This window comes from Streptomyces sp. NPDC030799 (assembly GCF_055572255.1).
In genome coordinates this window covers 224,481-279,500 of record NZ_JBVIDS010000007.1, presented here as the reverse complement: position 1 = coordinate 279,500, position 55,020 = coordinate 224,481, and the positions used below count along the sequence as shown (strand labels likewise).

The following is a 55,020-nucleotide window of genomic DNA, read 5'->3' as shown; positions in this document are numbered from 1 at the left end:
CGCCGAGCACGTCGCCACCGGTCACACCGGCCACGCGCCCGGTGCCGCCGGCTGGATCGTCCTCGTGGCCGGACTCGTCACCGCGCTGCTCACCGCCGAGTACGCCACCCGTCTCTGGCTGCTCGCCTTCCACGGCCGCGGCGCCGAGGCCCCCGACCACGGCAGGCAGCCCAAGACGATGACCGTCATCCTGTGGGTCCTGGCGATCCCGTCCCTGGCCTTCGGCGGCTTCGCCTACCGGGCGCTGCCCGACTGGTTCGACGGCCGCGACCTCACCCCGACCCTTCTCACCTCCATCCTCGGCACCGGTCTCGCCGTGGTCGGCGTGCTGGTCGCCTACGGCGCCTGGCAACGCACCACCGTGCTCGCCGCCCGGCTCCCGCTCGGCGCGGTCGCCGCCCACCCGGAGGGCGACGCCGGGCTGGTCGAGGCCGAGGCCATCGCCACACACGAGCCGGCCTACGGCGACATCGCCTATGCCGCCGATCCGGCGGACCCGGCGCGGCTGCTGCTCCTCTCGCTGCACCGGCCCGCGGCCGCCGGCTTCCACCTGGACGCCGTGTACGCGGCGCTGTTCGTCCGCCCGGTCCAGGCCGGGGCGAGTCTCGTCCGGTTCCTCGACCGCGAGGTCGTCGACACCTACGTGCGCGCCGCGGCCGCCCTGCCCCGGTGGCTCGGGGCCGCCGTACGGCGGGCGCAGACCGGCAATGTGCAGACCTATGTGAGCGCGCTGCTCGCCGGCACCGTCGTCCTGGCGGTCGCCGTCGTCCTCGTCGCCACGGGAGCGTGAGCAGACGTGATCGATATCAACGAGTCCGTGATGCAGTTCCTTCTGGCATTCGTCGTCGTCGGCCCGCTTCTCGGCGCCGTAGCCGCCCTTCTCCCGGCCCCGCCCGGACTGAAGGGGAAGTCACCCGGGCAGGCCGTGCTGCGGCACGGGGTCACCGTGACCGGCGCGGTCCTCATCGCGGCGATCGTCCTCGCGGTCGGCTTCGACCACGACCATGCGTCGAAGATGCAGGCCACGACGGACATCAGCTGGATCCCCGCACTCGACGTGCGGATCCACCTCGGCATCGACGGCATCTCCCTCCCCCTTGTCGTCCTGACCGCGCTGCTGACCTTCCTCTGCGCGCTGTACTCCTACTTCAACCCGCCCAAGGGCCCGTCCCCGAAGGCGTTCGTCGCGCTGCTGCTCCTGCTGGAGTCCGGCACCCTCGCGACCTTCGCCGTCCTCGATCTGCTGCTGTTCTTCCTCGCGTTCGAGATGGTGCTCATCCCGATGTACTTCCTCATCGCCCGCTGGGGCGGCGAGGGCCGGACACGGGCCGCGTGGAAGTTCATCCTGTTCACGCTGCTCGGCTCCGTGGTCATGCTGCTCGGCCTGCTCCTGATCGGAATCAAGGCGGGCACGTTCGACATGGTGGCACTCGCCACTGACAACGGCCGGTCGCTGACCGCATCCGTGCAGGTCATCGCTGTGCTGGCGATCGGGATCGGGCTCGCGGTCAAGACGCCGATGTGGCCGCTGCACAGCTGGCTGCCCGACGCCCACACCGCCGCGCCGACCGTCGGCTCGGTGCTGCTGGCCGGTGTCCTGCTGAAGATGGGTACGTACGGGTTCGTCCGGATCCTGCTGCCGATCGCACCGCACGGCTTCCACACCTTCGCGCCGTACCTCGCCGCGTTCGCCGTCGTCGGGATCATCTACGGATCCCTGGCGTGCCTGGCCCTGGCCAAACGCGGTGCCAGGGGCGACCTCAAGCGGCTGATCGCCTACTCGTCCGTCGGCCACATGGGCTTCGTGCTGCTGGGCATCGCCACCATGACCCCGACCGGCGTGAACGGCGCCCTGTTCGCCAACATCGCCCACGGCCTCATCACCGGCCTGCTCTTCTTCCTGGTCGGCGCGCTGAAGGACCGCACCGGCACCACCGACCTCGACACCCTGGCCGAGGAGACGGGAGCCGCCCTCTACGGCAAGGCACCGCGCCTCGGCGGCCTGCTCGCCTTCGGCGCCGTCGCCTCCCTCGGTCTGCCGGGGCTCGCCGGATTCTGGGGCGAGATGCTGGCCCTGTTCGGGTCCTTCAAGCCCGCGGCCGACCTCAGCCGGCCCGCGTACCTCACCTTCATGGCGATCGGCGCGTTCGGCACCCTGCTGACGGCCGCGTACATGCTGATCGTGGTCCGCCGTGTCTGCATGGGCGGCGCCGAGCGGGAAGTCCCGGCCCTCGCCGACGTGCGCGGGTACGAGTTCGCCGCCTGGACCCCCCTCGTCGCCCTCACCGTCGTCGCCGGACTGTGGCCGAGGGCGCTGCTCGGCCTCACCGACCCGGCCGTGCACCAGCTCCTCGCAGGAGGCACCCGATGAGCGCCCAGCCCCTCGCCGAGTCGCTGGTCCAGTCCGTCGACTGGCTCGCCGTCGCCCCGCCGGTCATCGCCGCCGCGGTGGGACTCGTCGTCCTGGTCGCCGACCTGTTCCTGCCCGAGGCCCGCAAGGCCGTCCTCGGCTGGATCTCGGTCGCCGGACTGGCCGTGGCCGCGCTGGCGCTGCTGCCCCTTCTGGAGGGCGACCGCAGCACCTTCTGCCTGAACGGCGCCACGCGCGCGTGCAGCTACACCGCCGACCACTTCACGCTCGTCATCCAGTTCCTCGTTCTCGGCGGCGCCCTGCTCGCGGCCCTGCTGTCCGTCACGAACCTCGCGGACGACCAGCGGCGCGTCCCGCCGGGCGAGTTCTGGTTCCTGCTGCTGTCCTCGGCGGCCGGCGCCGCCCTGCTGCCCGCCTCCCGCGACCTGGCCACCCTGATCGTCGCCCTGGAGGTCGCCTCCCTGCCCGCCTTCGCCCTCGTCGGCATCCGGCACGGCGACAAGCGGTCCTCCGAGGCCGCCCTGAAGTTCTTCCTGTCCTCGGTGACGGCCACCGCGGTCAGCCTGATGGGCATCAGCTTCGTCTACGCCTCCACGGGCACCCTCTACCTCACCCAGGTCGCCCAGCGCCTGCCGCACGTCGGCGGACAGCTGCACACGCTCGCCCAGACGGGTGTCGTCCTCACCCTGATCGGCTTCGCCTTCAAGACGGCCGCCGTCCCGTTCCACTTCTGGGTGCCCGACACCTACGTCGGCGCGCCGCTGCCCGTCGCCGCGTACCTGTCGGTCGTCGGCAAGGCGGTCGGCTTCTCCGGCCTGATCCTCGTCACCGTCGTCGCGTTCCCGTCGTACGCCGACGTCTGGGGCCCCGCGCTCGCCGTCCTGGCCGCGCTCACCATGACCGTCGGCAATGTCGGTGCCCTGCGCCAGCAGGCCACGCGCGCGTACAGCGCCGTACGGCTGCTCGCCTGGTCCTCCGTGGGCCAGGCCGGCTACCTGCTGGTGCCGATCGCCGCCGCCGGCTACGCCAAGGATCCGCAGAAGGCGATCGGCTCCACGGTGGCCTACGCGCTGATGTACGCCGCCGTGAACCTCGGCGCGTTCGCGGTGGCCGCCCTGGTGGGCCGCAGCCGGGCCCTGAACCGGATCGCCGACTACCGGGGCCTGTACGCCGCAAACCCGCTCACCGCGCTCCTGCTGGCGTTCTTCCTGCTGTGCCTGGCCGGGCTGCCGCCGGGCGTCATCGGGCTGTTCGCGAAGGTCACCGTGTTCTCGGCGGCCGTCGACGCGGGCCTCGGCTGGCTCGCCGTCGTCATGGCCGTCAATGTGGTGATCGCCCTCTTCTACTACCTGCAGTGGACGGCCCTGCTGTTCCGCGCCCCCGAAGGCGCACCCGCCCGGCACCGCGTCCCGGCCCCCCTCACGGCCGCCCTCGCCCTCACCGGCCTGCTCGGCGTCGCCCTCTCCGGAGCACCCCAGCTGGTCCTCCGCTTCGCGGCAGCCGGCCTTTTCTGAGAAGCGGTCACCTGCACGTCCCATCTGTCCCCACGCGCGCGTGAAGCAGCGGCCCTGGGCGCACGCGCGCGTGGAGCATCCCTGCGGCGCGGAGCCGGTGCACACGCAAGGCCTTAGAGCCTGCGCAGGAGTCCCGTGCTCCCACGCGCGCGTACCGCAGGCCGCCTCACTCGTACGGCCGAGGCACCGCACCGCCCGCACCAGGGAACTCGCGCCGCCCGCCTGGCGTTGAGCAGTACAGGAGGATCCACTGGACCTGAGGGTTCCCTGCTGCACGACTTGGAGGGCGTACGGTGCACCGCCGGCACAACGGGCTCAGGACCGCAGTACTCCTCGGGGGGCTGTCCGCACTCATCATCGTCATCGGCAGCTTCTTCGGGCGCGCCGGTCTGGTCATCGCGGTCCTGGTCGCCCTCGGTACGAACGCGTACGCGTACTGGAACAGCGACAAGCTGGCCCTTCGCGCGATGCGCGCCCGCCCGGTCAGCGAGTTCGAGGCCCCGGCGCTGTACCGGATGGTGCGCGAGCTGTCCACGCAGGCCCGCCAGCCCATGCCCCGGCTCTACATCTCCCCGACGGAGGCCCCCAACGCCTTCGCGACCGGCCGCAATCCGCGCAACGCGGCTGTGTGTTGCACCGAGGGCATCCTGCGCCTGCTGGACGAGCGCGAACTGAGAGGCGTGATCGGCCACGAGCTGAGCCACGTCTACAACCGGGACATCCTCATTTCCTCGGTGGCGGGCGCGCTCGCCTCGGTGATCATGTTCCTGGTGAACTTCGCCTGGCTCATCCCGGTCGGCCGCTCGGACGACGACGACGGCCCCGGCCTGCTCGGCATGCTCCTGATCATGATCCTGGGCCCGCTCGCCGCCTCCCTCATCCAGCTGGCCATCAGCCGCTCCCGCGAGTACGAGGCGGATGCCTCCGGCGCCCAGCTCACCGGCGACCCGCTGGCCCTCGCCCGTGCCCTGCGCAAGCTGGAGACCGGCACCCAGCAGCTCCCGCTGCCGCCCGAGCCCCGGATCGAGACCGCCAGCCACATGATGATCGCCAATCCCTTCCGCCCGGGTCAGGGACTGACCAAGATGTTCTCCACGCACCCGCCCATGGCGGACCGCATCGCCCGGCTCGAAAAGATGGCAGGTCGCTACCTGTGAGGACCGTCCTGAACACCATCTGGCTCACGATCACCCAAATCCCCTTCGGGATCGTTCGTCCGGGTGCAGCACCGCGCTCGGGTCGTCCCGCCCTTCGGTGATCACCGCGGGCGGGGCAGCAGCCGAAAGACCCGGACCGTTCGAGGTCCGGGCCTTTCGGTTTCCTCATCGGGAGGGCCGAGGGGAGGCCGTCGTGAACAGCCGAGATGTCCAGGCCTGACAGACAGCTCGGCCACGTCGCAGTCGCCTGGGTCAGCGTGCGCCGAAGCCTTCGCCCGCTGACACGACCTCGTGTCCGAGCGGCGTGAGGGAGGCGGGGATCAGCTTGAGGTTCGCCCAGCCGAAAGGAATCCCGATGATCGACAGGAAGAGCGGGATGCTGGTGATCAGATGACCGATGGCGAGCCACCAGCCCGCGAAGACGATCCAGATCACGTTGCCGATGCACGAGGCGGCGCCGGCGTCCTGTTTCGGCACGATGGTGCGGCCGAAGGGCCAGAGCACGAAGGCGGCGATCCGCAGCGAGGCGATGCCGAAGGGAATCGTCACGATGAGGATGAAGCAGATCAGCGCGGCGACGGCGTATGCGATCGCCATCCAGATGCCACAGAAGATCAACCACAGGACGTTGAGGACGAGGTTGATCGGTTTCATGATCGCTGTCCCTTCAGGTGTGACGGTCGCAGGCGACCTCCACCAGCCAGTATCCGGCGCTCAAGCAGGGAGCCGGAACCGCGCCCTTGTGCGAGTGAGGTGAGCGTCGGGAGAGATCCCGTTCGGCACGGCGGCTGCGGTTGCCGTCGACCTGTGTTCCCATGGCTCGCCCGATCGTGCCGGGGTGTCGCTCAGCCGTCGTCGACCCTGGTCCGTCCGTCCTGAGGGCACGACCGGGCGCAGACCGGGCACAGACCCGCACGGTGCCGCCCGGCGACAGGGCCGCCCCTGCGCGGCGCTCCTCTCTCATCCGCGACGGGGGAACGAAATGTCGGTCTGGCCACCCAGGCAGCCGGGCCGACACCGGTGGTGCCGGGGAGCCTCAGCAGTAGCCGGTGTACAGGAAGCCACGCCGGGACGGTGGACCGAGATCCAGCGGGAGGTCGACGTGCTGCGGGAGAGCGGCGAAGGGTGCGTTGGGGACGATGAACTCCCGGCCGGTGTACCTCTCCCGTACCGACTGCCGAGCGGCAGGCTTGCACACGAACGGGTTGGCGTAGGTGTTGTAGCCGAGCCCGACGCCTGTGTTGAGGAAGCCGGCGTCCTGGCACTGGTACAGCACGCCCCGTAGGGCGGCGGCATCCCTGGGGCCGTGGTAGCGGGCCTGGAAGCCGGCGAAGCAGGTCACGGAGTCACCGCCGTCGTAGGGGGACGGGCCCGCGGCCGCCAGCGCACCGAGGAAGGAGCGGTTGCAGCCGATGGCCGCCGAAGGGGCCGCTCCCTGAAGCAACTTGGCACGTCGGCAGCCGGTCACCTCCTGGAACGCGCCTACGACGTCCTGGTTCCTGCGCAGCCGGGAATAGGCGACGACGAGGTCCTTCTGCGCCGACAGAGGGTAGGCCGGCGTCTCGCCGAACCGCTCGTCGAGGAGCCGGAACCACGTCTCGAAGCTCGGCACCAGCGCTTGGCGGCCGGGCGGGAGGGTGTAGACGGCGAGGTCCGTCGGGGTGGACCAGTTTTCCAGGCCGGGGTACCCGACGTACGACAGGATCCCGATGCCGACCTTCGGCGGGTGATCGCCGTACCGTCTGCGCAGTTTCAGGTACCGCTCAAGGTTGGTGTTGGAGCCGGCCCATGCGTACCAGAAGCCGCCGGGGTAAAGGCTGCTGTCGCCGCGGGCGTGGGTGGTGGCGAACAGGGACGGTGACACGCAACGGACCTGCCGCGCGTCCCACGCTGCCTTGTACTCGGCGGGCGTGGCGATACAGCCGGTCACGGGGGTCGCCGCGCGACTGCGGACGTGGGCGAACGCGCCGGGGGCGCCCGCCCCTACGAGGAGACAGGCCGCGAGGACGGCCAGCGCTCCCGCGTACCGTCCAAGGTGTCGGCGCCGGTGGCTCATCGGGCCTCCATGGGCTTGTCGGGCCGGTTGGTTCCCCGACCGGTTGCGGTGCCTGGAGAGCACTGGAACGACTTGTGGTCGAGGCTGGAACTCAGCCTGCAGAGGGGGCCGCGTACGAAGCCGTTGGTGTTGCGGAAGGCGAGGTCCCAGGTGTTGCCCGTGGAGCGGAGGTCCGCGTAGCCGAAGATGCCCGTGCCTCCCGCAGAGCTCACGGTCTCGGTGACCGACTGGTTGACGGGCTCCGGCGGGGTGCCGACCGGCTGATTGAGGACCAGGCCGTCGTCCGGGCCGGTGTCCAGCGGTCCGCCAGACGAACCCACGGTCACCTGCGGCGGACGAACCGTGTCGAAATCGAGCATCTGGTAGAGGTGGATGTGCCCCGACAGCACCAGCCGCACGTTACTCGCCAGCCTGTGCAGGCTGGTACCGGCGACCGCATCGCTGAGGACCTTGGTCACCCATGTCACCTTGCCGGTGGTCTCGCCGGTTGATTTCACCATCCACAGCGGCTTGTGCGTGAAGAGGAAGTAGTCGTCCCCTGGACGCCGTTGCGCGTCTTCGTTCACCTGATTGAGCTGCTCGGTGAAGAAGGCCTCTTCCTCCGTGCTGCCCATGTCTTCGGGGTCGGCGTACGAAGAGTCCAGGGAGACGAGGTTCAGGGTGCCGGCGCGGATCACCGCCACGGGGCTGTGCCGGTCGCACGATCCGTCGGCACGGAGATCGTCGGCGAGGTAGCGGAACCACGCGCCGCCCGCACCGCCATGGAAGGTCGTGTTGCAGTCCTCGTGATTGCCCCGGGTCAACGCGACCGGGGCCGTGGCCAGCAGCATTTCCGCGGGTCTGAAGAAGTCGGCGACGACACAAGCCCAGCTGGCCGCCTCGACGTACGTTGTGCAGCCGGGATTCCGTAGCTTGTCGTCCTCCTTGTCGGGGTCTTCCCGGTAGAGGTAGTCACCGACATGGATCACGAGATCCGGCCGCGTCACGGTGGCGACACTATTGGCGATCAGCTCGAAGGGCCATTCGGTCCGGCACTTCTGGACAGTGCCTTTCACCGGGACCTGGCAGCCGGTGTCACCGATGACGGCGATCCTGTCGGGGCGTGTCTTCGAGGTCCAGTCGGGCAAGGGGAGTCGGTGGCTGCCCGGATGCAGTACGGCCGCGGAGACATTTTCGAGCCGCGCATCGGTCGCCGTGAGGGGCACGCCCAGCTCGCAGACCGTGGTCGGGAACTGTGCCCCCAGGGGTGTACTCACCAAGACCATCGTGACCGTGTGTGTGGCCGCCCCCTCGGTGTAACGCACCGAGGGACACCGCTGGCTCGTGTCGGTGGACACGTAACGAATCTGCGTACCGCGGCTGGTGAGCTGAGTCCATGCCCAGGCCTCGCCGTTGGCCCCGGGAGGAGGCGTCGGGCAGGGCCGGTTGGTCGCCGGCCGGCCGGAGCACAACGGCTGTGTGCTCGCCTCCACGGACGCCGGGAACGCCGTGGACATCGCGGCGAAGAGGACCGCGCCCGCGACCAGCGCGACGCGCCGCCCGACACGGCTCGCGAATCCGTACGGCTTGGCGTTGCGGTACGCCGGAATCACCCTGGCCACCTGCCCATCTGTTGGTCGGAAGTTGCCGCAACGACTGCTTTCCAGACGGATATCAGAAAATGCCGCGAAAACACCGAAAGCGCCCGGACAGCTTGGCGCAATTCGCCGGATTCTGCCCCTTTGCGTGTCAACAAGTGCAGCCCAAGGGCCAGGGGGTAAAGGTGGCGATCCGCAGCGAGGCGATGCCGCGGGCGACGGTCGCAGGCGGCTTCCAGCAGCCAGTATCCGGCTCTCACGCAGGGGGCCCACGGCCCTGGTGGGACGTCACCCGCCGTATCACCCGCCGCGCCGGCGCACCCATCGCCGTACGCCGAAGGCCAGCACGCCCACCGCGAGTACGCCCGCCCCCACGGCCACCGATACGGCGGGCAGTGCGAACGCCAGCGTCGCGCAGCCCAGCAGGCCCACCGCGGGCACGGCACGGGCCTTCGCAGCGGGGGTCAGCGTCCAGGCGGACGCGTTGGCGACGGCGTAGTAGGCGAGCACTCCGAAGGAGGAGAAACCGATCGCGCCGCGCACATCCACCGTCGCGGCCAGCACGGCGACCACCGCGCCCACGGCCAGTTCCGCACGGTGCGGCACCCGGAAACGCGGGTGCACGGCCGCCAGCGCCCCCGGCAGATGCCCGTCCCGGGCCATGGCGAGCGTCGTACGGGACACGCCCAGGATCAGCGCGAGCAGTGAGCCGAGCGCCGCCACCGCCGCCCCCGCCCGCACCACGGGCACGAGCCCCGGCACGCCGGCCGCCCGCACCGCGTCGGCCAGCGGTGCCGCCGCGTGCCCGAGCCGGGCCTCGCCGAGGACAACGAGCACCGCGACGGCCACGCACGCGTACACCACAAGCGCGATTCCCAGGGCCAGCGGGATCGCGCGCGGGATGGTGCGCGCCGGGTCCCGTACCTCCTCCCCGAGGGTCGCGATGCGGGCGTACCCGGCGAAGGCGAAGAACAGCAGCCCCGCCGCCTGGAGCACCCCGCCGGCGCCGGGCGGCAGCCCTGCGTCCAGCCCCCCGGTACCGGCCCGCCCGGAGGCCAGGCACACGAACACCACAGCCGTGAGAACGGCCAGTACCACCGCCACGATCACGCGCGTCAACCACGCCGACTTCTGGATCCCGCCGTAGTTCACGGCCGTCAGGACCACCACGGCAGCGACCGCCACCGCATGTGCCTGCCCCGGCCACACGTACGCGCCCACGGTGAGCGCCATGGCCGCACAGGACGCCGTCTTGCCGACCACGAACGCCCAGCCCGCGAGGTATCCCCAGAAGGGGCCCAGCCGTTCCCGTCCGTAGACGTACGTGCCGCCGGAGGCCGGGTAGCGGGCGGCGAGACGGGCCGAGGACATGGCGTTGCAGTAGGCCACCACGGCGGCGAGCGCCAGGCCGGGCAGCAGTCCCGACCGGGCCGCGCCCGCGGCGGGCCCCAGGGCGGAGAAGACGCCGGCTCCGATCATCGAGCCGAGCCCGACGACCACGGCGTCCCGCACGCCGAGGGTGCGTCGCAGCCCGACGCCGGAAGGAGTCATGCGCCGCACCCTACTGAGCACGGCAACCGCGGGATGGACCTGTGACGTCCTTTTCATCGACACGGCACGAACACGCGCGCGGACAGCGGTCCGCACCGGACTCTGAGCAGCCGGACAGTGCGGACACAGCGCGGAAGGGCAGGTTCACGGCATGGGCATCATTGCTTGGATCATCCTGGGACTGCTGGCCGGAGCCATCGCCAAGATCCTCCTGCCGGGCCGCGACCCGGGCGGCTTCATCGGCACGACCCTCATCGGCATCGCGGGCGCGTTCATCGGCGGCTGGATCTCCGCCCGCTGGCTGCACCACCCGATCACCAAGAGCTTCTACGACGGCGCCACCTGGGCCGCTGCCATCGGCGGCTCGCTGGTGCTGCTGATCGTCTACCGCATCCTGTTCGGCAACTCCCGGGACTGAGCGCGGCATCGGCGGCACGGAAGGGTGGGCACCGCTCGGGGTGCCCACCTCTTACGGCTTCTTACCGGTAGTTCACGAACTGCAGCGCGAAGTCGAAGTCCTTGCCCTTCAGCAGCGCGATCACGGCCTGCAGATCGTCCCGGCTCTTGGAGGAGACGCGCAGCTCGTCGCCCTGGACCTGGGCCTTCACGCCCTTGGGGCCCTCGTCGCGGATGATCTTCGCCACCTTCTTCGCGTTCTCCTGGGAGATGCCCTCCTCGATGGACGCGAAGATCTTGTACTCCTTGCCGGACAGCTGGGGCTCGCCCGCGTCCAGCGCCTTCAGCGAGATGCCGCGCTTGATCAGCTTGGACTGGAAGACGTCGAGGACAGCCTTCACCCGGTCCTCGGAGTTCGCCTCCATGAGGATCTTGTCACCGGACCACGAGATCGAGGCGCCCACGCCCTTGAAGTCGTAGCGCTGCGAGATCTCCTTGGCGGCCTGGTTGAGGGCGTTGTCGACCTCCTGCCGCTCGACCTTCGAGACGATGTCGAAACTGGAGTCGGCCATGTCCTGTGGCTCCTTGTATCGGGGTGCATATCGGGTGCGTGCCGGCGTGCGCGGCGGCGGCCGCCGGGCCCGGCGTGGCGCCGGGCCGCATCCGCACCAGCCTAGCCACCCCACGGGCCAAGGGGTGGAGATCAACCGGGTGGCGAAGCACCCCCATGTATCGGGTATTGTTTACGTCGTCGCCAGGGAGCGCCGCCGAAAAGCGGTTCGATCTGGTGGTCAACCCGGCGGTGTGCCCGAGCGGCCAAAGGGAGCAGACTGTAAATCTGCCGGCTCAGCCTTCCCAGGTTCGAATCCTGGCGCCGCCACACGGGAACGAGAGCCCCGTGATCTGTGAGAGCAGATCACGGGGCTCTTGTCGTTTCCGTGTCGGTCGTTTCCGTGGTGGTGCTGCCCGGTCGGCGGCTAGTTGATGTCCCTTTTCAGGTTTTCGATCACGAAGCCGGTCTCCTGGCTGTCGTAGATCGTCTCGGGGTGGAGGAGCGGCCCCAGCAGAGGTACCGGGCCCGGGAGGGCGGAGACCGGCATGCGCGTGGTGCTGACCAGGTCGAGTGCGTCGGAGCCATTGGCCGCGTGTGCCGGCGCGGCGGCCATCAGCAGGGCGCCGGTCGCGGCGGCGGCGAGGATGCGGGGGGTGGTTTTCATGACCTGTGCAACGACCGGATCGCTCCGGTGTCACCGGACAGTGTCAGCGTCAGCATTTTGATCACCGAAGCGCTGCGCCGGAATCGCTGTTTCCTGCTTCGGGCGTAGTCGTTGCCTTCGCGAATCTTGTCCAGTAGGAGGGCAGCTGTCTCCCTCGGGCTGAGACCCACACCGGGTCCATTGTTCGACTGCACTCCGCCCCCAAAGGTCCGTCACTCATTTTGCGGCAAGGTGCGATGGCGCAGGGCAGTCGCATCCGTTGGTCGCGGTTTCCGGACTCTTCACTAGAATCGAACGCGTGAACGATGACCGTCCGCTGACGCGTCTCGACATGCTGCGTTTCGCCCGCCGCGTCGTCGAACATCAGGCTGCGAGGCAGCTTGCCCTCATGGACCGGTGGATCGCGGACGAAGAACGCCGGGAGGCCGAACGGCAGCGCCGCCCCACGCCCCGGCAGGCCGCGCCGGAGTGGCTGATCGAGCGCGGTCTGAACGGCCGCAGCGCGGTGTACGTCCACGTCGGTGGCTGTGCCGGCGCCGGCGGGCGGGCCAAGGGAGTCGGCCGGGACCAGGCGGTACGGGCGCTCGCCGAAGGAGGTGTCCCCGCATGTCCGCTGTGCCGCCCCGACACCGTGCTGGGCATTCTGGAATGACCGGTCCGGGTGCGGGCCCGGATGGTCCGGACGATGCTGGAGTCATGGCCGGGAAGCGACCCATCATCGTGCATCTGCCGTCCCCGACCGGCGGTCGCCGGGTCCGGGTGGACGGCGAGATCCTCGGCCTGGCGCACAGCGTGCGGGACCTGGTGGAGTTCCTGCGCCGGGCAGGGCTGGAGATGGAGCCGGAGCAGGTGGCCGACTCGCCGCTGATCGACTGGCGCGGGGTGGGCCCCGACCGCTGGGAGGCCGAGACCCGCACCTGACGCCGGTGTCGCCTCCGCGTTCCGGTGGGCACACTGGCGGCATGTCCTCCCCACGCAGAACCTGTCCCGTGTGCCGCCGCGAGATCGCCGTCGTCGCCGGCCGCTTCGCGCGGCACGACCCGCCCGGGGCACGGCAGAGCGGGGAGCTGGTCTCCTGCGCCGGATCGCGGCGGCAGGCGCAACCGGGGGCGCTCCAGCCGACGTTGGACGGGTACGCCGTACCGGACTTTCCCGGGCAGCTGCCTCTGTTCTGAGAGCGGACACCAATGGATGGGTGGTTTGCGGGTTCTGACGGGGTGACGGGGGAGTGCGGAGGGCCTTGCAGCGGGCGGTGACCGTTCAACGGCCCGTGGCCGGCCTCAGTTCCCCGCCACCGACTTCACCGCGACCGACACCGGCGTCGATCCGCTGATCAGCTCCAGCGTCAGGCCGGTTGTCGCCGGGGTGTCCACCAACTCCGCGAGGACGGCCGCCACGTCGTCCCGCGGGATCGCGCCGCGCCCGGTGTGCGCCTCCAGCCGGACCTGACCGGTGCCCGCGTCGTCCGTCAGCGAACCGGGGCGCAGGATCGTCCAGTCCAGGGCCTCCTGGCGGGTGACGTACGCGTCCGCCTCGCCCTTGGCGCGCAGGTACGCGTCGAAGACGTCGTCGCCCTGGTGGGCGGGATCCGCACCCATCGAGGACACCACCAGGAAGCGGCGCACGCCCGCGCGTACGGCCGCGTCTGCGAACAGCACCGCCGCGCCCCTGTCCACCGTCTGCTTCCGTTCCGTGCCGCTGCCCGGGCCCGCGCCCGCCGCGAAGACCGCCGCGTCGGCGCCCTGCAGATGCGCCGCTACCTCCTCGACCGAGACGGACTCCAGGTCGAGCAGGACCGGTTCGGCACCGGCCGCCCTCAGGTCGTCGCCCTGCTCCGCCTTGCGGATGATGCCCGCGACCTCGTCCCCGCGCGCGGAGAGCAGGCGCTCCAACCGCAGCGCAATCTGACCATGACCACCAGCGATGACAATGCGCATGACTCCGACCGTACGCCGGAAGGGGCGCATCTGCCGCGCAAGTCGGACCGGCACGGCCGCAGCGCGCCGGGCTCACGCGCACCAGCACGCGCCCAGCGCGCACAGGTACGCACTCGGCGCATGCTCAAGATCGAGCGCTCGGCGTGTGGTCGTAGGTGCACGCTCGGCGTGCAGACGCGTACGTGCGCCCGGCACGCAATCCACGCTTATGCGCCCGGCGCACGCCGCTTGATCGCACTCTCGGCGTGCGGTGATCCGCCATGCGCCCGGCGTGCACACCGAACCGCGCGCCCGCGCCAGGCAGCCGGCGCACCCGGCGCGCGTCCTCCGGCCCGCACGCCCCCGCCCGGCCTCAGGACAGCTCACCCCGCCCCTGCCGCGGCAGCCCGAGTTCTGCCGCGACCGCCGAGTTGCAGTACTCGCGCACCGCGCTCGTGCGCGCCACCACCCGGCCCCGGTGCACCACGATCCGGCTGTAGGCCAGGGACAGGGCACCGGCCAGACGGTCGCCGCGCACGGCCAGGAGCTCGGCGGGGAAACCGGCCTCCACGCGTACCTCCGCCATTCCCAGCACCGCGCGCGCCGAGGTGCTCACGGCGTCGTAGGCGTCCTGCGGGCGCAAGCCGTGGGCGGACGCGAGGAGGTAGGCCGCCTCCAGGGGGTCACCGCGGCCGACCGGGTTCGAGAGGTCGCGCAGGGCGCCGCTGCCGGCTGCCACCCGCACCCCGGCCGCGCGCAGCAGCCGTACTGGAGCGGCGCCCCGACGGTCGGCACCGCAGCAGCCGCCCTGGGGCAGGCACACGACCGTCACCCCGGCCGCCGCGAGCTGGTCGGCGGCGCGTGATGCGGCCTCGGCGGGCAGGCGCGTGAGGCCGGCGCACGGCCCGATCGTCACGCCGGGGCGCAAGCCCCCCGCCATGGCGGCGAGCCGGGACAGCCGGGCCGGATCGGAGGCGTCCGTGTGCAGGTCCACCGGGCAGCCGTGCTCGGAGGCCACCTCCAGGACCGTCTCCACGTAGCCCGTGGGATCGGGGTCCAGGTCCGGGCAGCCGCCCACCACGGAGGCGCCCATCTTGACCGCGTCACGCAGTATCGCCAGACCGTCGGCGCCGGCCACCCCGGTCAGCAGCCGTGGCATCGCCACCGCTGTCAGCTCCGCGAGCCCGTGCAGCGAGCGCCGCGCCTGCAGGACGGCACCCAGTGCGCCGAGGCCCTGGACGTCGCCCACGCGCACGTGCGCGCGTGCCGCCGTCGCCCCGTGCCCGAGCTGCAGCAAAGCCGCCTCCGTCGCCCGGCGCTGGACGTCCTCGGGGGCGTACGACACCGGTCCGGGGCGCTCGGCGGACAGCGCGGTGTCGCTGTGCGCGTGCGGTTCGGCCGGAGCCGGGAGGAGCAGGTATCCGTTCAGGTCCACGCGCGTGGCGCCCGACCGGGCCGGACCCGGCGCCAGACTGCCGGCCGTGCCCACCGCCTCGATGCGTCCGCCGCCCAGCCGTACGTCCACGGTCCGGCCGTCGGTGAGCCGCGCCCCGCACAGCAGCAGGGCGGCCGCGTCGGACTGGCCGGAGGATCCCGAGGAGTTCGACGGTGGGTGGGGCTGCGGCTGGCTGTCTGGCATCGCGCTCCAGGATCGGGGCCGGGGCTCGGGCGGTCCGCGTGAGAGTCGGGGCTCGCGCACCCCAAGATCACGCAGAGTGAGTCGAGCCTAGGGTGGTGAGCCGCGCTGGGCGCGCAGGAGCGCAATAGTCGTACCGGTGTGGTCCGCCCTTGGCGGTACACGTGTCGCCCACACGCGTGGCACCGCCCCGTCACTTCCGGCGAAGCCCACGCGCGCGTGCCCCCCCCCGCCGCACGTCGCCCCGAGCCGGCACCCGCGCGGTGCATGAGGCCGCTGCGAGGGCGGAGATGGGGGTGGTCATGGGCGGCCGGATACGGATTTGGGTGAACGGCGGCGGACCGTGTAATGTCTTCATCGCTCGCCCCAATAGCTCAGTCGGCAGAGCGTCTCCATGGTAAGGAGAAGGTCAACGGTTCGATTCCGTTTTGGGGCTCTGGTGTGAGAGGTTCCCGTCGAAAGGCGGGGCCCGATCGCATCTCAGCGGTGTAGCTCAGTCGGTAGAGCAAGCGGCTCATAATCGCTGTGTCACCGGTTCAAGTCCGGTCACCGCTACTGACAGTAGCCGATTGCGGGGTCGGTCCTTCGATCGGCTACTCTTTCTTGCGTTGAATCAGTCCACCCGTTCGTCTTAGGAGCACTCACGTGGCTGCCACCGACGTCCGCCCGAAGATCACGCTGGCCTGCGTGGAGTGCAAGGAGCGGAACTACATCACCAAGAAGAACCGGCGTAACAACCCGGACCGTCTTGAGATGAAGAAGCACTGCCCGCGTTGCAACGCGCACACCGCGCACCGCGAGACGCGATAAACAGGCTCGTACGCGAGGCCGTCCCCTTCCGAGGGGGCGGCCTCGCGTCGTTTCAGTCGGACCGCCGGCCCAACGGCTCACGGCTGGTTTCCGGCTAATTTGGGGCCATCACAGCAGACATCAGGAGGTGCCGGGCCATGGCGCTCGACCAGTCCTTCGTAGGACGGACCTACCCGCCCACCGCGCCCTATGAGGTGGGCCGGGAGAAGATCCGCGAGTTCGCCGAGGCGGTGGGCGAGACCAATCCGGTGTACACGGACCCGGAGGCCGCCAAGGCGTACGGACACCCCGATGTGATCGCCCCGCCGACCTTCGTGTTCTCCATCACCTTCCGGGCCGCCGGGCAGGTCATCGAGGACCCGCAGCTCGGCCTCGACTACAGCCGCGTGGTGCACGGCGACCAGAAGTTCGCCTACCGCCGCCCGGTCCGGGCCGGGGACCGGCTTTCGGTCACCTCCACCATCGAGGGAATCAAGTCCCTCGCGGGCAACGACATCCTGGACATCCGGGGTGAGGTGCACGACGAGGCGGGCGAGCACGTCGTGACCGCCTGGACCAAGCTCGTGGCCCGCGCGGCCGAGGAGGCGTGAGGACCTGATGACGGCGAAGATCACCTACGAGGACGTCGAGGTCGGCACCGAGCTGCCGGCGCAGACCTTCCCCGTGACCCGTGCCACACTCGTGCGCTACGCGGGCGCCTCCGGGGACTTCAACCCGATCCACTGGAACGAGAAGTTCGCCAAGGAGGTCGGCCTGCCGGACGTCATCGCGCACGGCATGTTCACCATGGCCGAGGCGATCCGCGTGGTCACGGACTGGACCGGGGACCCCGGGGCGGTCGTGGAGTACGGCGTCCGCTTCACCAAGCCCGTCGTCGTGCCGAACGACGACCAGGGCGCCCTGATCGAGGTCAGTGGCAAGGTCGCGGCCAAGCTGGACGACAACACCGTGCGTGTGGACCTGACGGCGACCAGCGGCGGCCAGAAGGTGCTGGGTATGTCCCGGGCGGTCGTACGTCTGGCCTGACGGTCCGCCGGCGGGGCGGCAAAGGCCAAGGGCCGGCTGCAGTCGCACAAGGAAGCAGCAATGCCGTAAGGGGCGCCCTCCATGGCGGGCGCCCCTTACGCACATCCGGAACGCAGGTCCTCGCGGGGCGGCGGACCGTGCCCGTCCAGCCAGGCGGGGCCGTCTCGTAGTCTTGGGCCCGTGCAGGTACTCCACGATGCCCCTCTTGCCCCGCTGACCACCTTCCGGCTGGGCGGTCCCGCGACGCGGCTGGTCACTGCGGTGACCGACGCCGAGGTGATCGCCGCCGTCCGTGAGGCCGACGACAGCGGGACGCCGCTGCTGGTCATCGGCGGCGGATCGAACCTGGTCATCGGTGACAAGGGCTTCGACGGCACCGCCCTGCGGATCGCCACGCGCGGTGCCGAACTGCGCGGCACGACGCTGGAACTGGCGGCCGGCGAGGTGTGGACGGACGCCGTGGCCCGCACGGTCGAGGCCGGGCTCGCCGGTATCGAGTGCCTGGCCGGCATCCCCGGATCCGCCGGCGCCACGCCGATCCAGAACGTGGGCGCCTACGGCCAGGAAGTCGCCTCCACCATCACCGAGGTCCTCGCCTACGACCGGCGCGCCGGCGAGACGGTCACGCTGACGAACGAGGAGTGCGCCTTCTCGTACCGCCACAGCCGCTTCAAGGCCGACCCCGAGCGCTACGTGGTGCTGCGCGTCCGCTTCGAGCTGGAGGACGCTGCCGGGCTGTCCGCGCCCGTGAAGTACGCCGAGGCGGCGCGCGCGCTCGGCGTCGAGCCCGGTGACCGGGTGCCGCTGGCCGACGCCCGCGAGACCGTGCTGAAGCTGCGTACCGGGAAGGGCATGGTCCTCGATCCCGAGGACCACGACACCTGGTCCGCGGGGTCCTTCTTCACCAACCCGATCCTCACCGACGAGCAGTTCGCCGCATTCCACGCGCGCGTGCGCGAGCGGCTCGGGGACGGTGTCGAGCCGCCCGCCTACCCGGCGGGGCAGGGCCGTACGAAGACCTCCGCGGCCTGGCTGATCGACAAGGCGGGCTTCACCAAGGGCTACGGCACCGGCCCGGCCCGCATCTCCACCAAGCACACCCTCGCCCTCACCAACCGGGGCGAGGCCACCACCGAGGACCTGCTGGCGCTGGCCCGTGAGGTGGTCGCAGGGGTCCGTGAGGCCTTCGGGGTCACGCTCGTCAACGAACCGGTGACCGTCGGCGTCAGCCTGTAAGGGGCGCTCAGTACGCCACCCCCACCCCCTGCTTCACCGTTCCGCCGTCGTCGATCATCGCCAGCATCGCGTGCGCGACGTCCGCGCGTGCGATGAAGCGGCCCTTGCGCGGGAAGCCGCCGACGAGGGTGCGGTAGCGGCCGGTGAGCGGCTTGTTCTGCAGGCGGGGCGGTCGTACGGACGTCCAGTCCGTGCCGCTGCGGGCCAGTTCGCCCTCCATCTCGCGCAGGTCGGCGTAGATGTCCTTGAGGATCGCCGACACCAGGCCCCGCGCGGCGCGGTCCAGCGGGCCGTCGTTCGCGGCGGCGGGGCCGACTGGGGCGGCGCTGACCACGAGCAGCCGCCGTACGTCCTCCGCCTCCATGGCGCGCAGCACCGTACGGGTCAGCCGGGTGGTGACCCCGGCGTCCTTGCGGCTGCGGGGGCCCAGGCCGGAGAGGACGGCGTCACGGCCGCTGACGGCGGCACGCAGCTCCTCGGGGTCGGTCAGGTCGGCGCGGAACACCTCCAAGGCGTCGCCCCGGACGTCCAGCCGGGCCGGATCGCGGACCACTGCGGTCACCCGGTGGCCCGCGCCGAGCGCCTGGCGCACGATCTCCCGGCCGATGCCGCCGGTGGCGCCGAAAACGGTGAGGTTCATGAGTGTCCCCGTACTCGGGTTAGGTGGGTGAGTATTCACTCACCCCTGTTCGCTCTAGAGTGAGTAAGTACTCACCCACTCGTCAAGCCCGATTGGACCCCCATGGAGCCGAAGCCGGCGCGTGTCCGCATCCTCGACGCAGCTCACGAGCTCATGCTCACCGTCGGACTCGCCCGCGCCACCACCAAGGAGATCGCCCGCGCGGCCGGCTGCTCCGAAGCGGCCCTCTACAAGTACTTCGACAGCAAGGAAGAGCTGTTCGTCCGGGTGCTCACCGAGCGGCTTCCCCGGCTCACCCCGCTGCTGGACAGCCTCGCCGCCGAACCGGGACAGGGCACCCTGGAAGGCAACCTCACCGAGATCGCCCGCCGGGCCGCCCTCTTCTACGAACAGAGCTTCCCGATCGCCGGCTCGCTGTACGCCGAGACCCAGCTCAAGGAGCGCCACCACGAGGCGCTGCGCAAGCTCGGCTCCGGCCCGCACAAGCCCATCCAGGACCTGGACGCCTACCTCCGCGCCGAACAGGCCGCCGGCCGCGTCCGCCCCGACGCCGACACCTACGCGGCCGCCTCCCTGCTGCTGGGCGCCTGTGCGCAGCGCGCGTTCGCCTACGACGCGACGGAAACGGGGCAGCGGCCGCCGGTCGACGACTTCGCCGCGCGGCTCGCCAGGACGCTGCTGGGCGGAATCTCCGTTGCGCCGGCCACCGCCTGAGCTCGCCGCGCGTCTGGTGCCGGGCCACCACACGTACGGGCTGGGGCCCAGCCACTGGCACCGCAGGCACGGCCGGAGGACGAGCCCCGCAGCCCGCTTCAGACGGGCGGGCGGGCCAGCCAGTCGTCGACGCCGGCCAGCAGCCGCGCCTTGACGTCCTCGGGGGCGGCCGAGCCCCGCACCGACTGGCGCGCCAGTTCCGCGAGTTCGGCGTCCGAGAAGCCGTGGGCGTGGCGGGCGATCTCGTACTGGGCGGCCAGCCGGGAGCCGAACAGCAGCGGGTCGTCGGCGCCGAGCGCCATCGGGACACCGGCCTCGAAGAGCGTCCGCAGCGGCACGTCCTCGGGCTTCTCGTACACGCCGAGCGCCACGTTCGACGCCGGGCACACCTCACAGGTCACGCCCCGGTCGGCCAGCCGCTTCAGCAGCCGCGGGTCCTCCGCCGCGCGTACGCCGTGCCCGACCCGCGAGGCGTGCAGGTCGTCCAGGCAGTCGCGCACCGAGGCCGGGCCGGTCAGCTCGCCGCCGTGCGGGGCCGACAGCAGACCGCCCTCGCGCGCGATGTGGAAGGCCCGGTCGAAGTCCCGCGCCATGCCCCGCCGCTCGTCGTTGGAGAGTCCGAAACCGACCACGCCCCGCTCCGCGTACCGCACCGCGAGGCGGGCCAGCGTACGGGCGTCCAGCGGGTGCTTCATGCGGTTGGCGGCGACCAGGACCCGCATGCCGAGGCCGGTCTCCCGGGACGCCGTGTCCACCGCGTCGAGGATGATCTCCAGGGCCGGGATCAGCCCGCCCAGCCGGGGCGCGTACGACGTCGGGTCCACCTGGATCTCCAGCCAGCCCGAGCCGTCCCTCAGGTCCTCCTCGGCCGCCTCGCGGACCAGGCGCTGGATGTCCTCCGGCTCGCGCAGGCAGGAGCGCGCCGCGTCGTACAGCCGCTGGAAACGGAACCAGCCCCGCTCGTCGGTGGCCCGCAGCTTCGGCGGTTCGCCGCTGGTCAGGGCTTCGGTCAGGGCCTCGGGCAGTCGAACGCCGTACTTGTCGGCCAGTTCCAGAACGGTTCCCGGCCGCATCGAACCGGTGAAGTGCAGGTGCAGATGGGCCTTCGGCAGCTCAGAGAGGTCACGTACACGCTCCATCCCAGGATCCTGCCGTACGCACCTGTCACACCGGTAGCCGTTTCCCCGTACGTGGTCTTGCTCGCACAAACGAACAGGAGCACCTCCCGACATCGGGAGGTGCTCCTGTCCAAAAATGGACCTCAGTCCCTGGCCTCCGCCAGCAGCTTCTGCATCCGGCTCACGCCCTCGACGAGGTCCTCGTCACCGAGCGCGTACGACAGCCGCAGGTAGCCGGGCGTGCCGAAGGCCTCGCCCGGGACGACTGCGACCTCGGCCTCCTCCAGGATCAGCGCGGCGAGCTCGACGGTGTCCTGCGGGCGCTTGCCGCGGATCTCCTTGCCGAGCAGCGCCTTGACCGACGGGTAGGCGTAGAAGGCGCCCTCGGGCTCCGGGCAGACCACGCCGTCGATCTCGTTGAGCATCCGCACGATGGTCTTGCGGCGCCGGTCGAAGGCCTCGCGCATCGTCGCCACGGCGTCCAGGCCGCCGGAGACGGCGGCCAGGGCGGCCACCTGGGCCACGTTGGAGACGTTCGAGGTGGCGTGCGACTGCAGGTTCGTCGCGGCCTTGACGACGTCCTTCGGGCCGATGACCCAGCCCACGCGCCAGCCGGTCATGGCGTACGTCTTCGCCACACCGTTGACCACGATGCACTTGTCGCGCAGCTCGGGCAGCAGCGCCGGCAGGGACACCGCGGCGGCGTCGCCGTAGACCAGGTGCTCGTAGATCTCGTCGGTGAGCACCCACAGGCCGTGCTCGACGGCCCAGCGGCCGATCGCCTCGGTCTCGGCCTCGGAGTACACCGCGCCGGTCGGGTTGGACGGGGAGACGAAGAGGACGACCTTCGTCTTCTCGGTGCGCGCCGCCTCCAGCTGCTCCACGCTCACCCGGTAGCCGGTGGTCTCGTCGGCCACGACCTCCACCGGGACACCGCCCGCGAGGCGGATCGACTCGGGGTATGTCGTCCAGTACGGCGCCGGGACGATGACCTCGTCGCCCGGGTCGAGGATCGCGGCGAACGCCTCGTAGATGGCCTGCTTGCCGCCGTTGGTGACGAGGATCTGCGAGACGTCGGGCTCCCAGCCGGAGTCGCGCAGCGTCTTCGCGGCGATCGCGGACTTCAGCTCGGGCAGGCCGCCGGCCGGGGTGTAGCGGTGGTACTTGGGGTTCTTGCAGGCCTCGACGGCCGCCTCGACGATGTAGTCCGGGGTCGGGAAGTCGGGCTCACCGGCGCCGAAGCCGATCACCGGACGCCCGGCGGCCTTCAGGGCCTTGGCCTTGGCGTCCACGGCGAGGGTGGCGGACTCGGAGATCGCGCCGACTCGGGCGGAGACCCGGCGCTCGGTGGGTGGGGTTGCAGCGCTCATGGAGCCCATCGTTCCAGACCGGAAATCCCCCCGGCATGCGGGTTTCACAGACTGAACAACTAAGGGTCGAGGCGTGAACACGGGTCCGAATCCGGTCCCCGGTCAGGAGGATCTCTGGTCAAGTGGCTCCGGACGGGCACTTTCTGTTCGACGCCGGGCCGCGGACCACGTACACTCTCACCTCGTTGGCCTTCAGCAGCCGCCGCCGCAACCGGTGCACACCGCGCACCCGGCCGGATGCGGTACGTTGGGGGACACACAAAGGGTCGTAGCTCAATTGGTAGAGCACCGGTCTCCAAAACCGGCGGTTGGGGGTTCAAGTCCCTCCGGCCCTGCTACACACACCGCCAGGATGTGTGCGCATGTACGTACAGCAATGCACCGCCGTGCGGCTCAGAAACCGGGCGCGGCACGGCCACGACCCGGGACCAGGTGAGGACGAATGACGGACGCCGTGGGCTCCATCGACACGCCTGACGCCCAGGACGAGCTGCCGGAGTCCAAGAAGAAGGCCCGCAAGGGCGGCAAGCGCGCCAAGAAGGGCCCGCTGAAGCGCCTCGCCACCTTCTACCGCCAGATCATCGCGGAGCTCCGCAAGGTCGTCTGGCCGACGCGTAACCAGCTGACGTCGTACACCACCGTGGTGATCTTCTTTGTTGCCATCATGATCGCGCTGGTGACCGTGATTGACTATGGGCTCAACCACGCGGCCAAGTACGTCTTCGGCTGAGCCAGGAGCGAAGGGCGCCGTGGTACCGGCGCCCGTTTTCGCATGTTCCACCCCTATGTATCCAGGAAGAAGCAGCCACCGTGTCTGACCCGAACCTGAACGACGACGCCATCGAGTCGCGCGCGACCGCTGCCGAGATGGTGGACGACGAGCTCGACATCGTCGAGGGCGCGGACGAGCAGGACGAGTTCGAGGCTGCCGAGGCCGAGGCGGGGGAGCCGGCCGAAGAGGCTGCCCTGAACGTCGAGGACGAAGAGGACGAGGAAGCCGGCGAGGAGGCCGCCGCCGAGGCTGCCGAGGAGGAGCCGGCCGCGCCCGTCGACCCCGTCCAGGCCCTGCGCGAGGAACTGCGCACCCTCCCCGGCGAGTGGTACGTCATCCACACCTACGCCGGTTACGAGAACCGCGTGAAGACCAACCTGGAGCAGCGCGCCGTCTCGCTGAACGTCGAGGACTACATCTTCCAGGCCGAGGTGCCGCAGGAAGAGGTCGTCCAGATCAAGAACGGCGACCGCAAGACGATCAAGCAGAACAAGCTGCCGGGTTACGTCCTGGTCCGCATGGACCTGACCAACGAGTCCTGGGGCGTCGTCCGCAACACCCCGGGCGTCACCGGCTTCGTCGGCAACGCCTACGACCCGTACCCGCTGACCCTGGACGAGATCGTCAAGATGCTCGCCCCGGAGGCCGAGGAGAAGGCCGCCCGCGAGGCCGCCGAGGCCGAGGGCAAGCCCGCTCCGCAGCGCAAGGTCGAGGTCCAGGTGCTGGACTTCGAGGTCGGCGACTCGGTCACCGTCACCGACGGCCCGTTCGCCACGCTGCAGGCGACCATCAACGAGATCAACCCCGACTCGAAGAAGGTCAAGGGCCTGGTGGAGATCTTCGGCCGGGAGACGCCGGTCGAGCTGTCCTTCGACCAGATCCAGAAGAACTAGCTTCGCGATCGTCCGAAAGAGCCCCTGCCCAGCGGTTTCCCGTTGGGCAGGGGCTCTGTCGTGTCCAGGGGCCGCTCCCTCATCGAGCACCAGCCCGAAGCCGTTCCGCCGGCCGCGCGCTACGGTGTCCGCTCAACACGGAGGTCTGAGGGGCAGGGGCGGATGACAGCAGAAGGCGAGCGCATGGTGCGCGCGATGGGAGAGCTGTACGCGACGCTGGAGAACACGCACGACGCAGCGGGCGACGAGACGTTCGCGAAGAGCGCCGCGTGCAGCTGCTCGCCCAGCTGGCCGGGGCTGGAGACCACAGCCAATGGCTACGTGATCAGGGCGGTGCCTTCTTCGCACTACAGCATCATGACGAACCCGGAAGTGGGGACCTTCGTCGCGCGCTGTTCCGGCTGTCACGCCCGCTATCCCGAGCCCTGGGTCCTGGACGACAAGGAGCCCATGCCGTACGCCTGGGCACGTGAGTCTGCCGAGCGGCCGCGACGGCGCAGTCGCTGGGGCCGTCTCTGGGCCGTCCGACGCCGCTCGACGCCGACGGACAACGACCACTAGTCCGAAGACCTGATCCACAAGAACCAGTCCATTTCTGGACGTCGCCCTTCCGCGCAGGTCAGGCGGGCTGTCCTCAGCCGGTCTGACCTGCACGGTTTTTGGCCGCGCATCCATACCCGTTATCGTTGTGCGGTATGCCTGCGTCAGGATCGCGATCCTCGCGCGGGCATGGACCCGATTGAAAGGACCCGGAGAGCTATGCCTCCCAAGAAGAAGAAGGTCACGGGGCTCATCAAGCTCCAGATCCAGGCCGGTGCCGCCAACCCGGCTCCGCCGGTCGGCCCCGCGCTGGGTCAGCACGGTGTCAACATCATGGAGTTCTGCAAGGCCTACAACGCCGCGACCGAGTCGCAGCGCGGGTGGGTCATCCCGGTGGAGATCACGGTCTACGAGGACCGCTCCTTCACCTTCATCACCAAGACGCCGCCGGCCGCGAAGATGATCCTCAAGGCCGCGGGTGTCGAGAAGGGCTCCGGCGAGCCGCACAAGACCAAGGTCGCCAAGATCACCGAGGCGCAGGTCCGCGAGATCGCCCAGACCAAGATGCCCGACCTGAACGCGAACGACCTGGACGCCGCCGCGAAGATCATCGCCGGTACCGCGCGTTCCATGGGCGTCACGGTCGAGGGCTGACCTCAACCCACCCAGCAGTCATGCGGCCGTAGCGGTCGCACGTGGCAGGGCCTGCTCGGCCCAGGGACCACGACTCCTTTCAGAACACACAGGAGCAAGTTGTGAGCAAGCGCAGCAAGGCTCTCCGCGCTGCGGACGCCAAGGTCGACCGGGAGAAGCTCTACGCCCCGCTCGAGGCCGTCCGTCTCGCCAAGGAGACCTCCACGACCAAGTTCGACGCCACCGTCGAGGTCGCCTTCCGTCTGGGTGTCGACCCGCGCAAGGCCGACCAGATGGTCCGTGGCACCGTGAACCTTCCGCACGGCACCGGTAAGACCGCCCGGGTCCTGGTCTTCGCGACCGGCGACCGTGCCGAGGCCGCGCGTGCCGCGGGCGCCGACATCGTCGGCGCCGACGAGCTGATCGACGAGGTCTCGAAGGGCCGCCTGGACTTCGACGCCGTCGTCGCCACCCCGGACCTCATGGGCAAGGTCGGCCGCCTCGGCCGCGTCCTCGGCCCGCGTGGTCTGATGCCGAACCCGAAGACCGGCACCGTCACCCCCGACGTCGCCAAGGCCGTCACCGACATCAAGGGCGGCAAGATCGAGTTCCGCGTCGACAAGCACTCGAACCTGCACTTCATCATCGGCAAGGCGTCCTTCGACGACGCCAAGCTGGTGGAGAACTACGGCGCCGCGCTGGAGGAGATCCTCCGTCTGAAGCCGTCCGCCGCCAAGGGCCGTTACCTCAAGAAGGCCGCCATCACCACGACGATGGGCCCCGGCATCCCGGTCGACCCGAACCGCACCCGCAACCTCCTCGTCGAGGAGGACCCGGCCGCCGTCTGAGCCCTCCGCTCGGCCCGGTAGCCGCGTCAGGTACGCGTGAGTAAGGGCGGGCCCTGCAACCTTCCAGGTGCAGGGCCCGTCCTTTCTTTGTACGACCTGTCTTTGCAGGCCCTTTGGGACGACTGTCAGTGGCCTGGGCTACGGTGCAGGCACTCGACTTGCATGGGGGTAGGACAAGATGAAGAGCACGACGGCGCGCCGGATGACCCTTTCCGTGGCGGTGGTGGCCGCGCTGACCGGGGTGGCCGCCTGCGGCTCCTCCGGCTCCGGGAAGGACGGCAAGGCGGCCGGTGGCGGCGCGATCCACCTCAGCCCCATCGCCGCCGTCCTGCGCACCGCCGAGCAGTCCACCGACAAGGCGGACTCGGCCAAGGTGCACTCCACCATGTCCCTGGGCAACCTGATGTCGGCGACCGGCGACGGCGCCCTCGCCTGGGGCCACGGCATCAAGGGCAACCTCACTCTGACGTACACCGGCGGGCAGATGGCCCAGATGATGCGCAAGGCCGGTACCCCGTCGATGCAGGCCCGCTATCTGCCGGACGCCTACTACGCGAAGATGAGCGAGGCGTTCGCCCAGCAGATGGGCGGCAAGCACTGGGTCAGGTACGGCTACGACGACCTCGCCAAGTTCGCCGGCGCGTCCGGCTCGTACCTGAAGGACCAGGCCCAGACGTCGTCGCCGAACCAGGCCGTGAAGATGCTGCTGGCCTCCGGTGACGTGAAGAAGGTCGGCGAGGAGACGGTCTCCGGCGTGCACACCAGGCACTACGCGGGCACGGTGAACGTCGCCGACCTCGCGGGCCGGAGCAGCAACCTCAGCGCGGACCAGCTGACGGCCCTGAAGAAGCAGCTCGACCGGTCGGGCATCACCACCGACACCATCGACATCTGGATCAACGACCAGAACCTGCTGGTGAAGAAGACCGAGAAGGCGGACACCGCCAAGGGCACCCTGACCAGCAGCGCCTCCTACAGCGACTACGGCGTGCCGGTCTCCGCCGAGGCGCCGCCGGCCAGTGACACCAAGGACTTCAAGGACCTGATGAAGTCCCTCGGGACCCACGGCTCGGGCACCACGTCGAGCGGCTCCGCCACCGGCACCCTCTCCTGAAGCACCGGCGCCTGACCCGCACGGCCCGGCTGTACGACGGTCAGGGCCGGCGAGAAGGCCCGGAGCGCCCCGGCCCCGGCGGCCGTAGCCCACGCGGCGCGCGTCGCAGCCCACGCGGCGCGCACCACCGGAGGGGCCCCGCCCGACCCCGTACGGCAGCCGGTGCCGGAGAGCCCGCGGCGGGGCCTCCTACGAGCCGTTTGTGGTCGATTTGCTCGGCGGCGCCCCCGTCCCTTACTCTCTTGCAGAAGCCAAAGACCGCTGGTCGTTGCCGTGCGCTCGTACGAGGGCGCGGTGGCCGAAGGATCCGCTGAAAAGTGGGCGACCCGCGCAGGTGACAGTGGAAGAACTCCCGGAGTGCGCGCGCCGAGCGCGTGTGCGGCCGGTCGAGTCCGCCCCGTGCGCCTGCGCCGGGGCGTTTCGTTTTACCCAGTCCTCCTTCGGGTCCGCGCGGTCCGAATCACCCGGAAGGAGGCCGAGGCTCTATGGCGAGGCCCGACAAGGCTGCCGCGGTTGCCGAGCTGACGGACAAGTTCCGCAGCTCCAACGCCGCCGTGCTGACCGAGTACCGCGGTCTCACCGTGGCGCAGCTCAAGACGCTGCGCCGGTCGCTCGGTGAGAACGCCCAGTACGCCGTGGTGAAGAACACGCTGACCAAGATTGCGGCCAACGAGGCCGGGATCACGCTGGACGACCAGCTCTTCGCTGGTCCGACGGCCGTCGCCTTCGTCACCGGTGACCCGGTGGAGTCGGCGAAGGGTCTGCGTGACTTCGCCAAGGACAACCCCAATCTCGTCATCAAGGGCGGTGTCCTCGAGGGCAAGGCCCTCTCCGCCGACGAGATCAAGAAGCTTGCGGACCTCGAGTCCCGCGAGGTTCTGCTCGCCAAGCTGGCGGGCGCCATGAAGGGCAAGCAGTCCCAGGCTGCCGCGCTCTTCCAGGCGCTCCCGTCGAAGCTCGTCCGCACCGTGGACGCGCTGCGCGCCAAGCAGGCCGAGCAGGGCGGTGCCGAGTAATTCGGCTCGCATCATGACCGCCGCCACCAGGCAGTGGTCGTAGCGGGCCCGAACGTACGCCCGCCAGTCATGTACATCCGGCACCAGCCGATTTAGTGGAAGGAAAGCCATCATGGCTCTCACCCAGGACGAACTGCTCGCCGAGTTCGAGGGCATGACCCTGATCCAGCTCGCCGAGTTCGTGAAGGCGTTCGAGGAGAAGTTCGACGTCACCGCCGCCGCCCCCGTCGCGGTTGCCGCCGCCGGCGCCCCGGGCGCCCCGGCCGCCGAGGCCGTCGAGGAGAAGGACGAGTTCGACGTCATCCTCACCGGCGCCGGCGACAAGAAGATCCAGGTCATCAAGGTCGTGCGTGAGCTGACCTCCCTGGGTCTGAAGGAGGCCAAGGACCTCGTCGACGGCACCCCGAAGCCGGTCCTCGAGAAGGTCAACAAGGAAGCCGCCGACAAGGCCGCCGAGGCCCTCAAGGGCGCCGGCGCCTCCGTCGAGGTCAAGTAAGACCTCTCGGGTCCCCAGGACTCGAACGCGCGCCGAGCGCAGCCCCGGGACACTCTGAAAAGTGCCCCGCAGGGCTGTAACGCGAACGCACCGAAGAGCGATCATCCATCCGGGTGGTCGCTCTTCGGCGTATGCGGAGGACCGACCTCGGTTACCTTGCACTCGCGACGGCGAGGGGTATGGTGATCTTCGTCGTGTCTCCGGCCAGTCTCGTTTGGACTGAGGGGCCTTGACGAACCGCACGCAGCGCGCAATTCTCAGGACGCGTCGTCACAAGGATCCGAATCCGAGGCATGGATCGACGGCGAAGAGGGCAGTATCAACGTGCGTTGAGGGCAGGCATGCCGAGGGCGTTGACAAGAGCGGTGAGCACAGCGAGGGTCTCGACAAACCCGCACTGGACATCAGTGTGCCAAGTGGCTACACTGACCCTTTGCGCTGCCTGTTAGCTGTCCCCTGCCCGTCACCAGGGGTCTGCCCTCACTCGAGCACTGAAGACAAAAGCCCCCTTGACCTGGGGTTTCTGTCTCTGTGTACGGGAGAGGGGCCGGCACGCGCGTAGTGAGTCCGAGCCCTCGGAAGGACCCCCTCTTGGCCGCCTCGCGCAATGCCTCGACCGCGAATACGAACAACGGCGCCAGCACCGCCCCGCTGCGCATCTCCTTTGCAAAGATCAAGGAGCCTCTCGAGGTTCCGAACCTGCTCGCGCTGCAGACCGAGAGCTTCGACTGGCTGCTCGGCAACACCGCCTGGCAGAGTCGGGTCGAGGAGGCTCTGGAGAACGGTCAGGACGTCCCCACCAAGTCCGGTCTGGAAGAGATCTTCGAGGAGATCTCCCCGATCGAGGACTTCTCCGGGTCGATGTCCCTGACGTTCCGGGACCACCGCTTCGAGCCGCCGAAGAACTCCATCGACGAGTGCAAGGAGCGCGACTTCACGTACGCCGCCCCGCTCTTCGTCACCGCCGAGTTCACCAACAACGAGACCGGTGAGATCAAGTCCCAGACGGTCTTCATGGGTGACTTCCCGCTCATGACGAACAAGGGCACCTTCGTCATCAACGGCACCGAGCGTGTCGTTGTGTCTCAGCTGGTCCGTTCCCCCGGTGTCTACTTCGACTCCAGCATCGACAAGACGTCCGACAAGGACATCTTCTCCGCCAAGATCATCCCGTCCCGGGGTGCCTGGCTGGAGATGGAGATCGACAAGCGCGACATGGTCGGTGTCCGCATCGACCGCAAGCGCAAGCAGTCGGTCACCGTGCTGCTCAAGGCGCTCGGCTGGACGACCGAGCAGATCCTCGAGGAGTTCGGCGAGTACGAGTCCATGCGCGCCACCCTGGAGAAGGACCACACCCAGGGCCAGGACGACGCGCTGCTCGACATCTACCGCAAGCTGCGTCCGGGCGAGCCCCCCACGCGTGAGGCCGCGCAGACGCTGCTGGAGAACCTCTACTTCAACCCCAAGCGCTACGACCTCGCCAAGGTCGGCCGCTACAAGGTGAACAAGAAGCTCGGTGCGGACGAGCCGCTGGACGCCGGTGTGCTCACCACCGACGACATCATCGCCACCATCAAGTACCTGGTGAAGCTGCACGCCGGCGAGACCGAGACGATCGGCGAGTCCGGCCGTTCGATCATGGTCGAGACCGACGACATCGACCACTTCGGCAACCGTCGTATCCGCAGCGTCGGCGAGCTGATCCAGAACCAGGTCCGTACGGGTCTCGCCCGTATGGAGCGTGTCGTGCGCGAGCGCATGACCACGCAGGACGTCGAGGCGATCACGCCGCAGACCCTGATCAACATCCGGCCGGTCGTCGCCTCCATCAAGGAGTTCTTCGGCACCAGCCAGCTGTCCCAGTTCATGGACCAGAACAACCCGCTGTCGGGGCTGACGCACAAGCGTCGTCTGAACGCCCTCGGCCCGGGTGGTCTCTCCCGTGAGCGGGCCGGCTTCGAGGTCCGTGACGTGCACCCCTCGCACTACGGCCGCATGTGCCCGATCGAGACGCCGGAAGGCCCGAACATCGGTCTGATCGGCTCGCTGGCCTCCTACGGCCGGGTCAACGCGTTCGGTTTCATCGAGACGCCGTACCGCAAGGTCGTCGAGGGCCAGGTCACCGACGAGGTCGACTACCTGACCGCCGACGAGGAGGACCGCTTCGTCATCGCGCAGGCCAACGCGCCGCTGAACGACGAGATGCGGTTCGCCGAGGCCCGCGTGCTGGTCCGCCGCCGTGGCGGCGAGGTCGACTACGTCGGCCCCGAGGACGTGGACTACATGGACGTCTCGCCGCGCCAGATGGTGTCGGTCGCGACCGCCATGATCCCCTTCCTGGAGCACGACGACGCCAACCGTGCCCTCATGGGCGCGAACATGATGCGTCAGGCCGTGCCGCTGATTAAGTCCGAGGCTCCGCTCGTCGGCACCGGCATGGAGTACCGCTCCGCGGTCGACGCCGGCGACGTGGTCAAGGCCGAGAAGGACGGTGTGGTCCAGGAGGTCTCCGCGGACTACATCACCACCGCCAACGACGACGGCACGTACATCACGTACCGCCTGGCCAAGTTCTCCCGGTCCAACCAGGGCACCTCGGTCAACCAGAAGGTCATCGTCAACGAGGGCGACCGCGTCATCACCGGCCAGGTGCTGGCCGACGGCCCGGCCACCCAGAACGGCGAGATGGCCCTCGGCAAGAACCTGCTCGTGGCGTTCATGCCGTGGGAGGGTCACAACTACGAGGACGCGATCATCCTGTCGCAGCGCCTCGTGCAGGACGACGTCCTCTCCTCGATCCACATCGAGGAGCACGAGGTCGACGCCCGTGACACCAAGCTCGGCCCCGAGGAGATCACCCGGGACATCCCGAACGTCTCCGAGGAGGTCCTCGCCGACCTCGACGAGCGCGGCATCATCCGCATCGGTGCCGAGGTCATCGCCGGTGACATCCTCGTCGGCAAGGTGACCCCGAAGGGTGAGACCGAGCTGACCCCGGAGGAGCGCCTGCTGCGCGCGATCTTCGGTGAGAAGGCCCGTGAGGTCCGTGACACCTCGCTGAAGGTGCCGCACGGCGAGACCGGCAAGGTCATCGGTGTGCGCGTCTTCGACCGCGAGGAGGGCGACGAGCTGCCGCCGGGCGTGAACCAGCTGGTCCGCGTCTACGTCGCGCAGAAGCGCAAGATCACCGACGGTGACAAGCTCGCCGGCCGCCACGGCAACAAGGGTGTCATCTCCAAGATCCTGCCCATCGAGGACATGCCGTTCCTCGAGGACGGAACTCCGGTCGACATCATCCTCAACCCGCTGGGTGTGCCGTCCCGAATGAACCCGGGACAGGTCCTGGAGATCCACCTCGGCTGGCTCGCCAGCCGCGGCTGGGACGTCTCCGGCCTCGCGGACGAGTGGGCCCAGCGCCTGCAGGCCATCGGCGCCGACCAGGTCGCCCCGCGCACCAACGTCGCGACCCCGGTCTTCGACGGTGCCCGCGAGGACGAGCTGGCGGGTCTGCTGCAGCACACCATCCCGAACCGCGACGGCGAGCGCATGGTGCTCCCGTCCGGCAAGGCGCGGCTGTTCGACGGCCGTAGCGGTGAGCCGTTCCCGGACCCGATCTCGGTCGGCTACATGTACATCCTGAAGCTGCACCACCTGGTCGACGACAAGCTGCACGCCCGCTCGACCGGTCCGTACTCGATGATCACCCAGCAGCCGCTGGGTGGTAAGGCGCAGTTCGGTGGCCAGCGCTTCGGTGAGATGGAGGTGTGGGCCCTTGAGGCCTACGGCGCCGCGTACGCCCTCCAGGAGCTGCTGACCATCAAGTCCGACGACGTCACCGGCCGCGTGAAGGTCTACGAGGCCATCGTCAAGGGCGAGAACATCCCCGAGCCCGGCATCCCCGAGTCCTTCAAGGTGCTCATCAAGGAGATGCAGTCGCTCTGCCTGAACGTGGAGGTGCTGTCCAGCGACGGTATGTCCATCGAGATGCGTGACACCGACGAGGACGTCTTCCGCGCTGCGGAGGAGCTCGGTATCGACCTGTCCCGGCGCGAGCCGAGCAGCGTCGAAGAGGTCTGACGGGAGTCCGGCGGGGCCCTGACCCACAAGGGCCCCGCCGACCCCCAGGCCCCCGTTTCAGACCACAGACTTTCGACCCTGAGAGGGATTGACGCATAGTGCTCGACGTCAACTTCTTCGACGAGCTCCGGATCGGCCTGGCCACCGCTGACGACATCCGTCAGTGGAGCCACGGTGAGGTCAAGAAGCCCGAGACCATCAACTACCGCACCCTGAAGCCCGAAAAGGACGGACTCTTCTGCGAGAAGATCTTCGGTCCGACCCGGGACTGGGAGTGCTACTGCGGCAAGTACAAGCGCGTCCGCTTCAAGGGCATCATCTGCGAGCGCTGTGGCGTCGAGGTCACGCGCGCGAAGGTGCGTCGTGAGCGGATGGGCCACATCGAGCTGGCCGCGCCCGTCACGCACATCTGGTACTTCAAGGGTGTCCCGAGCCGCCTGGGCTACCTGCTGGACCTGGCGCCGAAGGACCTCGAAAAGGTCATCTACTTCGCCGCGTACATGATCACGTACGTCGACGAGGAGCGCCGTACCCGCGACCTGCCCTCCCTGGAGGCGCACGTCTCGGTCGAGCGCCAGCAGATCGAGAACCGCCGGGACGCCGACCTGGAGGCCCGCGCCAAGAAGCTCGAGACCGACCTGGCCGAGCTGGAGGCCGAGGGCGCCAAGGCCGACGTGCGCCGCAAGGTGCGCGAGGGTGCCGAGCGCGAGATGAAGCAGCTGCGCGACCGTGCGCAGCGCGAGATCGACCGCCTCGACGAGGTGTGGACCCGGTTCAAGAACCTCAAGGTCCAGGACCTCGAGGGCGACGAGCTGCTCTACCGCGAGCTGCGTGACCGCTTCGGCACGTACTTCGACGGCTCGATGGGTGCCGCGGCGCTGCAGAAGCGCCTGGAGTCCTTCGACCTGGAGGAGGAGGCCGAGCGCCTCCGCGAGATCATCCGCACCGGCAAGGGCCAGAAGAAGACCCGTGCCCTGAAGCGGCTGAAGGTCGTCTCCGCGTTCCTGCAGACGAGCAACAGCCCCAAGGGCATGGTCCTCGACTGCGTCCCGGTCATCCCGCCGGACCTGCGTCCGATGGTGCAGCTGGACGGTGGCCGCTTCGCGACCTCCGACCTGAACGACCTGTACCGCCGTGTGATCAACCGCAACAACCGTCTGAAGCGGCTTCTCGACCTCGGTGCGCCCGAGATCATCGTGAACAACGAGAAGCGCATGCTTCAGGAGGCCGTCGACGCGCTCTTCGACAACGGCCGTCGTGGTCGCCCGGTGACGGGCCCCGGCAACCGTCCGCTGAAGTCCCTCAGCGACATGCTGAAGGGCAAGCAGGGCCGCTTCCGTCAGAACCTGCTCGGCAAGCGTGTCGACTACTCGGCGCGTTCCGTCATCGTCGTCGGTCCGCAGCTGAAGCTGCACCAGTGCGGTCTGCCCAAGGCCATGGCGCTGGAGCTCTTCAAGCCGTTCGTGATGAAGCGCCTGGTCGACCTGAACCACGCGCAGAACATCAAGAGCGCCAAGCGCATGGTGGAGCGCGGCCGCACCGTCGTGTACGACGTCCTCGAAGAGGTCATCGCCGAGCACCCGGTGCTGCTGAACCGTGCTCCCACCCTGCACCGCCTCGGCATCCAGGCCTTCGAGCCGCAGCTGGTCGAGGGCAAGGCCATCCAGATCCACCCGCTCGTCTGCACCGCGTTCAACGCGGACTTCGACGGTGACCAGATGGCCGTGCACCTGCCGCTGTCCGCGGAGGCGCAGGCCGAGGCCCGCATCCTGATGCTGTCCTCGAACAACATCCTCAAGCCGGCCGACGGCCGTCCGGTGACGATGCCGACCCAGGACATGGTCCTCGGTCTGTTCTTCCTCACCACCGACGGCGAGATGCGTGACGTCAAGGGCGAGGGCCGCTCGTTCGCGTCCGTGGCCGAGGCGATCATGGCGTTCGACGCCGGCGAGCTGTCGCTGCAGTCGCGCGTGGACATCCGCTTCCCGGTGGGCACCATCCCGCCGCGCGGCTGGACCCCGCCGGCGCGCGAGGAGGGCGAGCCGGAGTGGCAGCAGGGTGACAGCTTCCGGCTGAACACCACGCTGGGCCGCGCGCTCTTCAACGAGCTGCTGCCCGAGGACTACCCGTTCGTCGACTACGAGGTCGGCAAGAAGCAGCTCTCCGAGATCGTCAACGACCTCGCCGAGCGCTACCCGAAGGTCATCGTGGCGGCGACGCTCGACAACCTGAAGGCTTCCGGCTTCTACTGGGCCACCCGTTCCGGTGTCACCGTCGCCATCTCCGACGTCGTCGTTCCCGAGGCGAAGAAGGAGATCGTCCGCGGCTACGAGGCGCAGGACGAGAAGGTCCAGAAGCAGTACGAGCGCGGTCTGATCACCAAGGACGAGCGCACGCAGGAGCTCATCGCGATCTGGACCAAGGCGACCAACGAGGTCGCCGAGGCGATGAACGAGAACTTCCCGAAGACCAACCCGATCTTCATGATGGTGAACTCGGGTGCACGAGGCAACATGATGCAGATGCGTCAGATTGCCGGTATGCGTGGTCTGGTGTCGAACGCGAAGAACGAGACGATCCCGCGTCCGATCAAGGCCTCGTTCCGTGAGGGTCTGTCCGTGCTGGAGTACTTCATCTCCACGCACGGTGCCCGTAAGGGTCTGGCGGACACCGCCCTGCGTACCGCCGACTCGGGTTACCTCACCCGTCGTCTGGTCGACGTCTCCCAGGACGTCATCATCCGCGAGGAGGACTGCGGCACCGAGCGCGGCCTCAAGCTCCACATCGCGGAGGTCGGCGCGGACGGCGTGCTGCGCAAGGCGGACGACGTCGAGACGTCCGTGTACGCGCGCTGCCTCGCCGAGGACATCGTGGTCGACGGCAAGGTGCTGGCCCCGGCCGGCACCGACCTCGGCGACGTGCTCATCGACGAGCTGGTCAAGAACGGCGTCGCGGAGGTCAAGACCCGCTCGGTCCTGACCTGCGAGTCCGCCGTCGGCACCTGCGCGATGTGCTACGGCCGTTCGCTGGCCACCGGCAAGCTGGTCGACATCGGTGAGGCGGTCGGCATCATCGCCGCCCAGTCCATCGGTGAGCCCGGTACCCAGCTGACGATGCGTACCTTCCACACCGGTGGTGTGGCCGGTGACGACATCACCCAGGGTCTGCCGCGTGTCGTCGAGCTCTTCGAGGCCCGTACCCCGAAGGGTGTCGCCCCGATCTCCGAGGCCTCCGGCCGCGTGCGGATCGAGGAGACCGAGAAGACCAAGAAGATCGTCGTCACCCCGGACGACGGCAGCGACGAGACGGCGTACCCGATCTCCAAGCGTGCCAAGGTCCTGGTCAGCGAGGGCGAGCACGTCGAGGTGGGCCAGCAGCTCACCGTGGGTGCCACCAACCCGCACGACGTGCTGCGCATCCTGGGCCAGCGTGCCGTCCAGGTCCACCTGGTCGGCGAGGTCCAGAAGGTGTACAACTCGCAGGGTGTGTCGATCCACGACAAGCACATCGAGATCATCATCCGGCAGATGCTGCGCCGTGTGACGATCATCGAGTCGGGCGACGCCGAGCTGCTGCCCGGCGAGCTGGTCGAGCGCTCCCGCTTCGAGCACGAGAACCGTCGTGTGGTCCAGGAGGGCGGTCACCCGGCCTCCGGTCGTCCGCAGCTGATGGGTATCACCAAGGCCTCGCTGGCGACGGAGTCCTGGCTGTCGGCCGCCTCCTTCCAGGAGACGACCCGAGTCCTGACGGACGCGGCGATCAACGCCAAGTCCGACAGCCTCATCGGCCTCAAGGAGAACGTCATCATCGGTAAGCTCATCCCGGCCGGTACGGGTCTGTCCCGCTACCGCAACATCCGGGTCGAGCCGACCGAGGAGGCCAAGGCCGCGATGTACTCGGCCGTCGGCTACGACGACATCGACTACTCGCCGTTCGGCACCGGCTCCGGCCAGGCCGTTCCGCTGGAGGACTACGACTACGGTCCGTACAACCAGTAAGCGGGCAGCATGAGTTGAAGGGCGGTCACCCCAGTGGGGTGACCGCCCTTCGGCGTATGCGGAGTACGGCGCGCAGTGTCCTGGAGGTGTCAGCCCTCGACCCAGCCGTGGCTCTTGCCGAGCTGTACCAGCTGCCGGCGGAGCTGCGTGATCTGTTCCCCGGTCAGCCATGGGGCCGAGGTCAGCAGGAGTTCGGTCACCTCGAAGCTGTACTCCGCGACGCTGAGCACATCGCACGTGGGATCTTCACCGTCTTCGGGTCCGGCGGTGTAGGCCTGCACGGACGGAGGCACCTGGAGCCGCGCCGGCGGGGGCATCATCGGTGTCTGTGCCCTGTCGGCGAGCCGGACGGAGGACGCCTTGGGTCCGCGGTCGCCTTCCTCGATCTCGAACTCGACCCACGTCCCGGACCGCAGGGAGGACTCCGGTATCAGCAGATCGTTCGCGTGCAGGAAGACGTCCTCGCCGCCGTGCTCGGGAGCGATGAACCCGTAGCCCCGCACCCCGTCGAACCGAAGGACCTTGCCGACAGCCATCTGAACCCCATCACAGCCTTCTCGGGCCCCTTGCCCGGACATCTGTGGGGGATCCTAGCCGTGATATTCCGCGCCCCCGGCCCCTTCATTTTGACCCAGCTGGATGAGGTAGGTACGCTCAGACCTTGTGCCTGGGGTGTGCCCTGGCTCTCGTGCGTGCCTTCAGACCGCATGGCGAGCTGCGACCGGCCACCGTAATCTGCGCCCTTTTCGCCTTGCGGCGAGAATCTGCGGGATTCGACACACCCGACCGCGTGGGTCGGCGAAGTTCCAGGTTAGCTGTACCCATCGGCACACAGAAACCGGAGAAGTAGTGCCTACGATCCAGCAGCTGGTCCGCAAGGGCCGGCAGGACAAGGTCGAGAAGAACAAGACGCCCGCACTCGAGGGTTCCCCTCAGCGTCGTGGCGTCTGCACGCGTGTGTTCACGACCACCCCGAAGAAGCCGAACTCGGCCCTCCGCAAGGTCGCGCGTGTGCGTCTGACCAGCGGCATCGAGGTCACCGCTTACATTCCGGGTGAGGGACACAACCTGCAGGAGCACTCCATCGTGCTCGTGCGCGGCGGCCGTGTGAAGGACCTGCCGGGTGTTCGCTACAAGATCATCCGCGGCTCCCTCGACACCCAGGGTGTCAAGAACCGCAAGCAGGCCCGCAGCCGTTACGGCGCCAAGAAGGAGAAGTAAGAATGCCTCGTAAGGGCCCCGCCCCGAAGCGCCCGGTCATCATCGACCCGGTCTACGGTTCTCCTCTGGTGACCTCCCTGATCAACAAGGTGCTGCTGAACGGCAAGCGCTCCACCGCCGAGCGCATCGTCTACGGCGCCATGGAGGGCCTGCGCGAGAAGACCGGCAACGACCCGGTCATCACGCTCAAGCGCGCTCTTGAGAACATCAAGCCGACCCTTGAGGTCAAGTCCCGCCGTGTCGGTGGCGCCACCTACCAGGTCCCGGTCGAGGTCAAGCCCGGCCGTGCCAACACCCTGGCGCTGCGCTGGCTGGTCGGTTACTCCCGCGCCCGTCGCGAGAAGACCATGACCGAGCGTCTCCTCAACGAGCTTCTCGACGCCTCCAACGGCCTCGGTGCGGCCGTGAAGAAGCGCGAGGACACCCACAAGATGGCCGAGTCCAACAAGGCCTTCGCGCACTACCGCTGGTAGTCGCTACCCACATCGAGACCGAGAGAAGACTGAAGCCTTATGGCTACCACTTCACTTGACCTGGCCAAGGTGCGCAACATCGGCATCATGGCCCACATCGACGCGGGCAAGACGACCACCACCGAGCGGATCCTGTTCTACACCGGTGTGTCTTACAAGATCGGTGAGGTCCACGACGGCGCTGCCACCATGGACTGGATGGAGCAGGAGCAGGAGCGTGGCATCACGATCACCTCTGCTGCCACCACCTGTCACTGGCCGCTGGAGAACGTCGACCACACCATCAACATCATCGACACCCCGGGTCACGTCGACTTCACCGTCGAGGTGGAGCGCTCCCTGCGCGTGCTCGACGGTGCCGTGACGGTGTTCGACGGCGTCGCCGGCGTTGAGCCCCAGTCCGAGACGGTGTGGCGTCAGGCGGACCGCTACGGCGTTCCGCGTATCTGCTTCGTCAACAAGCTCGACCGCACCGGTGCCGAGTTCCACCGCTGTGTCGACATGATCGTCGACCGTCTGGGCGCGCAGCCGATCGTCATGCAGCTCCCGATCGGTGCCGAGGCCGACTTCAAGGGCGTCGTGGACCTGGTCCGCATGAAGGCGCTCGTGTGGTCCGCCGAGGCGACCAAGGGCGAGATGTACGACGTCGTCGACATCCCGGACACGCACGCCGAGGCCGCCGAGGAGTGGCGCGGCAAGCTGGTCGAGGCCGTCGCCGAGAACGACGAAGAGATCATGGAGCTGTTCCTGGAGGGCCAGGAGCCCACCGAGGAGCAGCTGTACGCCGCGATCCGTCGTATCACCATCGCCTCCGGCAAGGGCACCGGCACCACCATCACCCCGGTGTTCTGCGGTACCGCGTTCAAGAACAAGGGCGTCCAGCCCCTGCTCGACGCGGTCGTGCGCTACCTGCCTTCCCCGGTTGACATCGAGGCCATCGAGGGCCACGCGGTCAACGACCCGGAGGAGGTCGTCAAGCGCAAGCCGTCCGACGACGAGCCGCTGTCGGCGCTGGCGTTCAAGATCATGAGCGACCCGCACCTCGGCAAGCTCACCTTCGTCCGCGTGTACTCCGGCCGCCTGGAGTCCGGCACCGCCGTGCTGAACTCCGTCAAGGGCAAGAAGGAGCGCATCGGCAAGATCTACCGCATGCACGCCAACAAGCGTGAGGAGATCGAGTCGGTGGGCGCCGGTGACATCGTCGCCGTCATGGGCCTGAAGCAGACCACCACCGGTGAGACGCTGTCCGACGACAAGAACCCGGTCATCCTGGAGTCCATGGACTTCCCGGCGCCGGTCATCCAGGTCGCCATCGAGCCCAAGTCGAAGGGCGACCAGGAGAAGCTGGGCGTCGCGATCCAGCGCCTGGCCGAGGAGGACCCGTCCTTCCAGGTCCACTCGGACGAGGAGACCGGCCAGACCATCATCGGTGGTATGGGCGAGCTGCACCTCGAGGTGCTGGTCGACCGTATGCGCCGTGAGTTCAAGGTCGAGGCCAACGTCGGCAAGCCGCAGGTGGCCTACCGCGAGACGATCCGCAAGGCCGTCGAGCGCGTCGACTTCACCCACAAGAAGCAGACCGGTGGTACCGGTCAGTTCGCGAAGGTGCAGATCGGCATCGAGCCGCTCGAGGGTGGCGACACCTCGTACGAGTTCGTGAACAAGGTGACCGGTGGTCGTATCCCGAAGGAGTACATCCCTTCGGTCGACGCCGGTGCGCAGGAGGCCATGCAGTTCGGCATCCTCGCCGGTTACGAGATGACCGGTGTCCGCGTGATCCTGCACGACGGTGCCTACCACGAGGTCGACTCCTCCGAGCTCGCCTTCAAGATCGCCGGTTCGCAGGCCTTCAAGGAGGCCGCGCGCAAGGCGTCCCCCGTGCTCCTTGAGCCGATGATGGCCGTCGAGGTCACCACGCCCGAGGACTACATGGGTGAGGTCATCGGCGACATCAACTCCCGCCGTGGTCAGATCCAGGCCATGGAGGAGCGGGCTGGTGCCCGCGTCGTGAAGGGCCTCGTGCCCCTGTCGGAGATGTTCGGCTACGTCGGCGACCTCCGCAGCAAGACGTCGGGTCGCGCAAGCTACTCGATGCAGTTCGACTCCTACGCCGAGGTTCCGCGGAACGTCGCCGAGGAGATCATCGCGAAGGCCAAGGGCGAGTAACGCACCGCGTTCACACGCTTTAGGCTTGACTCCGGAGCCTCAAGGGGCATTCAGCCGCAATCCCGGATGAATGCCCCGGGTTCCGGGCTTCCCAGCAAAGATCACCTGGCGCCGATGAAGTAAGGCGTACAGAACCACTCCACAGGAGGACCCCAGTGGCGAAGGCGAAGTTCGAGCGGACTAAGCCGCACGTCAACATCGGCACCATCGGTCACATCGACCACGGTAAGACGACCCTCACGGCCGCCATTACCAAGGTGCTGCACGACGCGTACCCGGACCTGAACGAGGCCACCCCGTTCGACAACATCGACAAGGCGCCCGAGGAGCGTCAGCGCGGTATCACCATCTCCATCGCGCACGTCGAGTACCAGACCGAGGCGCGTCACTACGCCCACGTCGACTGCCCGGGTCACGCGGACTACATCAAGAACATGATCACCGGTGCCGCCCAGATGGACGGCGCGATCCTGGTGGTCGCCGCCACCGACGGCCCGATGCCGCAGACCAAGGAGCACGTGCTCCTGGCCCGCCAGGTCGGCGTTCCGTACATCGTCGTCGCCCTGAACAAGGCCGACATGGTGGACGACGAGGAGATCCTGGAGCTCGTCGAGCTCGAGGTCCGTGAGCTCCTCTCCGAGTACGAGTTCCCCGGCGACGACGTTCCGGTCGTCAAGGTCTCCGCTCTCAAGGCCCTCGAGGGCGAGAAGGAGTGGGTGGACTCCGTCCTCAACCTGATGAACGCCGTCGACGAGTCGATCCCGCAGCCGGAGCGCGACGTCGACAAGCCGTTCCTCATGCCGATCGAGGACGTCTTCACGATCACCGGTCGCGGTACGGTCGTCACCGGCCGTATCGAGCGTGGTGTCCTGAAGGTCAACGAGACCGTCGACATCATCGGCATCAAGACCGAGAAGACCACCACCACGGTCACCGGTATCGAGATGTTCCGCAAGCTGCTCGACGAGGGCCAGGCCGGTGAGAACGTCGGTCTGCTGCTCCGCGGCATCAAGCGCGAGGACGTCGAGCGCGGCCAGGTCATCATCAAGCCGGGCTCGGTCACCCCGCACACGGAGTTCGAGGCCCAGGCCTACATCCTGTCCAAGGACGAGGGTGGCCGCCACACGCCGTTCTTCAACAACTACCGCCCGCAGTTCTACTTCCGCACGACGGACGTGACCGGCGTGGTGACCCTCCCCGAGGGCACCGAGATGGTCATGCCGGGTGACAACACCGAGATGAAGGTGGACCTCATCCAGCCCGTCGCCATGGAGGAGGGCCTGAAGTTCGCCATCCGTGAGGGTGGCCGCACCGTGGGCGCCGGCCAGGTCACCAAGATCGTCAAGTAGGTTCCGCTTGCTTGAGGGTCACTGACTGACCTAAGAGGAGGCCCGTACGACTTCGGTCGTACGGGCCTCTTCGCATTGCCGGGCGACTTCTTCGCAGGCGGTGCTCCGGACAGCCAGGCCATGGTGCCTCGGCCGGCCACAAAAGGGGCCCCCACCGATGGAACCGTCCGCCGCGGTGGGCGCGCCGGTGCGGGGATTCAGCCGTACGGCGGTACGGGCGAGCGGGGCCGGCGCGGGGAAAGGCCGCAGCGACGTCGAGCGGCCGGGCCGGAGTCGTACGGGTCACAGCCGTCGCACCGGGGGCTGGAGATGCTCGGCGTCGGTGGCGGACAGGAGCAGACGGGGGGGCGTGCGGCGGAGGCCGGTGAGGACGTCGGTGGCCGTCTGGAGGAGGGCGGGGGAGAGGTGCGCGGGCTTCGCCGCGGCGGGGAGGGCTGCGCGGCGTGGGGCTTTTGCCGCGGTGCGGTGGCGGCGCGGCGGGCCGGGGCCCGGGGCGATGGTGCTGCGGACGCGTCGCCGTGTCGGCCCGGCTGGTCGCAGCAGACGGTGCGGGTGACGATACGGCCGCCGGGGACGCGGGTCCGTTCGCGGCGCAAGTAGCCGTGGGTCTCCAGCTCGCGCAGGGCGGCGGCGATACGGGTCGTGCCCTCGCGGAAGCAGGCGGCGAGGGTCTTGATGTCGACGGTGTTGCCGATCACCGTGAACCGTGAGGTGTGCCGGGTGTGCTCGTGGACGAGCCCGCCGGAGTGCGCGGAGTGGGAGCGCCGGTTCGGGTGCTTGGTCCTCCCGGCGGGGGCCGTCGCATGTCTGCGGTCGGACCGCCCGTGGCACCGGAGCACGGTCCGCCGGGTTCCGGTGCCGGGAAGGTGACCTCGGCCCAGACGGTCTTGCGCGGGTGCCGTCCATGGGTGACGCCCCAGCGGTCGGCGAGTGCTTCGACGAGGACGAGTCCGCGGCCTGATTCGCCTTGCGCCGCCGGGTGTCGAAGGCGGGGCAGGCAGTCACCGCGCGTGTCGGTGACCTCGATGCGGAGTGTGTCGTCGACGACGTGGAGCAGCAACTGGAAGTCACGGCCGGGTACGCGTCCGTGGGTGGCGGCGTTCGATGCCAGCTCCGCGATGATCTGCGTCGCTCTCTCCGACGGCAGCCCCCAGGTGCGGAGTTGCTGTTCGGCGAGCAGGCGGGCGAGGCGGGCGCCGCGCGGGGTGGGGGACAGTCGGACGCGCATTTCTTGATTCACGTCACTCAGCGTCGCCGAACCTGCTTCCGTGAGTGGGTGACAACGCCTCTACGTACGGTGACTGTCCCTGCTTTGTCTCGGCTGTCTCGGCTGTCTCGGGCGTTGTAGGGGTACGAGTGCGCGGCGGAGGAGGAGCCATGGGCGAGGACGTGGACGAGGCGGGCTGGGACGTCGAGCCGGGGGACGAGATCGAGCCGGTGGTCCAGGCGGTGGGGCGCCTGCTCAAGGTCAGCCGGGAGGCTGCCGGGGTGACGGTGTGCGGGCTGGCCGAGGCCATGGGGTACGGCGAGGACATGATCCGCAAGATCGAGCGGGGCGCCCGCATTCCCCGGCCGGAGTTCCTGGACAGGGCGGACCAGATGCTGAAGGCGCAGGGGCATCTGAGGGCCTTCAGGGAGGACATGAAGAGGGCGCGGTATCCGAAGAAGGTACGGGAGCTGGCAGAGTTGGAGGGGCGGTCGGTGGAGATGCTGTTGTACAGCAACCACAACATCCACGGCCTGCTGCAGACGGAGGAGTACGCGCGAGCGCTGCTTCGTACCTGGCGTCCGGCCTACTCACCGGACCAGCTGGAGCGCATGGTGGGTGCTCGCATGGCACGCAAGTCCGTCTTCGAGCGCTCGCCCGCACCGGAGTTCAGTTTCGTCCAGGAAGAGGTGACGCTGCGCCGCCCGGTCGGGGACACAATGGTGTTGCGCCGACAGCTCGAACACATGCTGGAGGTCGCCCGATTGCCGTTCGTGGAGCTTCAGGTGATGCCGACCGCCCGCGCGAACCATCCAGGGACGGGGGGCCGGATCCAAGTGCTGAAGTTCGCGGACGGCACGGGGATGGGCCGTACCGACGGTGACTTCGCAGGCCGACCCGTCTCGAACCCGAGGCAGCTCCGCGTCCTCGATCTGCGCTATGGCATCATCCGGGCTCAGGCGCTCACGCCAGAGGAGTCTCTGGCCTTCATCGAGCAAGCGCTGGGAGAACTATGAGCACCCCGGAACTCCACTGGTTCAAGAGCAGCTACAGCGACAGCAGTAACGGCAACGACTGCGTCGAAGTCGCCCCCACCGCCGCCACCATCCACATCCGCGACTCCAAGAACACCGAAGGCCCGCAGCTCGCCGTCACGCCCACCGCCTGGGCCGGCTTCCTGCCGTACGCGGCCAAGAGCGCCCGCCCATGAGTCTCAACGCGCGCCCTGCCATCCCGGCCAAGGACGTGCGGCCCCGGCGTATCTGGTACCTGGTAGCTGCCCTGCTGGGGCTCGTACTGGCTGGCGTCGGTACCGCCTTCATCGTGGTGACGGTGAAGGACACGGTGCACTCGGTCGACACTGCCCACAGCTTCTCCAGCGGCGAGTCGCAGACGTTCAGCTTCGTCCAGGGAGAGACCAAGGCGATCTACGTCTCCCAGGCCGGGCAGGGGCACGTCGACTGCCGGATCCCGGAGATGCGGTCGGGGTCGATGACGCAGCCGGACAGCACCTTCCGCATCACCGCCGGGTCCCGTACCTGGGACCGGGTCTTCGAGGTGAAGCCCGGCAGCAGCGGCGACTACACGCTCACCTGCACCTCCGCACTGCCGGCCGAGTTCGCGCTGGGAGACAAGCCCAAGGTGGGATCCATGATCGGCGGCATCGCCGCGGCGATCGGCTGCTTCATCGCCGCGTTCGCCTCGGCCGCGGCCATCGTCGTCGTCACCGCGGTCCGCCGCAGCCGCCACCGCCGACGGCTCGCCGCCACGTGGGCGCCTCCGCCGCAGTGGGGCCCGCAGCCGCCTGGCCGGGTGTATTGAGCGCGGGATCTCGGGGCCGCCGTAGCCGGTGATGCGCTCACGGGCCTCTTCCCGGATCGCCGAGAGCGGCCCGGCAGGCCTCCGCCTAGGACCGGGCTCTCGCCTGGTCGGCCAACCGGGACAGGACCTTGGCGTACACCGTGGTCGCCGCCGCCAGGACGGTGGGCAGGACGGCGAGCGCGAGGACGCCCAGCAGCGCCGGCCACTGGCGCAGGTGGTCGTCGGCGCAGATGCCGTTCGTCGGGGAGGGATCGATCAGCGGGCCCCGGCACGCGTTGCGGCGGGTGCCGTCGTACGACGAGTTCTCGGGGCCGTGGTCCGCGAGCAGCAGGTAGGCGAACCATACCCACATCGCCAGTGCCAGCATCGTCCACCCGATCGACCACTTCTCGACGCGGTCGCCGGCTCGGCGCACCTCCGCGGAGCGGCCCTCGGCGGGGACGGCCGTTTCCTCAGCTGTCATGAATCCCCCAATCGTGATCAGCGACCAGTCCAGCACACCTCCCGTCCCGGGTCGACCCACGCCGTCCGTCGGGAGGGGCCCTCTCCGCCGTGCCGTTAATCCAGGCACACCCCCCTGCTGTCGTAAAGGAAGCCCAAGCCCCGCAGCCCAACTGCCTGTTGCGGCTGGGGCGTTTGCTAGCGTGACGCGAGCACGCCAGAGCGCTAGACGGGGGTTGGCATCGTGGCAAGTAGTGGCGGCGAACGCGCCGTGGCAATACGGCTCAATCACCTGCAGGACATCCCGGGTGGTGGCGGGTCCGACCTCGCGCACTCTCCGGACCAGAAGAAGGCCGCAGCCGACACTCTCCACAATCACATAGCACCGGAGACCAAGACGGCGGGGGCCTGGGCGGACGACGAGACGGTCGCCGTGGTGAAGGCATTCGATGCGAAGGACGGGTACGGCTGGCTCACGTCCGCTGCTGTGGGCAAAATGCACAAGAACTGGTGCGAACAGGTCAAGAACTTTCTGAACCGGCTGGCGGATGACGAATCGGCCCTCCGGAACAACAACACCGTGTTGACCGGAACGGACGTTGGAGTGGCCGGTACGGCGCGCAAGGTGTCTGTGTTCGACACGTATTCACCTCCGCCGAAGCACTGACGGACAGCCGAGCTCTCTGGCACGCCATCGAATTCACTGCCTTCAACGGGGACCCATGCCGACCTACCACGAGATCCTGACGACCGACCTGTCCACGCTTACCACGGCCGCCGAACGCTGGGACGGCATGGCGAAGGAGCTCAACAAGCAGGAGTCCGCGTACCGGCGGGACGTCCACGGCATCACTCTGCTCCCGACGTTCGCGGGCGAGAGTCGGCAGGCCGCCAACGCTCGCTTCGGCGTCCGGCTCACGGAGTTCCAGAACGCCCAGACCGAGGCCAAGGCGATCGCCTCGCTCCTCCGGGACGCGCACACGCAGTTCGCGGACCTGCGTAAAAAGCTGGAGTCGGCCCGGGACGATGCGATCGCCAAGGGCATGAAAGTGTCGGACCAGGGCGTGGTCTCGCTCGACGACGACAAGCTCAGCACGAGGGACCGCCAGCGGCTGGCGACAGACACCGACTACGGGCTCAGCGTCCGCAAATCCGTCGCCTCCTGGCAAGCCCGCATCGACCAGTGCGTGAAGGACGTGAACGACGCCGACAAGGGCGTCGAGGTCGCCTTGGCTGCCGTCGTGAAAGGCCCCGACATGGGCGACGGCACGATCCCTGACTTCAACGGCAAGGCGCAGGGTGACATCGAGAAGTACGAGGCCCAGGAGGCGGACGACATCGCCCGGCGGGTCGCCAAGGGCGAGAAGGTCTCCGCCACCGACCTCGCCGAACTGCGCCGCGCGTTCCAGGACAACAAGGGTGACAAGGCGTTCAGTCAGACCTTCCTGGACGGGCTGGGGCCAGACGGCACCCTCAAGTTCACGAACAAGCTCGATGACCTTGCGTACTTTGACGACACCAAGAACAAGAGCACTTACCTCGCGATCAATGGTGGGCTTGCGGACTCCCTGGCGGTCGCCACACGCGTGCCTGATTTCAAGGACTCCCAGGGCAGACACCTGCGCTTCGGGAGCGACGCGTACAACGAGGCGTTCAAGGCCTGGACGAAGACCGATGACGCCCAGTTCTACAACAAGTGGCGTGCGGCGCTACGTGAACACGGCGACGATAAATACTCCCTCGAAGCGGCGGGGGACAAAATAGACCTCGGGTACGGGCACGGTCAGGAGATCCGCGGATACCAGAGCCTCGCCACGCTCATGCAGCAGGGGCACGGCTACTCCCCCCAGTTTGTCGCGGACGTCGCTGACGACATGATCGCCGCGGAGAAGAGGGACCCCAATATCTGGGATCTCTATGGAAAGTTCAGCGATAAGGACGGCGACGGCTGGTTCGCGAACGACCCCGTCGACGGCACCCTTGAGGTCATGTCACGCAATCCGGAAGGGGCGACCGGCTATCTCGACCCCGGCACTGCCGCCGGCAAGGAGCGCCTGGATTACCTCCTGGACAGTCGGGACTGGAACATCATCAACACCACGCACGACGGCGCCAAGGTCGACTACGTGGTATCCGACGTGCAGGACACTGACGTCCGCAAGGGCTTCGGCGCTGCCCTGGAGGCCGCGACGACCGGCCAGGCGCCGGGTGACTATCACCCGATCGGTCAGCACACCGAGCCGCAGGCCCGCATCCTGCAACACACCATCGACACACTGAACTCCGTGAAGCAGGCGGAGAAACTGCCGGAGAATCTCACACTTCCGCTGGCGCACATACTGACGGCGTACACGCCGGACACCCATGAGATCAACGCGCAGTCGGATTCGCGTTTTGAAATCCCTCCCGGCAACACGGGCTCGGTCTGGAGTGACAAGAACGGAGCACACATCACTGTTGCGCGGGACTCCCTTACCAAGATCATGCGCGGTATAGCCGATGATCCGACGGCGTTCGGACATGTCTACGGTGCGGAGCAGCGCCATGCTCACGACCTATTGGCCGCTCTTCCGCAGGACGCCAGCAAGACGGTGATCAGTAATCGCATCACCGACTGTTCGCGGGCCATGGGCGCGTATGACGGGGTCCGCGCCGACGTCATCTTCGATGAACGCTTCAACAAAACACAATGGGCCGCCGACTTCAACCACGGTCTCAGCAACTCGCTCAGTACGGCACTCATGTTCAAGCCGAAGAACGCCGAATTCCTCGGCGTGGCTGGGGATGCGGCCACGAGGGCCCTCGACCTCTATACGTACGAATCGAACAAGGAGCACGTTGCCGAAGCGAACCTCAAGGCCACGGAACAGAACGTCAAGCTCTACGCAGCCGGACAGCATGACGTGGAGAACATGGTCAGGATGTGGAGCCACAGCCGCGGCAACGACATCGACAGCGACTGGACGAAGCAATACGTCCACGTTGGCCAGCAGGACTACAACTACGGCCGTGACCGGGCGCTGGACGTTCTCCGAGCCGACCGATGACGCCGAAGGGTGACACCGCCCGAACGGGAAGAGCACGATGAAGATCTTTGCAAGCCGCAGGCGGCGCCTGGTCGGCTGGTCCGTGGGCGGCATCCTGCTGACGCTGTACATCGTGGCGCAGGCGCTCTACAGCACTGGTGTCTACGCGCACTGGCGGGATCAACGGTCCCTTGACTCGGCATGCGGTGGCACCCTGGCTCAGGGTGGCCTCGGGGATGCGCTGAATTCCTCGCATGCGCGTGCCAGGGCCGCCGACGATTCGGAGTACCTGGCGGCTTGCCTGATCAACAGGCCGGACACGGGTCTGCATGGTGGCGCTCTCCAGCTCATGCTCCGCTGGAGCGACCAGTCGGCCACCTCCGAGGCTCTTGCACCGTTCAGCAAGAGCGCCAACGGGCTGCAGGGGCAGGTGGTGCCTCTCGGTAACGGCTGGCCGGGCTTCGTCCGGTACGACGGGGCAGCGCAAGTCGTGGTCGCCCTTGACTGCCAGAACAACAAGAACAGGGCTCTGGTGGCGTACGGCGACCTCATTCAGTGGCCGAAGGACGCCAAGACGAGGGGGCCCGTGCTCACCGGGCTGGGCAGAGTGACGACGGAAACGGCACAGAGGGCGGCTGCCCAGTACGGGTGCCATGCGCAGGGCGGTAGGCAGCTGACCCATGTCTCGCTTCCGTCCCCGAGGGCTGAGACGGCCCCTCGGCGACTTGCGCAGGCTCGGGGCTCCTGCGCCGCGCTCCGAGGGCTCGCCGGCCAGGCGTCCGACGCCGGGACGCCCGGATTCGTCGAGTACCCCGCGGACGCCTACACGCCGCAGGTCAATTGCTACCTGTTCACCCCGGGAGGCAAGCCGGGTTACGGGCTGTACGCGTACTACGGTGCCGTCGCCAAGGACTTTCAGTCGCTCAATCTGACCAACCGCAGTGACGACTACGCCCTGGCCACCGCCACGTGCCCTCAGTCGGGTCAGGAGGCGGTGTTTGCGCTCTACCACCTCTACGACCGGGACACCGACGGCTACCCCGTCCGCCACTACTCGGCGTCATTCGCCAAGACCGCCCTGAAGGCCTTCGCCGACCACGAGGCGAAGCAGCGCGGCTGCACAGCTCCGAGGATGGAACGCCCGCGGTAGTCGAGTAGGCGCAACGCCCTTCGGCCGCACCATTCAGTCAACGAAAACATGCCCGAAGCACCCTCCCGCCGCTCCCCGCGGCGTCGCCACGTCGTCATCGCCGCCGGCGCCGCTTGTGCGGCGGCGATCGGCGGCACCGCGGCATGACTGCTCCTGGCCCGGACGGGCACGCAGGGACGTGCCGTGACCTGCTCGGTGACAAGCGCGTGCATGCGGTGCTGGGCAGCGGTTACCGGTCCGGGATGACCTGCAGCAGGCGCAGACGATGAAGACCGTTCTGGACGCTGTCAACGAGAGCTTGACAAAGACGGGCGGACGTCTCGACGCCACGCTTGGTGGTCTCGGCGGCCGGTCCGCCGACGCCGCCGGGGCCGCCGAAGGGGGTGCCGCCCACCCGGCCGCTGAGCGGCTCGCCGCCGTCACCGTTCCGCCTGCGCGGAACACGCGTGTGTTCGGCTCGCTGGACGCGGTCGCCACCGGCGTTCGCCGAGACCTCGGTGATGCGGCGGCGAAGCAATGGCAGCGCGATGTCTTCAGGGCGGCGACGAGGCAGGCTTCCGCGCCCCTCCTTACGACAGGGACCCGGCCGGGCATCTGGTCGACACCTGGTGGCGCACCCTCCGTACGGGCGGGCTGCAGAACAGCTCGGACACCTTCGGGCAGCAGGGCGCTGACATGGTGGATGACTGGAGGGTGACCTTCCCTGAGGAACCCCGGGCCCACAGTTTGACCTACGTCACCCCCGGGGTATTCTCTCCGGCCCGATTGGCCAGCCCCCCACCCCATATGGCAGACTGTCCGAGTTGCTCGGTCGAGTGTTGATGCTGCGCGCCTCCCGCCGGGAGGACCGGAAGCGAGTCCCACAGTACTCGTCGCCCTAACTGCCTGAATGGCAGCACTGGGGCGGACGTACGGGAATCTTCCGGGAAGTGTGGGCGCGGCACCGGCCAGGCGCCCGGTGGGCCCGAGGTCCCCGGTCCGCGGTTCCGGAAGGGCCGTCGCATTCCCCGCAGGGATGTTCGAACAAGGGACATCTGTGTCAGCGGGAGCGCGACACGCCCGACCGCGTGGGTCGGAGGAGCGAAGGCAGCAGAAGGAATCCGCCGGGTTCCAGAGCGTGAGAAGAGACAGGACTACTGAGTAGCCATGGCGGGACAGAAGATCCGCATCCGGCTCAAGGCCTACGACCACGAGGTCATCGACTCCTCGGCGAAGAAGATCGTCGAGACGGTGACCCGCACTGGTGCGTCGGTCGCGGGCCCGGTGCCGCTGCCCACTGAGAAGAACGTGTACTGCGTCATCAAGTCGCCGCACAAGTACAAGGACTCGCGCGAGCACTTCGAGATGCGCACGCACAAGCGCCTGATCGACATCCTCGACCCGACCCCCAAGACCGTTGACTCTCTGATGCGACTCGACCTGCCGGCCGGTGTCGACATCGAGATCAAGCTCTGAGGCTGGTGGGCTGAGAATGGCTAAGCAGATCAAGGGCATCCTGGGCGAGAAGCTCGGCATGACGCAGGTGTGGGACGAGAACAACCGTGTTGTTCCGGTCACCGTCGTCAAGGCCGGCCCCAACGTCGTGACCCAGGTTCGTACCAACGACGTCGACGGCTACGAGTCGGTCCAGATCGCCTTCGGCGAGATCGACCCGCGCAAGGTGAACAAGCCCCTCAAGGGCCACTTCGCCAAGGCCGACGTCACCCCCCGTCGTCACCTCGTCGAGATCCGCACCGCGGACGCCTCCGAGTACACGCTGGGCCAGGAGATCACCGCTGAGGTGTTCGAGGCCGGCGTGAAGGTCGACGTCACCGGCAAGAGCAAGGGCAAGGGCTTCGCCGGTGTCATGAAGCGCCACAACTTCGGTGGCCTCGGCGCCGGTCACGGCACCCAGCGCAAGCACCGCTCCCCCGGTTCCATCGGTGGCTGCGCCACCCCGGGCCGTGTGTTCAAGGGCCTCCGCATGGCGGGTCGCATGGGCAACGAGCGGGTCACCACCCAGAACCTGACCGTCCACGCCGTTGACGCGGAGAAGGGTCTGCTGCTCATCAAGGGCGCGGTTCCCGGTCCGAACGGCGGCCTCGTCCTGGTCCGCACCGCGGCCAAGGGGGCCTGAGGTAACCGATGAGCACTGTTGACATCCTTTCGCCGGCGGGCGAGAAGGCCGGTTCCGTCGAGCTCCCCGCGGAGATCTTCGACGCCAAGGTCAGCGTTCCGCTGATCCACCAGGTCGTCGTCGCGCAGCTGGCCGCTGCCCGCCAGGGCACGCACAAGACCAAGACCCGCGGTGAAGTCCGTGGTGGTGGCAAGAAGCCGTACCGCCAGAAGGGCACCGGTCGCGCCCGCCAGGGTTCGACCCGCGCGCCGCAGTTCGCCGGTGGTGGCGTCGTGCACGGTCCCGTGCCGCGCGACTACTCGCAGCGCACCCCGAAGAAGATGAAGGCCGCCGCCCTGCGCGGTGCCCTCACCGACCGGGCGCGTCACAACCGCATCCACGTCGTCTCCGGCGTGGTCGAGGGCGGGACCCCCAGCACCAAGGCCGCCAAGTCGCTGTTCGGCAAGATCTCGGAGCGCAAGAACCTGCTCCTGGTCGTCGACCGCGCCGACGAGGCCGCGTGGCTGTCCGCCCGCAACCTGCCCCAGGTCCACATCCTGGAGCCGGGCCAGCTGAACACGTACGACGTTCTCGTCTCGGACGACGTGGTCTTCACCCAGGCCGCTTTCGAGTCCTTCGTCGCCGGCCCGAAGGCCAACGACACCGAAGGGAGCGAGGTCTGATGGCCATCCGTCACCCCGCTATCGCCTCGAAGGCCGCCAAGGCCGCCAAGGCCGCGCGCGTCGCCAAGGCGCGCCGTCACGCCGCCGAGGGCAAGAACACCGTCGAGACCCCGCTGAGCAAGTCGTACACGGACCCCCGTGACGTCCTGCTGAAGCCGGTCGTCTCCGAGAAGAGCTACGCGCTCCTCGACGAGAACAAGTACACGTTCATCGTCGACCCGAACGCCAACAAGACCCAGATCAAGCAGGCCGTCCAGGCGGTCTTCTCGGTCAAGGTCACCGGGGTCAACACGATCAACCGCCAGGGCAAGCGCAAGCGCACGAAGACCGGTTTCGGTCAGCGTGCCGGCAGCAAGCGCGCGATCGTGACCCTCGCCGAGGGCGACCGTATCGACATCTTCGGCGGTCCGACCGCCTAAGGGCGGTCCGGATCGTCCGATATCGGACGAGGACTGAGAAATGGGAATCCGCAAGTACAAGCCGACTACGCCGGGCCGTCGTGGCGCCAGCGTCGCCGACTTCGTCGAGGTCACGCGGTCCACGCCGGAGAAGTCGCTGGTCCGCCCCCTGCACAGCAAGGGCGGCCGTAACAACGCCGGTCGTGTGACCGTTCGCCACCAGGGTGGCGGACACAAGCGCGCCTACCGCGTGATCGACTTCCGTCGTCACGACAAGGACGGCGTGCCGGCGAAGGTCGCGCACATCGAGTACGACCCCAACCGCACCGCTCGCATCGCGCTGCTGCACTACGCGGACGGCGAGAAGCGCTACATCCTCGCGCCGCGTGGCCTGAACCAGGGCGACCGGATCGAGAACGGTCCCGGGGCCGACATCAAGCCGGGCAACAACCTCGCCCTGCGCAACATCCCGGTCGGTACGACCCTGCACGCCATCGAGCTGCGTCCGGGCGGCGGCGCCAAGTTCGCCCGCTCGGCCGGTGCCTCCGTGCAGCTGCTCGCGAAGGAGGGCGCCTACGCCCACCTGCGCATGCCGTCCGGTGAGGTCCGCCTGGTCGACGTCCGCTGCCGCGCCACCGTCGGCGAGGTCGGCAACGCCGAGCAGAGCAACATCAACTGGGGTAAGGCCGGCCGTAAGCGGTGGCTGGGCGTTCGCCCGACCGTCCGTGGTGTCGTCATGAACCCGGTTGACCACCCGCACGGTGGTGGTGAGGGCCGGACCTCCGGTGGTCGCCACCCTGTGTCCCCGTGGGGCAAGAAGGAAGGCCGTACTCGTTCGCCCAAGAAGGCGTCGAACAAGTACATCGTCCGCCGCCGCAAGACGAACAAGAAGCGCTAAGGACGGGTTGAGATGCCTCGTAGCCTGAAGAAGGGGCCCTTCGTCGACGACCACCTCATGAAGAAGGTGGACGCCCAGAACGAAGCCGGCACCAAGAACGTCATCAAGACCTGGTCCCGCCGCTCGATGATCGTCCCGGCCATGCTGGGCCACACGCTCGCGGTGCACAACGGCAAGACCCACATCCCGGTGTTCGTCACCGAGTCGATGGTCGGCCACAAGCTCGGCGAGTTCTCGCCGACGCGCACCTTCCGGGGTCACGTCAAGGAAGACCGGAAGTCGAAGCGCCGCTAGTAGCGGATCGCATTCAGACACGTAAGTAACTCTGAAGGGACAACCATGGAAGCCAGGGCCCAGGCGCGGTACATCCGCGTCACGCCCATGAAGGCCCGCCGTGTGGTGGACCTCATCCGTGGCATGGACGCCACGGAGGCCCAGGCTGTTCTGCGATTCGCTCCGCAGGCAGCCTCCGTGCCGGTCGGCAAGGTGCTCGACAGCGCCATCGCCAACGCCGCGCACAACTACGACCACACCGACGCCGACAGCCTCTACATCTCCGAGGCCTACGTCGACGAGGGCCCGACCCTGAAGCGGTTCCGTCCGCGTGCCCAGGGCCGTGCCTACCGGATCCGCAAGCGGACCAGCCACATCACCGTGGTCGTCAGCAGCAAGGAAGGAACCCGGTAATGGGCCAGAAGGTAAACCCGCACGGGTTCCGGCTCGGTGTCACGACCGACTTCAAGTCGCGTTGGTACGCCGACAAGCTGTACAAGGACTACGTCAAGGAAGACGTCGCCATCCGTCGGATGATGACGTCCGGCATGGAGCGCGCCGGTATCTCGAAGGTTGAGATCGAGCGCACCCGTGACCGCGTCCGCGTGGACATCCACACCGCTCGCCCGGGCATCGTCATCGGCCGCCGCGGCGCCGAGGCCGACCGCATCCGCGGTGACCTGGAGAAGCTGACCGGCAAGCAGGTCCAGCTGAACATCCTCGAGGTCAAGAACCCGGAGACGGACGCTCAGCTGGTGGCCCAGGCCGTCGCCGAGCAGCTGTCCTCCCGCGTCTCCTTCCGCCGTGCCATGCGCAAGAGCATGCAGTCGGCGATGAAGGCGGGCGCCAAGGGCATCAAGATCCAGTGCGGTGGCCGCCTCGGCGGCGCCGAGATGTCCCGCTCGGAGTTCTACCGCGAGGGCCGCGTGCCCCTGCACACGCTCCGCGCGAACGTGGACTACGGCTTCTTCGAGGCCAAGACGACCTTCGGCCGCATCGGTGTGAAGGTCTGGATCTACAAGGGCGACGTCAAGAACATCGCCGAGGTCCGCGCCGAGAACGCTGCCGCCCGTGCGGGTAACCGCCCGGCCCGCGGTGGCGCCGACCGCCCGGCCCGTGGTGGCCGC

55 protein-coding genes and 4 tRNA genes (2 of these 59 running past the window's edge) are annotated in these 55,020 nt (G+C 68.5%); 45 read left to right on the top strand and 14 right to left on the bottom strand.

Features of this window, described 5'->3' with window-relative positions; all coding sequences use genetic code 11:
* The 4 genes from ACZ41I_RS19880 to htpX all read left to right on the top strand — a co-directional run.
* A protein-coding gene (locus tag ACZ41I_RS19880; protein WP_468514682.1) for an NADH-quinone oxidoreductase subunit 5 family protein crosses the window boundary here: on the top strand, window positions 1–790 show its end. The gene continues 1,205 nt to the left of window position 1, outside the view; 790 of the gene's 1,995 nt are visible here — the last part of the coding sequence; its start codon lies off the left edge, out of view; the stop codon is at window positions 788–790.
* Window positions 791–796: 6 nt separating this feature from the next.
* On the top strand, window positions 797–2,371 hold the full coding sequence (locus ACZ41I_RS19875; RefSeq protein ID WP_363214398.1) for an NADH-quinone oxidoreductase subunit M: 1,575 nt from the start codon (window positions 797–799) through the stop codon (window positions 2,369–2,371).
* Window positions 2,368–3,885, top strand: coding sequence for an NADH-quinone oxidoreductase subunit N (locus ACZ41I_RS19870; protein WP_468514681.1), 1,518 nt, complete (start codon window positions 2,368–2,370; stop codon window positions 3,883–3,885). The genes ACZ41I_RS19875 and ACZ41I_RS19870 overlap by 4 nt, the downstream gene beginning before the upstream one ends.
* Window positions 3,886–4,178: 293 nt before the next feature.
* Window positions 4,179–5,042 (top strand): zinc metalloprotease HtpX, encoded by an 864-nt coding sequence (gene htpX, locus ACZ41I_RS19865; RefSeq protein ID WP_468514680.1) that lies wholly within the window; start codon window positions 4,179–4,181, stop codon window positions 5,040–5,042.
* Window positions 5,043–5,294: 252 nt separating this feature from the next.
* On the opposite strand, the gene ACZ41I_RS19860 is transcribed toward htpX, so the two are convergent.
* The 4 genes from ACZ41I_RS19860 to ACZ41I_RS19845 all read right to left on the bottom strand — a co-directional run bounded on the left by ACZ41I_RS19860 (window position 5,295) and on the right by ACZ41I_RS19845 (window position 10,226).
* Window positions 5,295–5,696, bottom strand: coding sequence for a YccF domain-containing protein (locus tag ACZ41I_RS19860; RefSeq protein WP_468514679.1), 402 nt, complete (start codon window positions 5,694–5,696; stop codon window positions 5,295–5,297).
* Between the two features lie 382 nt (window positions 5,697–6,078).
* Window positions 6,079–7,098, bottom strand: coding sequence for a hypothetical protein (locus ACZ41I_RS19855; RefSeq protein WP_468514678.1), 1,020 nt, complete (start codon window positions 7,096–7,098; stop codon window positions 6,079–6,081).
* Window positions 7,095–8,948, bottom strand: coding sequence for a metallophosphoesterase family protein (locus ACZ41I_RS19850; protein ID WP_468514677.1), 1,854 nt, complete (start codon window positions 8,946–8,948; stop codon window positions 7,095–7,097). The genes ACZ41I_RS19855 and ACZ41I_RS19850 overlap by 4 nt, the downstream gene beginning before the upstream one ends.
* A gap of 27 nt (window positions 8,949–8,975) precedes the next feature.
* A complete protein-coding gene (locus tag ACZ41I_RS19845) occupies window positions 8,976–10,226 on the bottom strand; it encodes an APC family permease (RefSeq protein ID WP_468514676.1) in 1,251 nt (416 codons plus the stop codon).
* Window positions 10,227–10,377: 151 nt separating this feature from the next.
* On the opposite strand from ACZ41I_RS19845, the gene ACZ41I_RS19840 reads away from it, so the two are divergent.
* Entirely contained in the window at window positions 10,378–10,644 is a 267-nt protein-coding gene (locus tag ACZ41I_RS19840) for a GlsB/YeaQ/YmgE family stress response membrane protein (protein WP_363214393.1), read from the top strand.
* 61 nt (window positions 10,645–10,705) lie between these two features.
* Here the strand turns inward: ACZ41I_RS19840 and ACZ41I_RS19835 are convergent, their stop codons facing one another.
* Window positions 10,706–11,194, bottom strand: coding sequence for a YajQ family cyclic di-GMP-binding protein (locus ACZ41I_RS19835; RefSeq protein WP_019756392.1), 489 nt, complete (start codon window positions 11,192–11,194; stop codon window positions 10,706–10,708).
* A gap of 226 nt (window positions 11,195–11,420) precedes the next feature.
* Between ACZ41I_RS19835 and ACZ41I_RS19830 the strand changes: the two genes are divergently transcribed.
* Window positions 11,421–11,502, top strand: a tRNA-Tyr gene (locus ACZ41I_RS19830).
* 97 nt (window positions 11,503–11,599) lie between these two features.
* Here ACZ41I_RS19830 and ACZ41I_RS19825 read toward each other — a convergent pair.
* Complete coding sequence (locus ACZ41I_RS19825; protein ID WP_468514675.1) at window positions 11,600–11,839, bottom strand: hypothetical protein; 240 nt, start codon at window positions 11,837–11,839, stop codon at window positions 11,600–11,602.
* 298 nt (window positions 11,840–12,137) lie between these two features.
* On the opposite strand from ACZ41I_RS19825, the gene ACZ41I_RS19820 reads away from it, so the two are divergent.
* The 3 genes from ACZ41I_RS19820 to ACZ41I_RS19810 are packed head-to-tail and all read left to right on the top strand — an operon-like array spanning window position 12,138 to window position 13,014.
* Window positions 12,138–12,491 carry a DUF6233 domain-containing protein gene (locus ACZ41I_RS19820; RefSeq protein ID WP_468514674.1) on the top strand — a complete coding sequence of 118 codons (354 nt, stop codon included), beginning with the start codon at window positions 12,138–12,140 and terminating at the stop codon, window positions 12,489–12,491.
* 44 nt (window positions 12,492–12,535) lie between these two features.
* A complete protein-coding gene (locus tag ACZ41I_RS19815; RefSeq protein ID WP_363214389.1) occupies window positions 12,536–12,760 on the top strand; it encodes a hypothetical protein in 225 nt (74 codons plus the stop codon).
* Between the two features lie 41 nt (window positions 12,761–12,801).
* Window positions 12,802–13,014 (top strand): hypothetical protein, encoded by a 213-nt coding sequence (locus ACZ41I_RS19810; RefSeq protein WP_363214388.1) that lies wholly within the window; start codon window positions 12,802–12,804, stop codon window positions 13,012–13,014.
* Between the two features lie 105 nt (window positions 13,015–13,119).
* Here the strand turns inward: ACZ41I_RS19810 and ACZ41I_RS19805 are convergent, their stop codons facing one another.
* Window positions 13,120–13,776 carry an SDR family oxidoreductase gene (locus ACZ41I_RS19805; RefSeq protein ID WP_363214387.1) on the bottom strand — a complete coding sequence of 219 codons (657 nt, stop codon included), beginning with the start codon at window positions 13,774–13,776 and terminating at the stop codon, window positions 13,120–13,122.
* Between the two features lie 352 nt (window positions 13,777–14,128).
* Window positions 14,129–15,394 carry an amidohydrolase family protein gene (locus tag ACZ41I_RS19800; protein WP_468514673.1) on the bottom strand — a complete coding sequence of 422 codons (1,266 nt, stop codon included), beginning with the start codon at window positions 15,392–15,394 and terminating at the stop codon, window positions 14,129–14,131.
* Window positions 15,395–15,754: 360 nt separating this feature from the next.
* On the opposite strand from ACZ41I_RS19800, the gene ACZ41I_RS19795 reads away from it, so the two are divergent.
* The 6 genes from ACZ41I_RS19795 (at window position 15,755) to ACZ41I_RS19770 (ending at window position 18,463) form a co-directional block, all read left to right on the top strand.
* Window positions 15,755–15,827, top strand: a tRNA-Thr gene (locus ACZ41I_RS19795).
* 46 nt (window positions 15,828–15,873) lie between these two features.
* Window positions 15,874–15,946, top strand: a tRNA-Met gene (locus ACZ41I_RS19790).
* A gap of 90 nt (window positions 15,947–16,036) precedes the next feature.
* Window positions 16,037–16,201, top strand: a complete 165-nt coding sequence (gene rpmG / locus ACZ41I_RS19785) for a 50S ribosomal protein L33 (protein WP_003948671.1) — start codon at window positions 16,037–16,039, stop codon at window positions 16,199–16,201.
* Between the two features lie 137 nt (window positions 16,202–16,338).
* Complete coding sequence (locus ACZ41I_RS19780) at window positions 16,339–16,791, top strand: MaoC family dehydratase N-terminal domain-containing protein (protein WP_363214385.1); 453 nt, start codon at window positions 16,339–16,341, stop codon at window positions 16,789–16,791.
* A gap of 7 nt (window positions 16,792–16,798) precedes the next feature.
* Window positions 16,799–17,227: a MaoC family dehydratase gene (locus ACZ41I_RS19775; RefSeq protein ID WP_363214384.1), complete on the top strand. Its 429-nt coding sequence runs from the start codon at window positions 16,799–16,801 to the stop codon at window positions 17,225–17,227.
* Between the two features lie 180 nt (window positions 17,228–17,407).
* Window positions 17,408–18,463, top strand: coding sequence for a UDP-N-acetylmuramate dehydrogenase (locus tag ACZ41I_RS19770; protein WP_468514672.1), 1,056 nt, complete (start codon window positions 17,408–17,410; stop codon window positions 18,461–18,463).
* A gap of 7 nt (window positions 18,464–18,470) precedes the next feature.
* Here the strand turns inward: ACZ41I_RS19770 and ACZ41I_RS19765 are convergent, their stop codons facing one another.
* A complete protein-coding gene (locus ACZ41I_RS19765) occupies window positions 18,471–19,103 on the bottom strand; it encodes an NAD(P)-dependent oxidoreductase (protein WP_468514671.1) in 633 nt (210 codons plus the stop codon).
* Window positions 19,104–19,205: 102 nt separating this feature from the next.
* Between ACZ41I_RS19765 and ACZ41I_RS19760 the strand changes: the two genes are divergently transcribed.
* Complete coding sequence (locus ACZ41I_RS19760) at window positions 19,206–19,817, top strand: TetR/AcrR family transcriptional regulator (RefSeq protein ID WP_399776696.1); 612 nt, start codon at window positions 19,206–19,208, stop codon at window positions 19,815–19,817.
* Between the two features lie 98 nt (window positions 19,818–19,915).
* On the opposite strand, the gene ACZ41I_RS19755 is transcribed toward ACZ41I_RS19760, so the two are convergent.
* Together ACZ41I_RS19755 and ACZ41I_RS19750 are read right to left on the bottom strand one after the other, a co-directional pair.
* Window positions 19,916–20,956 carry an adenosine deaminase gene (locus ACZ41I_RS19755; RefSeq protein WP_399776698.1) on the bottom strand — a complete coding sequence of 347 codons (1,041 nt, stop codon included), beginning with the start codon at window positions 20,954–20,956 and terminating at the stop codon, window positions 19,916–19,918.
* A 122-nt stretch (window positions 20,957–21,078) separates the two neighbouring features.
* Window positions 21,079–22,305 carry a pyridoxal phosphate-dependent aminotransferase gene (locus tag ACZ41I_RS19750; protein WP_399776701.1) on the bottom strand — a complete coding sequence of 409 codons (1,227 nt, stop codon included), beginning with the start codon at window positions 22,303–22,305 and terminating at the stop codon, window positions 21,079–21,081.
* Between the two features lie 262 nt (window positions 22,306–22,567).
* Here ACZ41I_RS19750 and ACZ41I_RS19745 point away from each other — a divergent pair.
* The 11 genes from ACZ41I_RS19745 to ACZ41I_RS19695 all read left to right on the top strand — a co-directional run bounded on the left by ACZ41I_RS19745 (window position 22,568) and on the right by ACZ41I_RS19695 (window position 36,692).
* Window positions 22,568–22,640 (top strand) — tRNA-Trp (locus ACZ41I_RS19745).
* A 107-nt stretch (window positions 22,641–22,747) separates the two neighbouring features.
* Window positions 22,748–23,035: a preprotein translocase subunit SecE gene (gene secE, locus ACZ41I_RS19740; protein WP_360093898.1), complete on the top strand. Its 288-nt coding sequence runs from the start codon at window positions 22,748–22,750 to the stop codon at window positions 23,033–23,035.
* An 80-nt stretch (window positions 23,036–23,115) separates the two neighbouring features.
* Window positions 23,116–23,970: a transcription termination/antitermination protein NusG gene (gene nusG, locus ACZ41I_RS19735; RefSeq protein ID WP_399776704.1), complete on the top strand. Its 855-nt coding sequence runs from the start codon at window positions 23,116–23,118 to the stop codon at window positions 23,968–23,970.
* 162 nt (window positions 23,971–24,132) lie between these two features.
* Entirely contained in the window at window positions 24,133–24,531 is a 399-nt protein-coding gene (locus tag ACZ41I_RS19730) for a hypothetical protein (protein ID WP_468514670.1), read from the top strand.
* A 198-nt stretch (window positions 24,532–24,729) separates the two neighbouring features.
* The gene (gene rplK / locus ACZ41I_RS19725) at window positions 24,730–25,164 is read left to right on the top strand and encodes a 50S ribosomal protein L11 (protein ID WP_055493153.1); all 435 of its coding nucleotides are present in this window, start codon (window positions 24,730–24,732) and stop codon (window positions 25,162–25,164) included.
* A gap of 101 nt (window positions 25,165–25,265) precedes the next feature.
* Window positions 25,266–25,991: a 50S ribosomal protein L1 gene (gene rplA / locus ACZ41I_RS19720; protein ID WP_055706206.1), complete on the top strand. Its 726-nt coding sequence runs from the start codon at window positions 25,266–25,268 to the stop codon at window positions 25,989–25,991.
* A gap of 178 nt (window positions 25,992–26,169) precedes the next feature.
* Window positions 26,170–27,105, top strand: coding sequence for an SCO4651 family lipoprotein (locus ACZ41I_RS19715; protein ID WP_363214377.1), 936 nt, complete (start codon window positions 26,170–26,172; stop codon window positions 27,103–27,105).
* A gap of 485 nt (window positions 27,106–27,590) precedes the next feature.
* Window positions 27,591–28,121, top strand: coding sequence for a 50S ribosomal protein L10 (gene rplJ / locus ACZ41I_RS19710; RefSeq protein WP_363214376.1), 531 nt, complete (start codon window positions 27,591–27,593; stop codon window positions 28,119–28,121).
* Window positions 28,122–28,233: 112 nt separating this feature from the next.
* Window positions 28,234–28,617 carry a 50S ribosomal protein L7/L12 gene (gene rplL, locus ACZ41I_RS19705; RefSeq protein ID WP_398001933.1) on the top strand — a complete coding sequence of 128 codons (384 nt, stop codon included), beginning with the start codon at window positions 28,234–28,236 and terminating at the stop codon, window positions 28,615–28,617.
* A 591-nt stretch (window positions 28,618–29,208) separates the two neighbouring features.
* On the top strand, window positions 29,209–32,694 hold the full coding sequence (gene rpoB / locus ACZ41I_RS19700) for a DNA-directed RNA polymerase subunit beta (protein ID WP_363214375.1): 3,486 nt from the start codon (window positions 29,209–29,211) through the stop codon (window positions 32,692–32,694).
* 98 nt (window positions 32,695–32,792) lie between these two features.
* Window positions 32,793–36,692, top strand: coding sequence for a DNA-directed RNA polymerase subunit beta' (locus ACZ41I_RS19695; RefSeq protein WP_363214374.1), 3,900 nt, complete (start codon window positions 32,793–32,795; stop codon window positions 36,690–36,692).
* 89 nt (window positions 36,693–36,781) lie between these two features.
* On the opposite strand, the gene ACZ41I_RS19690 is transcribed toward ACZ41I_RS19695, so the two are convergent.
* Window positions 36,782–37,228: a cold-shock protein gene (locus tag ACZ41I_RS19690; RefSeq protein WP_399776713.1), complete on the bottom strand. Its 447-nt coding sequence runs from the start codon at window positions 37,226–37,228 to the stop codon at window positions 36,782–36,784.
* A gap of 313 nt (window positions 37,229–37,541) precedes the next feature.
* Here ACZ41I_RS19690 and rpsL point away from each other — a divergent pair, with 313 nt between their 5' ends.
* From rpsL to tuf, 4 genes are all read left to right on the top strand, one after another.
* Entirely contained in the window at window positions 37,542–37,913 is a 372-nt protein-coding gene (rpsL, locus tag ACZ41I_RS19685; RefSeq protein ID WP_003948652.1) for a 30S ribosomal protein S12, read from the top strand.
* Window positions 37,914–37,915: 2 nt separating this feature from the next.
* The gene (rpsG, locus tag ACZ41I_RS19680) at window positions 37,916–38,386 is read left to right on the top strand and encodes a 30S ribosomal protein S7 (RefSeq protein ID WP_003998848.1); all 471 of its coding nucleotides are present in this window, start codon (window positions 37,916–37,918) and stop codon (window positions 38,384–38,386) included.
* 39 nt (window positions 38,387–38,425) lie between these two features.
* Window positions 38,426–40,552: an elongation factor G gene (gene fusA / locus ACZ41I_RS19675; RefSeq protein WP_363214372.1), complete on the top strand. Its 2,127-nt coding sequence runs from the start codon at window positions 38,426–38,428 to the stop codon at window positions 40,550–40,552.
* 155 nt (window positions 40,553–40,707) lie between these two features.
* On the top strand, window positions 40,708–41,901 hold the full coding sequence (tuf, locus tag ACZ41I_RS19670) for an elongation factor Tu (protein WP_363214371.1): 1,194 nt from the start codon (window positions 40,708–40,710) through the stop codon (window positions 41,899–41,901).
* Window positions 41,902–42,595: 694 nt separating this feature from the next.
* Here tuf and ACZ41I_RS19665 read toward each other — a convergent pair.
* On the bottom strand, window positions 42,596–43,129 hold the full coding sequence (locus ACZ41I_RS19665) for an ATP-binding protein (RefSeq protein ID WP_468514669.1): 534 nt from the start codon (window positions 43,127–43,129) through the stop codon (window positions 42,596–42,598).
* A 149-nt stretch (window positions 43,130–43,278) separates the two neighbouring features.
* On the opposite strand from ACZ41I_RS19665, the gene ACZ41I_RS19660 reads away from it, so the two are divergent.
* The 3 genes from ACZ41I_RS19660 to ACZ41I_RS19650 are packed head-to-tail and all read left to right on the top strand — an operon-like array spanning window position 43,279 to window position 44,929.
* Window positions 43,279–44,124 carry a helix-turn-helix domain-containing protein gene (locus tag ACZ41I_RS19660; RefSeq protein WP_468514668.1) on the top strand — a complete coding sequence of 282 codons (846 nt, stop codon included), beginning with the start codon at window positions 43,279–43,281 and terminating at the stop codon, window positions 44,122–44,124.
* Window positions 44,121–44,318, top strand: coding sequence for a DUF397 domain-containing protein (locus ACZ41I_RS19655; protein ID WP_468514667.1), 198 nt, complete (start codon window positions 44,121–44,123; stop codon window positions 44,316–44,318). Before ACZ41I_RS19660 ends, ACZ41I_RS19655 begins: the two co-directional genes overlap by 4 nt.
* A complete protein-coding gene (locus tag ACZ41I_RS19650) occupies window positions 44,315–44,929 on the top strand; it encodes a serine/arginine repetitive matrix protein 2 (protein ID WP_468514666.1) in 615 nt (204 codons plus the stop codon). The genes ACZ41I_RS19655 and ACZ41I_RS19650 overlap by 4 nt, the downstream gene beginning before the upstream one ends.
* 85 nt (window positions 44,930–45,014) lie before the next feature.
* On the opposite strand, the gene ACZ41I_RS19645 is transcribed toward ACZ41I_RS19650, so the two are convergent.
* Window positions 45,015–45,392 (bottom strand): hypothetical protein, encoded by a 378-nt coding sequence (locus ACZ41I_RS19645; RefSeq protein ID WP_468514665.1) that lies wholly within the window; start codon window positions 45,390–45,392, stop codon window positions 45,015–45,017.
* A gap of 222 nt (window positions 45,393–45,614) precedes the next feature.
* Between ACZ41I_RS19645 and ACZ41I_RS19640 the strand changes: the two genes are divergently transcribed.
* The 11 genes from ACZ41I_RS19640 to rpsC form a co-directional block, all read left to right on the top strand.
* Entirely contained in the window at window positions 45,615–46,037 is a 423-nt protein-coding gene (locus tag ACZ41I_RS19640) for a hypothetical protein (RefSeq protein ID WP_468514664.1), read from the top strand.
* Between the two features lie 55 nt (window positions 46,038–46,092).
* On the top strand, window positions 46,093–48,417 hold the full coding sequence (locus ACZ41I_RS19635) for a hypothetical protein (RefSeq protein WP_468514663.1): 2,325 nt from the start codon (window positions 46,093–46,095) through the stop codon (window positions 48,415–48,417).
* 37 nt (window positions 48,418–48,454) lie between these two features.
* Complete coding sequence (locus tag ACZ41I_RS19630) at window positions 48,455–49,546, top strand: hypothetical protein (protein WP_468514662.1); 1,092 nt, start codon at window positions 48,455–48,457, stop codon at window positions 49,544–49,546.
* 1,146 nt (window positions 49,547–50,692) lie between these two features.
* Entirely contained in the window at window positions 50,693–51,001 is a 309-nt protein-coding gene (rpsJ, locus tag ACZ41I_RS19625) for a 30S ribosomal protein S10 (protein WP_003948644.1), read from the top strand.
* Window positions 51,002–51,017: 16 nt separating this feature from the next.
* Window positions 51,018–51,662 (top strand): 50S ribosomal protein L3, encoded by a 645-nt coding sequence (rplC, locus tag ACZ41I_RS19620; RefSeq protein WP_103781446.1) that lies wholly within the window; start codon window positions 51,018–51,020, stop codon window positions 51,660–51,662.
* Window positions 51,663–51,670: 8 nt separating this feature from the next.
* Window positions 51,671–52,324 (top strand): 50S ribosomal protein L4, encoded by a 654-nt coding sequence (rplD, locus tag ACZ41I_RS19615; protein ID WP_363214358.1) that lies wholly within the window; start codon window positions 51,671–51,673, stop codon window positions 52,322–52,324.
* On the top strand, window positions 52,324–52,743 hold the full coding sequence (gene rplW, locus ACZ41I_RS19610; RefSeq protein ID WP_363214357.1) for a 50S ribosomal protein L23: 420 nt from the start codon (window positions 52,324–52,326) through the stop codon (window positions 52,741–52,743). The genes rplD and rplW overlap by 1 nt, the downstream gene beginning before the upstream one ends.
* 40 nt (window positions 52,744–52,783) lie before the next feature.
* Window positions 52,784–53,620 carry a 50S ribosomal protein L2 gene (rplB, locus tag ACZ41I_RS19605; RefSeq protein WP_228621219.1) on the top strand — a complete coding sequence of 279 codons (837 nt, stop codon included), beginning with the start codon at window positions 52,784–52,786 and terminating at the stop codon, window positions 53,618–53,620.
* Window positions 53,621–53,632: 12 nt separating this feature from the next.
* Window positions 53,633–53,914, top strand: a complete 282-nt coding sequence (rpsS, locus tag ACZ41I_RS19600) for a 30S ribosomal protein S19 (RefSeq protein ID WP_030233885.1) — start codon at window positions 53,633–53,635, stop codon at window positions 53,912–53,914.
* A 45-nt stretch (window positions 53,915–53,959) separates the two neighbouring features.
* Window positions 53,960–54,307, top strand: coding sequence for a 50S ribosomal protein L22 (gene rplV / locus ACZ41I_RS19595; RefSeq protein WP_019329637.1), 348 nt, complete (start codon window positions 53,960–53,962; stop codon window positions 54,305–54,307).
* Window positions 54,307–55,020, top strand: partial view of a 30S ribosomal protein S3 gene (rpsC, locus tag ACZ41I_RS19590; RefSeq protein WP_014674374.1) — the 5' portion only. It continues 108 nt past the right edge of the window; 714 of the gene's 822 nt are visible here — the first part of the coding sequence; its start codon is at window positions 54,307–54,309; the stop codon falls past the right edge of the window. The genes rplV and rpsC overlap by 1 nt, the downstream gene beginning before the upstream one ends.

What these genes read in the sequence shown, in the direction of transcription:
- ACZ41I_RS19805 (WP_363214387.1), bottom strand. Translation starts at nt 13,776, where the DNA reads ATGCGCATTGTCATCGCTGGTGGTCATGGTCAGATTGCGCTGCGGTTG.
- ACZ41I_RS19775 (WP_363214384.1), top strand. Translation starts at nt 16,799, where the DNA reads ATGACGGCGAAGATCACCTACGAGGACGTCGAGGTCGGCACCGAGCTG.
- ACZ41I_RS19650 (WP_468514666.1), top strand. Translation starts at nt 44,315, where the DNA reads ATGAGTCTCAACGCGCGCCCTGCCATCCCGGCCAAGGACGTGCGGCCC.
- ACZ41I_RS19660 (WP_468514668.1), top strand. Translation starts at nt 43,279, where the DNA reads ATGGGCGAGGACGTGGACGAGGCGGGCTGGGACGTCGAGCCGGGGGAC.
- rpsS (WP_030233885.1), top strand. Translation starts at nt 53,633, where the DNA reads ATGCCTCGTAGCCTGAAGAAGGGGCCCTTCGTCGACGACCACCTCATG.
- ACZ41I_RS19810 (WP_363214388.1), top strand. Translation starts at nt 12,802, where the DNA reads ATGTCCTCCCCACGCAGAACCTGTCCCGTGTGCCGCCGCGAGATCGCC.
- rplJ (WP_363214376.1), top strand. Translation starts at nt 27,591, where the DNA reads ATGGCGAGGCCCGACAAGGCTGCCGCGGTTGCCGAGCTGACGGACAAG.
- rplB (WP_228621219.1), top strand. Translation starts at nt 52,784, where the DNA reads ATGGGAATCCGCAAGTACAAGCCGACTACGCCGGGCCGTCGTGGCGCC.
- fusA (WP_363214372.1), top strand. Translation starts at nt 38,426, where the DNA reads ATGGCTACCACTTCACTTGACCTGGCCAAGGTGCGCAACATCGGCATC.
- ACZ41I_RS19665 (WP_468514669.1), bottom strand. Translation starts at nt 43,129, where the DNA reads ATGCGCGTCCGACTGTCCCCCACCCCGCGCGGCGCCCGCCTCGCCCGC.
- ACZ41I_RS19870 (WP_468514681.1), top strand. Translation starts at nt 2,368, where the DNA reads ATGAGCGCCCAGCCCCTCGCCGAGTCGCTGGTCCAGTCCGTCGACTGG.
- rplC (WP_103781446.1), top strand. Translation starts at nt 51,018, where the DNA reads ATGGCTAAGCAGATCAAGGGCATCCTGGGCGAGAAGCTCGGCATGACG.
- rplD (WP_363214358.1), top strand. Translation starts at nt 51,671, where the DNA reads ATGAGCACTGTTGACATCCTTTCGCCGGCGGGCGAGAAGGCCGGTTCC.
- ACZ41I_RS19800 (WP_468514673.1), bottom strand. Translation starts at nt 15,394, where the DNA reads ATGCCAGACAGCCAGCCGCAGCCCCACCCACCGTCGAACTCCTCGGGA.
- ACZ41I_RS19655 (WP_468514667.1), top strand. Translation starts at nt 44,121, where the DNA reads ATGAGCACCCCGGAACTCCACTGGTTCAAGAGCAGCTACAGCGACAGC.
- ACZ41I_RS19825 (WP_468514675.1), bottom strand. Translation starts at nt 11,839, where the DNA reads ATGAAAACCACCCCCCGCATCCTCGCCGCCGCCGCGACCGGCGCCCTG.
- ACZ41I_RS19845 (WP_468514676.1), bottom strand. Translation starts at nt 10,226, where the DNA reads ATGACTCCTTCCGGCGTCGGGCTGCGACGCACCCTCGGCGTGCGGGAC.
- ACZ41I_RS19750 (WP_399776701.1), bottom strand. Translation starts at nt 22,305, where the DNA reads ATGAGCGCTGCAACCCCACCCACCGAGCGCCGGGTCTCCGCCCGAGTC.
- ACZ41I_RS19840 (WP_363214393.1), top strand. Translation starts at nt 10,378, where the DNA reads ATGGGCATCATTGCTTGGATCATCCTGGGACTGCTGGCCGGAGCCATC.
- ACZ41I_RS19645 (WP_468514665.1), bottom strand. Translation starts at nt 45,392, where the DNA reads ATGACAGCTGAGGAAACGGCCGTCCCCGCCGAGGGCCGCTCCGCGGAG.
- ACZ41I_RS19855 (WP_468514678.1), bottom strand. Translation starts at nt 7,098, where the DNA reads ATGAGCCACCGGCGCCGACACCTTGGACGGTACGCGGGAGCGCTGGCC.
- ACZ41I_RS19815 (WP_363214389.1), top strand. Translation starts at nt 12,536, where the DNA reads ATGGCCGGGAAGCGACCCATCATCGTGCATCTGCCGTCCCCGACCGGC.
- ACZ41I_RS19730 (WP_468514670.1), top strand. Translation starts at nt 24,133, where the DNA reads ATGACAGCAGAAGGCGAGCGCATGGTGCGCGCGATGGGAGAGCTGTAC.
- ACZ41I_RS19780 (WP_363214385.1), top strand. Translation starts at nt 16,339, where the DNA reads ATGGCGCTCGACCAGTCCTTCGTAGGACGGACCTACCCGCCCACCGCG.
- secE (WP_360093898.1), top strand. Translation starts at nt 22,748, where the DNA reads ATGACGGACGCCGTGGGCTCCATCGACACGCCTGACGCCCAGGACGAG.
- rplW (WP_363214357.1), top strand. Translation starts at nt 52,324, where the DNA reads ATGGCCATCCGTCACCCCGCTATCGCCTCGAAGGCCGCCAAGGCCGCC.
- rplV (WP_019329637.1), top strand. Translation starts at nt 53,960, where the DNA reads ATGGAAGCCAGGGCCCAGGCGCGGTACATCCGCGTCACGCCCATGAAG.
- ACZ41I_RS19690 (WP_399776713.1), bottom strand. Translation starts at nt 37,228, where the DNA reads ATGGCTGTCGGCAAGGTCCTTCGGTTCGACGGGGTGCGGGGCTACGGG.
- ACZ41I_RS19835 (WP_019756392.1), bottom strand. Translation starts at nt 11,194, where the DNA reads ATGGCCGACTCCAGTTTCGACATCGTCTCGAAGGTCGAGCGGCAGGAG.
- ACZ41I_RS19630 (WP_468514662.1), top strand. Translation starts at nt 48,455, where the DNA reads ATGAAGATCTTTGCAAGCCGCAGGCGGCGCCTGGTCGGCTGGTCCGTG.
- ACZ41I_RS19860 (WP_468514679.1), bottom strand. Translation starts at nt 5,696, where the DNA reads ATGAAACCGATCAACCTCGTCCTCAACGTCCTGTGGTTGATCTTCTGT.
- ACZ41I_RS19715 (WP_363214377.1), top strand. Translation starts at nt 26,170, where the DNA reads ATGAAGAGCACGACGGCGCGCCGGATGACCCTTTCCGTGGCGGTGGTG.
- ACZ41I_RS19755 (WP_399776698.1), bottom strand. Translation starts at nt 20,956, where the DNA reads ATGGAGCGTGTACGTGACCTCTCTGAGCTGCCGAAGGCCCATCTGCAC.
- rpsG (WP_003998848.1), top strand. Translation starts at nt 37,916, where the DNA reads ATGCCTCGTAAGGGCCCCGCCCCGAAGCGCCCGGTCATCATCGACCCG.
- rpsJ (WP_003948644.1), top strand. Translation starts at nt 50,693, where the DNA reads ATGGCGGGACAGAAGATCCGCATCCGGCTCAAGGCCTACGACCACGAG.
- ACZ41I_RS19765 (WP_468514671.1), bottom strand. Translation starts at nt 19,103, where the DNA reads ATGAACCTCACCGTTTTCGGCGCCACCGGCGGCATCGGCCGGGAGATC.
- ACZ41I_RS19760 (WP_399776696.1), top strand. Translation starts at nt 19,206, where the DNA reads ATGGAGCCGAAGCCGGCGCGTGTCCGCATCCTCGACGCAGCTCACGAG.
- rplL (WP_398001933.1), top strand. Translation starts at nt 28,234, where the DNA reads ATGGCTCTCACCCAGGACGAACTGCTCGCCGAGTTCGAGGGCATGACC.
- ACZ41I_RS19635 (WP_468514663.1), top strand. Translation starts at nt 46,093, where the DNA reads ATGCCGACCTACCACGAGATCCTGACGACCGACCTGTCCACGCTTACC.
- rplK (WP_055493153.1), top strand. Translation starts at nt 24,730, where the DNA reads ATGCCTCCCAAGAAGAAGAAGGTCACGGGGCTCATCAAGCTCCAGATC.